Below are 55900 nucleotides of genomic sequence, written 5' to 3'. Positions count from 1 at the left end.
TGACAAGATCGTCTGGGCGGGACCGAAGGCGCAGGACGAGGTCATCGCCGCGCTCAGGGCTGCCGATCTCTTCGTCCTGCCCTCGAAGCAGGCCGGCGACGGCGACCGCGACGGGCTGCCGAACGTCGTGATGGAGGCCGCGAGCCAGGCCCTGCCGATCGTGGCAACGGATTTCGCCGGGATTCCGGAATTCGTTCGGCATGGTGTCGAGGGGCTTCTGGTGCAGCCCGGCGACATCGACGGGCTTGCCGGGGTGCTCGGCGAGCTCGCCTGTTCGCCGCAGCAGCGGGGGCAGCTCGGCTATCGCGCGCTGGCGCGGCTGACCGGCGCCTTCTCGGCGGCTGCCGGACTCGACGGCATCGCTTCGCGGCTACACGCCTCTGCCGAAGAAAAGGCATGAGCGCGACCGTCCTCATCGCGGTGACGCATCTGCTCGGGTCGGGCCATCTGGTGCGTGCGGCCAATCTGGCACGGGCGCTGGCACGAGAGGGGTTCGCGGTGACACTGGCGAGCGGCGGCATGTCGTTGTGGCCGATGGAGCAGGAGCCCTTCACCTTCGTGCAGTTGCCGCCGGTCAGGACGGAGGGCATCGATTTCCGCACGCTGCTCGACGAAGCCGGTCAGCCCATTGACCTCGAACGCAGGGCCCAGCGCGTTGCGGCTTTGGAAGGGCTGGCGGCGAGGCTGCGGCCCGATGCGGTGATCGTCGAACATTTCCCGTTCGGGCGCCGACAGCTCGCCGCCGAATTTCTCGCCCTGATCGCGGCGGCGCGGGCCGCCAATCCGAGGACCCTCGTGCTCTCCTCGGTTCGGGACGTGCTGGTAAGGCCGCGCCCTGAGCGCATAGCGGAGGCCGAGGAGCGGCTTGCGCTGTTCGATGCGGTGCTGGTCCATGGCGATGCGGATTTCCTGCCGCTCGACCGCTCCTGGCCAGTCGATGCCAGGCTGGCGGCCAAGCTGCGCTACACCGGCTACATCGCCGAAGCGCCGGCTGGCGACGCGCCGATCGAGACCGGCGAAGTGCTCGTATCCGGCGGCGGTTCCGCCGCGGCCATTCCGTTGTTCGCACTCGCCATCGCGGCGGCGAAGCTCGGTCCGCAGGAGCGGCGCTGGCGCATCCTGGTCGGGCGTGCGGTCGGCGGGGACGTCTTCGGCCGGCTGCGGGCAGACGCGCCGGCGCATGTCACGGTCGAGCGCGTGCGGCCCGATTTCCCGGCGCTGCTCGCCGGCTGTGCGATCTCGATCAGCCAGGCGGGCTATAACACGGTGCTCGACCTCGTCGCCGCACGGCGCCCCGCCATCGTCGTCCCGTTCGATGCCGGTGGCGAGACGGAGCAGGCCGTCAGAGCCGAAGCGATGGAGCGTGCCGGGCTGGCGCGTTGCCTGCGGATTTCGGGGGAGGGGGCTTTGACACCAGATCAGTTGGCGGCCGCCGTCGCCGCCGGAATCGGCCGAAACCCGCCCGGCATCGCTCTCGCACTCGACGGTGCCCGCAATGCGGTCGCAATGGTGAAACAGCTCCTGGACGAGCGCGTCTGAGCGATCACGAGCCGTGGCCGGCATGCCCTTTGCGAGGGCCAGGGTGCAGCTTTGCGAATTGCCGCTTCCGGTCTTTCGCTCTAATGAGGGATGATCCGCCTCCCTCCTCGGTCGGCTCTGGGCAAACCGGCATGTAGCCGGCCACGGCCCTGCGCCTGGAGACAAGATGATGACGACGACGACCGCGCCCGGATTGCCCGACATGAAGTTGTCGGTTCGGCAGACTTTCGGGATCGATACGGACCTCGAAGTGCCGGCCTATTCGGCAGCCGATCCGCATGTGCCCGATTTCGACCCCGACTACCGTTTCGACCGCGACACCACCATCGCGATCCTCGCCGGCTTCGCGCATAACCGACGCGTCATGATCTCGGGCTATCACGGCACCGGCAAGTCGACCCATATTGAGCAGGTCGCCGCCCGCCTCAACTGGCCCTGCGTCCGCGTCAACCTCGACAGCCACGTCTCGCGCCTCGATCTCGTCGGCAAGGATGCGATCGTGCTCAAGGAAGGCAAGCAGATCACCGAGTTCCAGGACGGCATCCTGCCCTGGGCGCTGCAGAACAACATCGCGCTCGTCTTCGACGAATATGACGCCGGCCGCCCGGACGTGATGTTCGTGATCCAGCGCGTGCTCGAACAGTCCGGCAAGCTGACGCTTCTCGACCAGAAGCGCGTCATCCGCCCTCATCCGGCCTTCCGGCTGTTCGCGACCGCCAACACGGTTGGTCTTGGCGACACTTCGGGCCTCTATCACGGCACGCAGCAGATCAACCAGGGCCAGATGGACCGCTGGTCGATCGTCACCACGCTGAACTATCTGCCGCATGACAACGAGGTCGCGATCGTTCTCGCGAAGTCGAAGCACTACCAGAAGAGCCCGGAGGGCAAGGACATCGTCAACAAGATGGTCCGCGTCGCCGATCTCACCCGCAACGCGTTCATGAACGGCGATCTCTCGACCGTGATGAGCCCGCGCACGGTCATCACCTGGGCGGAGAATGCGGCGATCTTCGGCGATATCGGCTTCGCCTTCCGCGTCACCTTCCTGAACAAGTGCGACGAGATGGAGCGCACGCTGGTGGCAGAGTTCTTCCAGCGCTCCTTCGGCAAGGAGCTGCCGGAAAGCGCGGCGAATGTGGTGCTGAGCTAACGAGAGGACACAAGCCATGGCGCAGTATCAGGGAAGCTGTCACTGCGGGCGTGTCGCCTATGAGGTCGAGGCCGATCTCGGGACGACGCTCACCTGCAACTGCTCCTATTGCCAGCGCCGTGGCTCGATCCTCGCGTTCTCGCCCGCCAGCACCTTCACCCTCACCAAGGGTGAGGATGCGCTGACCGAGTACCGTTTCCACACGCAGAAGATCCAGCATCTGTTCTGCGAGACCTGCGGCATCGAATCCTTTGCCAAGGCGAATGGGCCCGACGGCACGCCGATGGTCGCGGTCAATGTGCGCTGCCTCGCCGGCGTCGAGCCGACCGAATTGTCGCCGACGGCCTATGACGGGCGTTCGCGCTAGGAGGGGTTGTGGTCGCGATCACGGTCGAGCCCGAGCAGGACGAGACGCGTGCCGCGGTGTTGCGTGGCCTGAGCGCGCATAACCAGGCGAAGGTCGGCCCCCGGAACGCCAAACCGCTGGCCATCAGCCTGCGCGACGAGAGCGGCGAGATCGTCGGCGGCCTCGTCGGCGAGCTGAAATGGGAATGGCTCTATGTCGATCTGCTCTGGATCGACGAGGCCCATCGCGGCGCGGGATTGGGCGAGACGCTGGTCGCGCGAGCCGAAGACGAGGCTCGCCAGCACGGCGCCAAAGGTGTCTTTCTGGGTACGATGAGCATCCAGGCGCCGGGCTTCTATCCCAAGCTCGGCTATCGCGAATGCGGCCGGATGGAGAACTATCCGGTGGCGGGTCAAACGCTGCATCACTTCACGAAGGCGCTATGAGCATCTCGAACCGCAAGCCTGGAACGCCGAAGGAAGCCCCGGCCGAGCCGCTGAAGCGGGCGATCTCGGGCGCGATGAAGGCGATCGCGCGCAAGCCTGAGATGGAAATCGTCTTTGCCTCGGACAAGCCGTCGCTGGTCGGCGAGCGGGCGCGACTGCCCGAGCCGCCGCGCAAGCTCAGCGTCGGCGATGTCGCGATCCTTCGCGGCCATGCCGATTCGATGGCGCTACGCCTTGCCTGCCATGACGCCGCGATCCATCGCCGGGCCGCGCCGGAGGGCGATGCTGCCCGCGCCGTCTTCGATGCCGTCGAGCAGGCGCGCGTCGAATCGATCGGCGCGCGGCGGATGTCCGGCATGGCCGGCAACATCACCGCGATGCTGGAGGATCGCTATCATCGCGGCGGGCGTTACGAGGAAATCACCGATCGCGCCGACGCGCCGCTCGAGGACGCGCTGGCGCTGATGGTACGCGAGCGTCTGACAGGCCTGAAGCCGCCGAAGGCGGCCGAGAAGATCGTCGAGCTCTGGCGCGAGCAGATCGAAGCCAAGGCCGGGAGCGATCTCGACAGGCTCTCCAAGACGATCGAGGACCAGCGCGGCTTCGCCCGTACGGTGCGCGACATGCTGGCCTCGCTCGACATGGCCGACCAGACCGCGCAGGGCGACGAGTCCGAGGAGGACGAGGACAACCAGGACCAGTCCTCCGAGGACCAGCAGCAGCAGGAAGGCGAATCCGAGCAGGAGAGCGGCGCGGACCGCTCCGAGGTCGAGGTCAGCGAAGACGCGACCGAGGAGCTGCAGGAGGGCGCCTCCGAGGCGACCGACGCGCCGGCGGGCGACTGGGACGAGGAGGATGACAGCTCCGAATCCGAGGAGGCCGGCGAGGCGCCGCGTCCGCGCGAGAGCCGCGGCAACGAACGCCCCCAGACCGACTACAAGGCCTATACGACCAAGTTCGACGAGATCGTCACGGCCGAGGAGCTTTGCGACGCCGAGGAACTGACGCGCCTGCGCGCCTATCTCGACAAGCAGCTCGCGAATCTGCAGGGCGTCGTCGCACGCCTCGCCAACCGCCTGCAGCGGCGGTTGATGGCACAGCAGAACCGTTCCTGGCAGTTCGATCTGGAGGAAGGCGCGCTCGATCCTGCCCGCCTGCCACGCATCATCATCGACCCGTTCCAGCCGCTCTCCTTCCGGCGGGAATCGGACGTCAATTTCCGCGACACGGTGGTGACCCTGCTGATCGACAATTCCGGCTCGATGCGCGGACGGCCGATCACGGTCGCCGCTACCTGCGCCGATATCCTCGCACGCACGCTGGAGCGTTGCGGCGTCAAGGTCGAGCTCCTCGGCTTCACGACCCGCGCCTGGAAGGGCGGGCTGTCGCGCGAGGCCTGGCTGCAGTCGGGCAAGCCCGCCAATCCCGGCCGCCTCAACGACCTCAGGCACATCATCTACAAGGCGGCCGACGCGCCATGGCGGCGTGCGCGCAAGAATCTCGGCCTGATGATGCGCGAGGGCTTGCTCAAGGAGAACATCGACGGCGAAGCGCTGGACTGGGCGCATAAGCGCCTGCTCGGCCGGCCGGAGCAGCGCAAGATCCTGATGGTGATCTCGGACGGCGCGCCGGTCGACGATTCCACCCTTTCGGTCAATGCCGGTAATTATCTCGAGCGGCATCTGCGCCATATCATCGCCGAGATCGAGAGCCGTTCGCCGGTCGAACTCATTGCCATCGGCATCGGCCACGACGTCACGCGCTACTACCGCCGCGCCGTCACCATCGTCGATGCCGAGGAGCTGGGGGGCGTGATGACCGAGAAGCTCGCCGAGCTTTTCGAAGAGGACGGGCCAGCCGCCGGTCCCACGTCGCGCCGCCTGCATTGATGCGCCTGACACGGCGCGCCGCGCTTGCGGGCCTCGGCGGCCTGGTGCTGCCGGGGGTGGCGCAGGCCGCCGAGCAGACTCGCTTTCCAGTCTCTGTTTCGGCCCGGCCGCTCGCGGCCTTCGAGCCGCGCAACCCCGAGCGGCGCCGATTCGGCGCGCTCCAGTTCCGCAGCGGGCTCGTGCTGTCGTCCGGCCATCCGCGCTTTGGCGGTTTCTCTGGCATGGCTCGACTCAACGAGGGACGCGATCTCGTCGCAGTGACCGACCGCGGCTACTGGCTGACGGCAAGAATCGCTTCGCAAGGGGGCAAGCTTACCGGCCTCGCCGATGCCGAGATGGCTGCCATCCTCGGCGCTTCCGGACGGCCGCTTGCGCGTTCGGGGCTCTTCGACACCGAGAGCCTCTGCATCGCCGATGGCGTTGCCCATGTCGGGATCGAGCGTCGGCACGAGATCGTGCGTTTCGACTGGGCGGGCGAGGGCGTCGAAGCGCGGGCGCGATCGGTGCCCGTGCCACCTGAAATCAAGCGCCTGCCGCGTAATCGCGGGCTGGAGGCGCTGGGTGTGGTGCCGGTAGGACCGCTGAAGGGCGCGCTTGTCGCGGTCGCCGAGCGATCGGGCAAGGAGGACGAGCCGACGCTCGGCGCGATTCTCGGCGGTCCCCAGCCGGGGCTGTTCAAGGTCATCAGGCATGACGGCTACGACATCACCGATCTCGCATTTCTGCCGTCTGGCGACATGCTGCTGCTCGAGCGCTGGTACCAGCCGCTGCGGGGCGTCGGCATGAGGATGAGGCGAATCGCCGGGCGCGACATCCGGCCGGGCGCGCTGGTGGATGGACCGCGGCTGATCGAGGCCGATCTCGGCTATGAGATCGACAATATGGAAGGGCTGTCCGTCCATCAGGAAAACGGGCGCACAGTGCTGACCCTGATCTCGGACGACAATTTCTCCTTCCTGCAGCGGACGGTGCTGCTGGAATTCGAGCTGCTTCCGTAGAGAGAACGTCATGCTCGGGCTTGACCTGAGCATCTCATGACCAGTGGAACAGGAGCCTCTTCCCGCCCGAGATTCTCGGGTCTCCGCCTCGCTGCGCCCGAGAATGACGGCTGGTGTGGCCCAAACGAAAAAAGCGGCCTTTCGGCCGCTTCGTTCAACCCCGAAAGAGAAGCCCGCTCAGTTGGCGATAAGCTTCTTCTCGAGGTCGCGCTTCAGGGTGAGCGCGCCGACCGAGAGGTCGCCGGCCGCAGCCTTGAGCAGGAAGGCGTCGAGGCCGCCGCGATGCTCGACCGAACGCAGGGCGTTGGCCGAAATGCGCAGGCGCACCGAACGGCCGAGCGCGTCCGACTGCAGCGTGACGTTCACGAGGTTCGGGCGGAAGACAGTCTTCGTCTTGCGGTTCGAGTGGCTGACGAGGTGGCCGGTCTGGGTGGCTTTCCCGGTCAGTTCGCAACGGCGGGCCATGGCAATCGTTCCTTACATCCCCAGGTCGCTCAAACAAAAAAACCGACACGCGACGTGCCGGCGAGCACCGGAAGTCAAATTGAAGTCGTGGTTCCATAGCCAAGCTCGCAGGCCCCGTCAAGGAAAACTCCCGCGGCCTGTTCACATCGCCTTCAGCGTTAACGAGGTGTAAAGACCGGCATCGGATGCTTCGTCCGGCCGTCGCTTCGCTGCGATGGGAAACCGGTCACGATTCGGACCGATTCAGAGTGCATGTCGCGCAGGATCGCGCCGTTCCGGAGGCAATGGATGAAATCCGCCGTCGCATCGTCCCTCGCAGCGCTGGTTCTCGCAGCCTGTCTGGCCGAGATTGCCGAGGCGGCCTCGCTCGATGCACGCTACGACGTCTCCCTTCTCGGCATCACGTTGGGCACCGCGAGCCTCTCAGGCGGTATCGACGGATCGAGCTACAAGCTCGACATGGCCGCGAAGCTGACGGGAATCGTCGGCGGCGTGACCGGCGGCCGCGGCTCTGGCGCGGCGACCGGGGCACTGGTGGGCGGCAAGCTCGCGCCCAGGACCTTCGCCGTCAGCTCCGCCAATTCCAGCGAGAGCCGCACCGTGCGCATGGCACTCGCGGATAACAGCGTCGCGGGCATCGATATCGAGCCGCCGATCGACGACAAGCCCGACCGCGTGCCGGTCACCGAGGGGCACAAGCGCAACATCGTCGATCCGCTCAGCGCTTTCCTCATGCCGGTCAACGGCAAGGGCAGGGACGGCGCCTGCAACCGCACACTGCCGATCTTCGACGGCGCGGCGCGCTACGACATCAAGCTCAGCAGCGCCGGGACCCGCAACGTCAAGCTCGATGGCTATAGCGGTCCGGTTTCCATTTGCCAGGCGCGCTATGTGCCGATTTCGGGCCACCGGGCGCTCCGGCCCAGCACCAAGTTCATGACCGAGAACAGAGACATCACAGCCTGGCTGGCGCCGGTCGCCGGCACCGATGTGATGGTGCCGGTGCGCATCTCCGTGAAGACGATGATCGGAACGGCGGTGATCGAGGCCTCGAGCTTCAAGGTCGATCCCGGCGTCACCGCGAGCGCGGCGCGGAACTGAGGGGGCTCTCAGGGCGCGCGCTTTACGCCCTGATCATCCTCGAAGACCGGCCGGAAGAATGACCGCTCGTAGCTGATGATGAAGCGGTCCTTTTCGTTCATCGCGAAGGCGGCCTGACATTCGGGATCGTCGAAGGAGCGCTTGCGGTAATCCTCATAGGCCGCCAGTGTGGGAAAGCTGAACAAGGCGAGCGCCGCGTTGGACACGCCTTCCGACGGCATGAAATAGCCGTGGTGCTTGCCGCCGAATTTCTCGACCAGCCGGATCCAGAGCTTGCCGTAAGCCTCGAAGGCCGGGAGCTGATGGGGATCGATGATATAGCGCAGATGACAGGTTACCATGTTCAGACCCCGTGCCGGCTCTCGAGGAAAGCGCCCATCCGCTTGAGCGCCTTCTCGATGTTCTCCAGCGAGTTGGCGTAGGAGAGACGGATGTAGCCTTCGCCATGGACGCCGAAATCGGGTCCCCCGATTGTGGCGACGCCGGCTTCCTCCAGCAGGGCCGAGGCGAGCTTCTTCGCCTTCCAGCCGGTCTTGGTGATGTTGGGGAAGGCATAGAAGGCGCCCTTCGGCACGGCGCAGGAGACGCCCGGCAGGCCATTCAGCCCCTTCACCACCGCTTTACGGCGCCGGTCGAACTCGGCGACCATCGTGTGGACGGCGTCCTGCGGGCCGGTGAGCGCCGCCAGCCCTGCCCATTGCGCGGGGGCGTTGACGCAGGAATGCGAGTTCACCGCAAGCTTGCGGGCGTTGTCGAGCAGCGGCTTGGGCCAGACCGAGTAGCCCAGGCGCCAGCCCGTCATCGCATAGGTCTTGGACCAGCCATTGAGCAGGATGAGGCGGTCGCGGATCTCGGGATAGCTGAGAAGGCAGACATGCTTCTCGCCGTCATAGACCATCTGGTCGTAGATCTCGTCCGACATCACCGCGACGTCCGGGAAATCAGCCAGCCCCGCGACGAGCTTGTCGATCTCGCTCTTCGGCGTCACGCCGCCGGTCGGATTGGCCGGCGAGTTGATGATGAGGAGCCGGGTCTTCGGCGTGATCAGCGCGAGCGTCTCCTCGGCGGAGAAGGCGAAACCGTTCTCCTCGCGGACCGGCACCGGGATGGGCGTCGCGCCGGTATATTCGATCATCGAGCGATAGATCGGGAAGCCGGGGTCCGGATAAAGGATTTCGGCGCCGGGCTCGCCGAACATCAGGATCGCCATGAACATGGTGACCTTGCCCCCCGGCACGATCATTACGCTCTCAGGAGAGACCTCGACCGCGAAGCGCTTGTGCAGGTCGGCGGCGACGGCCTCGCGCAGCGGCAGGATGCCGTTCGCCGGGGTGTAGCCGTGATGGCCATCCCGCAGCGCCTTCACCGCGGCTTCGACGATGTGCTCGGGCGTGGCGAAATCCGGCTGGCCGATGCCGAGATTGATGATGTCCTTGCCCTGTCGCTGCAGCTCGGTCGCGCGCGCCAGCACGGCGAAGGCGTTCTCCTCGCCGATGCGGGCGAAGGATGGGACGACGTGAAGGGACATGGCGCGTTTCCTCAGCGGCGCATTTCGGACGGGCAGATTGGCCGGTTCTGTGAGGGCGTGCCTTCTGACCCGCCTTTTCTTGGCGCCAAACCGGCAGGGCTGGCAAGCGTGCGCCGCGCATCGTGGGTTATTGCATACTGCATACAGCATGAATAATTAGTATGACTATCAAGCAGAATGGCCCTTGCCGAGCTACCGGCGATCGGCATGATGGCTTGTCTCAAATCGTTTGAATGAGAGATCGGCAAACGGCCGTCAGCGCCGTGCCGCGCGAGAGGAAACGAGATGGCCAAGGCACCTGGCAAGACCCCCGGCAAGAAGCCGGTTCGGCGCATCAAGCCCGAGCAGTTGCGCTCCAAGGCGTGGTTCGACAATCCCGCGAATGCGGATATGACCGCGCTCTATATCGAGCGCACCATGAATTTCGGCCTGTCGCGCGACGAGTTGCAGTCCGGCCGGCCGATCATCGGCATCGCCCAGACCGGTTCCGATATCGCCCCGTGCAATCGCCACCATATCGAATTGGCGCACCGCGTCCGCGACGGCATCCGCGAGATGGGTGGCGTGCCCTTCGAGTTCCCGATCCATCCGATTCAGGAAACCTGCAAGCGGCCGACCGCCTCGCTCGACCGCAACCTGCAATATCTCAGCCTCGTCGAGATACTCTACGGCTACCCGCTCGACGGCGTGGTGCTGACGACGGGCTGCGACAAGACGACCCCGGCGCAGATCATGGCGGCCGCGACGGTCGACATCCCAGCGATCGCACTGCCGGGCGGGCCGATGCTGAACGGCTCATTCCGCGGCGAGCGGACCGGTTCCGGCACGATCGTCTGGAAGGCGCGCCAGATGATGGCGGCGGGCGAGATCGACTATAAGGGCTTCGTCGAACTCGTCGCCTCCTCGGCGCCGTCGGCCGGCCACTGCAACACCATGGGCACGGCTTCGACGATGAACTCGCTGGCGGAAGCCATGGGCATGACGCTGCCCGGCGCCGCCGCGATCCCCGCGCCCTATCGCGACCGCTATGAGATGGCCTATCTGACGGGCAAGCGCATCGTCGAGATGGTCTGGGAGAACCTGATCCCCTCGAAGATCCTGACGCGCGAGGCCTTCGAAAACACCATCGTCATCAATTCGGCGATCGGCGGCTCGACCAATGCGCCTGTTCACGTCAACGCCATCGCCAAGCATATCGGCGTCGAACTCGACAACGAGGATTGGACCAAGATCGGCTACGAGATCCCGCTGCTGGTCAACCTGCAGCCGGCCGGCGAGTATCTCGGCGAGGATTACTATCGCGCCGGCGGCCTGCCGGCCGTGATCGCGGAGCTGGTGGAGAAGGGCAAGCTGAAGCCCGCCATCACCGCCAACGGCCACACCCTGGAAGAGAACTGCAAGGGCGCCTTCTCCATCGCCCGCGAGGTCATCAAGAGCTATGACGAGCCGATGAAGGCCCAGTCCGGCTTCCTCAACCTCTCCGGCAATCTCTTCGATTCCGCGATCATGAAGACCAGCGTGATCACCCCGGAATTCCGCAAGCGCTATCTGGAGAATCCGAAGGATCCGATGGCCTTCGAGGGCCGCGCCATCGTCTTCGACGGGCCGGAGGACTACCACCACCGCATCGACGACCCGGCGCTCGCCATCGACGAGCATTGCATCCTGTTCATCCGGGGCGTCGGCCCGATCGGATATCCCGGCGCGGCCGAGGTGGTGAACATGCGGCCGCCGGATTACCTGATCAAGAAGGGCGTCACCGCGCTCGCTTGCGTCGGCGACGGGCGCCAGTCCGGCACCTCCGGCTCGCCCTCGATCCTCAACGCCTCGCCGGAGGCGGCGACCGGCGGCGGCCTGGCGCTGCTGAAGACCGGCGACAAGGTCCGTATCGACCTCAAGAAACGCAGCGCCAACATCCTGATCTCGGACGAGGAACTGGCTGAGCGTAAGGCGGCGTTCAAGGCGTCGGGCGGCTACAAATATCCGAAGAGCCAGACGCCCTGGCAGGAGATCCAGCGCAAGATCGTTGGCGAGCTGTCCGAGGGCATGGTCCTCAAGCCGGCCGTCAAGTACCAGAAGATCCACAAGAAGTTCGGTATCCCGCGCGATAACCACTGAGTGCGGCGCTTCCCTGGCGCGTCATGCTCGGGCCTGTCCCGCGCATCTCGTGCCGAAGAATGCGCCTCTTCCAGCGAGAGATTCTCGGGTCGGCCCTTCGTGCCGCCCGAGAATGACGGCTGCGGCGGCATTCGCCATGCGCAACGGCGCCCGTCCGCCGATGCGCGGCTTCGGGGCTGACAAATGCGTGCGCGCTGGACACTATGCGACCCTCGCATTGGTCTCCATTTGAAACGATTTAAAATGGCACATAGCCCGCAAGTCGAAGCCTTCCGCAAGCTGCACGAGGCTGGTTGCTTCGTGATGCCCAATCCCTGGGATCTCGGTTCGGCGCGCTGGCTGCGCGGACAGGGCTTCAAGGCGCTGGCGACGACGAGCGCCGGCTTCGCCTTCACGCAGGCGCGTGCCGATCAGGATGTGCCGCGGGACATGATGCTCGCCCACATCGCCGAGATGGTGAAGGCTGTGCCGGATCTGCCAGTCAATGCCGATTTCGAGAACGGCTATGCCGATACGCCGGACGGCGTCGCCGCCAACGTCAAGCTCTGCGTCGCGACCGGCGTCGCCGGCCTCTCGATCGAGGATGCGACCGGGCGCACGGACGATCCTCTCTATGCCTTCGAGCTTGCGGTCGAGCGGGTCAAGGCCGCGCGCAAGGCAATCGACGACACCGGCTCCGGCATCGTGCTGACGGCCCGTGCCGAATGCTTCCTGACCGGTCATTCGGAGCCGCTCAAGGAAGCGGTGCGCCGGATCGAGGCCTATGCGGCGGCTGGTGCAGATGTGCTCTATGCCCCCGGGCCGAAGACCGCGGCCGATATCGCCACCATCGTCTCCGCGGCCGGGGGAAAGCCGGTGAACGCGCTGGTCTATGGCGATTTCGGGCTCTCTGTCGCGGATATCGCGGCGGTTGGCGTGCGGCGCATCTCGATCGGCGCCGCCTTGGCAAGGGCAGCCTGGGCCGCCTTCATCGAGGCGACGCGGCTGATCGCGGAGGAGGGGAGTTTCAAGGGCTTTGCCGGTAACGGCGCTTCGGTGCCGCTCAATCCGTTTTTCACCAAGGATCTCGGGGAGCGCTCATGAGCGGCACGCTCCTGATCGCGCCGGAATGGCTCGGGCGTAGCGGGCTCTGGCAGGTCGACGGCAAGGGCAAGCGCAAGGCCGTTGATGCCGAGGATCTTGGCCTGTCCGAGGGGATCGGAGATCGGCTCGAAGCCTGGATGGATGCGTTCGACGCGATCTATGACGAGGATGATCCGGTAGCGTCCGACTTCGCCGATCAGGTCGAGCGCATGGCCTGGGAGGCCGAGGGGCATGCGCTCGCCCATGCCATTGCGGAAGAGCTCGGCTCGGGCTGGAGCGTTCAGCAGGATTTCACGAGCTGGCGGGGGAAGGGACTGTCATGACACTCGACTGGAAGGCGCCGCCATTCCCGCCGGCCAAGGTTCTGGACGGGCAATATTGCCGGCTCGAGCCGCTCGATGTCAGCCGCCATCTCGATGACATCTGGGCTGCCAATGCCGGGCATGACAGCGTCTGGGACTGGTTGCCGGCCACCCCGCCGAAGAGCAAGGACGAATACCGCGCCTTGCTGGATTCGATGGTGGCGAAGGCGGGCATCGTCCCGCTCGCCGTGATCGACAAGGCCGACGGCAAGGCCAAGGGCCATCTTTGGATCATGGAGATCCGGCCCGAGCATGGCGTGTTCGAGGTCGGCTGGATCACCTATTCCCCGGCGTTGCAGCGCACGCGGACGGCGACGGAAGCCATCTATCTCGTCGGCGACTACGGCTTCTCGCTCGGCTATCGCCGCTACGAGTGGAAGTGCAACAACCGCAACGAGCCCTCCAAGCGCGCCGCCCTGCGCTTCGGCTTCCAGTATGAGGGGCTGTTCCGCCAGCACATGGTGGTGAAGGGCGAGAACCGCGACACCGCCTGGTTCTCGATCCTTGATAGCGAGTGGCCGGTGCGCGCTCAGGCCTTCCGTCGCTGGCTGGCGCCGGAGAATTTCGACGGACAGGGCAACCAGAAGCGTTCGCTCGGCGCCTTCAACCAGATCGCCGCACAGGCGGGGGCTGCCGCACTGCGCCGCGCGGGCTATGCCGACATTCCGGCCATCCTCGCCCTCAAGAACGCGGCGTATACTCCAAACGAGAGCATCATCGGCGTTCCGTCGCTGCCGCGCATCGCCGATTACCGGCAGGTCGTCTCCGAGCATGAGGTCTGGCTGGTGGATGGCGAGAAGGGCCTCGAGGCCGCCATCGTTCTCGAGGTCGAGCCGCAGGCCTTCACGGTCTGGAGCATCGCGGTCGCGCCGGAGGCCGGGGGCCGCAAGCTGGGCGCAGCGCTGATGGCCTTCGCTGACGAACGGGCGCGGGCGCTCGGCTACGGCTCCGTCCACCTCTACACCCACGCCAAACTGGCCCAGCGCATCGGCTGGTACGAGCGCCTCGGCTTCGCCATCACGCATCATGAGGACATGGCCGACCGGCGGCTCACCCATATGCGCAAGACTTTTGTAAAAGCCGGCTAAAGAGGAAACGAGTATGGCAGGACGTTTGAAGGGCAAGGTCGCGGTCGTCACCGCCGCGGGGCAGGGGATCGGCCGGGCCATTGCCGAGGCTTTCGTGGCCGAGGGAGCCACAGTCTGGGCGACCGACAAGGATGTCGGCCTGCTCGAAGGCATCCCAAAGGCGAAGAAGCGCAAGCTCGACGTGCTCTCGACCAAGGCGGTCAACGCCTTCGCCGAGAAGGTCGGCCCGATCGACGTTCTCGTGAACGCCGCGGGCTTCGTCCATCACGGCACGGTGCTGAACACTGACGACAAGGCCTGGGACTTCTCCTTCGACCTCAACGTCAAGGCGATGCATCGGACGATCCAGGCGTTCCTGCCGGGCATGCTGGAGAAGCACAACGGCTCGATCATCAACATTGCCTCGGGCGCCGGCTCGGTGCGCGGCATCCCCAATCGCTACGCCTATGGCGCGACCAAGGCGGCGGTGATCGGCCTGACCAAGGCCGTTGCGGCCGACTACATCAAGAAGGGCGTCCGCGCCAACGCGATCTGCCCGGGCACGATCCAGTCGCCCTCGCTCGACCAGCGCATCAAGGACCTCGCTGCTTCCACCGGGACGACCGAGGCCGCCGCCCGGCAGGCTTTCATCGATCGCCAGCCGATGGCCCGCCTCGGCACGGCCGAGGAGATCGCCTGGCTCGCGGTTTATCTCGCCGCCGACGAGTCGAGCTACACCACCGGCCAGATCCATCTGGCGGATGGCGGCTTCGCGCTCTGAGCGCGACTGCGGATGGCGGGCGGTCTTCCGTCCGCCATCGTTCAAGGGCGCGACAAGAAGCGCCCCGGCACGAGAACGGGTAGGGAGCGCCCATGCATGTTCTGATCACGGGGGCGGCCGGCATGGTCGGCCGGAAACTGGCGGAACGTCTGGCGCGCGAGGGAAGTTGCGCCGGCAAGGAAATTGGCAAACTCACCCTCACCGATGTCGCGCCCGCCTCCCTGCCGCCCGATCTCGCGAGCCGGGCGACGATCCGCGTCGAGGATTCGGGCGACGCGGCTGTGGCGAAGGAACTCGCCGCACTCCGTCCGGACCTGATCTTCCACCTTGCCGCGATCATCTCCGGCGAGGCCGAGCGCGATTTCGACAAGGGCTACCGCGTCAATCTCGACGGCATGCGCAATCTGCTGGAAGCGATCCTGCACGAGGGCGGCGCGGCTTACGTGCCGAAGCTTGTCTTCACCAGCTCGAGCGGCATCTTCGGCGCGCCGTTCCCCTCCGTAATCTCCGATGAGTTCCATGTCACGCCGCTGACCAGCTACGGCACGCAGAAGGCCATCGGGGAATTGCTGCTGGCCGACTACACGCGGCGCGGCTTCGTCGAGGGGGTCGGCATCCGCTTCCCCTCGATCGTGGTCCGGCCGGGCAAGCCGAACGCCTCGGCTGGGCTTCTTCTCAGGTATCATCCGCGAGCCATTGCAGGGGCAGGAGGCGCTGCTGCCGGTCGGCGACGAAGTGCTCTTCACCCATGCCAGCCCGCGCGCGGCCGTCGGCTTCCTGATCCATGCTTCCGGGCTCTCGCGCGAGCAACTCGGCCCGCGCGTCAACCTGACCATGCCGGGCGTTTGCGTTACGGTCGGCGAGCAGATCGAGGCGCTCAGGCGCGTTGCCGGCGACCGGGCGGTCAAGCTGATCAGGCGCGCGCCCGATCCTGCCTCTTCCGCCATCGTCGCCGGCTGGCCGACGCGGTTCGACGCCAAGCGCGCGCGGGCGCTGGGCTTCAAGGCTGAACGCGATTTCGACGAGATCATCCGCGTCCATATCGAGGACGATCTCGACGGCCATCTTCCGAACTGACCGACGCTAACCAATCAGACCCAACCTTCAGGACAGATTCGATGCATATTCTCGTTCTTGGCGGCGCCGGCATGGTCGGACGCAAGTTCATCGAGCGGCTGGCGCGCGACGGCGCGCTCGGCGGCAAGCCGGTGACCCGCGTGACCGCGCAGGACGTCGTCGTCGCCTCACCCCCGCCGGCCGCTCCCTTCGATTTCGAGGCGGTGATCTCCGATCTTTCGATCGAGGGCGAGGCGGAGAGCCTGATCGCGACCCGGCCCGAATTGATCGTCCATCTCGCGGCCATCGTCTCCGGCGAGGCCGAAGCCGATTTCGACAAGGGCTACCGGATCAATCTCGACGGTACGCGCCATCTCTTCGAGGCGATCCGCAAGGCCGGCGGCGGCTACAAGCCGCGCTTGGTCTTCACCTCCTCGATCGCGGTGTTCGGTGCGCCGTTCCACGACAAGATCGAGGACGAGTTCTTCACCACGCCGCTGACCAGCTACGGCACGCAGAAAGCGATCGGCGAGCTGCTGCTCTGCGACTATTCGCGGCGCGGCTTCTTCGACGGCGTCGGCATCCGCTTGCCGACGATCTGCGTGCGCCCCGGCAAGCCCAACAAGGCAGCCTCGGGCTTCTTCTCCAACATCATCCGCGAGCCGCTGAACGGCGAGGAGGCGGTGCTGCCGGTCTCGGATCAGGTGCGCCACTGGCATGCCTCGCCGCGTTCGGCGGTCGGCTTCCTCATCCATGCCGCGACGATGGACACGGCTGCGATCGGCCCGCGCCGGGTGCTGACGATGCCGGGCTATTCCTGCACGGTTGCCGAGCAGATCGAGGCGCTGCGCAAGGTCGCCGGCGACAATGTCGTAGCCCGGATCAAGCGCGTGCCCGATCCGGTGATCGATGGGATCGTCGCGGGCTGGCCGCGCGATTTCAATCCGCAGCGTTCGCTGGCGCTCGGCTTCAAAAGCGAGTCGAGCTTCGAGGAGATCATCCGCGTGCATATCGAAGACGAATTGCACGGCACTTTCGTCAAGTAGCGCGACGTCGCGCCACCGTCATGGTCGGGCTTGTCCCGACCATCCACCTCTTCTTTGCTCCAGGGCTGCGTTCAAGACGTGGATGCTCGCCACAAGGGCGAGCATCGACGTCTGCGTGGGCTTCAAGCCGGGCAAGGCTCGGCCTGTTCCTGCTGGCGGCGCGGGGGCATGCCGAGCGTCGGCGCGTGCGCCGGCTCCTCGCCAGTTTCCCGCTCGGGCGCATGCGCCCAGCCGCTGGCGCCCCAGCTCTTGAGCGCCGCCCAGGTCGAGCGGTCGAGCCGGAACTGCTCGCAGGGGAACAGCCCGCCGCGCGCCGGCAGCGACTTCAGGAACGAGCCTTCAGGCCGGAAGCCGGACTTCTCCAGCACTCGCCGCGAGGCCGGGTTGATGACGCGGGTATCGGCCTCGATCGCCGGCAGGTCGACCAGCGAGAACAGGGTGTCGATCAGCGCCTGCACCGCTTCGGTGGCGTAGCCCTTGCTCCAGTGCGGCGTGCCGAGCCAGTAGCCGATGAAAGGCACGCCCGAAGCCTGCTTGTGCGCACCGATCATGCCGATGACCTCGTTCGGCTTCGAACGCGGCGTGATCGCCAGCACCAGATGCTCGCCCAGCGCATTGCCCTTGCGCATCGCGAAGATGAAGGGCTCGACCGCCTCGGGCGGGTAGGGGTGTGGGATCGACGCTGTCATCTCCGCCACCGCTTTCTCGCCGGCCTGGCGAAGGATGGCATTGGCATCGGCCATGCGGGGCCAACGCAGCCAGAGACGCCGGGTCTCGAGCCGGAAGACATCGTCGCGGGTCAGTTCGGGGAACATTGTGTCTCTCCGTCGGCGCAAACGAAAAAAGGGAGCTGGGACTTTGGTCCCATCTCCCCTTCGCTGACCTTCGGGAGACCCTCTTCGGGCCATTTACCCCTTGATCCGTTCGGTTCGATGGAACCGGCGGATCGAGAGATTTCCCTATCCGCCTTTTACTCTGCGGCCTCTTGGGCCGGGACTACGTTCACGAAAGCTCGGCCGAGTTTCGTCGTGAATCGGACGCGGCCATTCGTCGTCGCAAAGAGGGTATGGTCTTTGCCCATGCCGACATTGGCGCCGGCATGCCACTTGGTGCCGCGCTGACGAATAATGATGTTGCCGGCAACGACGGTCTGATCGCCGAAGCGCTTCACGCCGAGTCGCTTGCTCTCTGAATCGCGGCCGTTACGCGACGAGCCGCCTGCCTTTTTGTGAGCCATAACGCCCTACCTCAAAACTTGTCGTGTCTCTCTAACCCGAAACGGCGGCGAAAGCCACCCGTCTCGGATACGAAATGCCGGAGCACCATTCTGTCAGGAGCGACAGGCCGAGGCCGAAGCCTGGGCAAATGATGATCCGGCGCGAATGTTGACGCCGGGAAACCCGACCTCAGGTCTCGGACGCCTCGTCCTTGGCCTTCTTGGCAGGGGCCTTCTTGGCGGCAGCCTTCTTCGGCGCGTCGCCTTCCTCGCCGGCCTCGGCCTTGGCGGCCTTCGGAGCAGCCTTCGCCTTGGCGGCAGCCGGCTCGGCGGCGGAGACATCGCCCTTCTTCATCTCCGGCTGCTTGCCGCCGGTGAGGATGTCGGTGATGCGGATGACGGTCAGCTCGGCGCGGAAGCCGCGCTTGCGCTTCGAGTTCTGGCGGCGGCGCTTCTTGAAGGCGATGACCTTCTCGCCACGGGCCTGCTCGACGATCTCACCGGCGACGGTGATCTCGGAAAGGGCCTTGGTGTCGAGCGTGGTCTTCTCACCTTCGGTGAGCATCAGCACGGAGCCGAAGGCGACGGTGTCGCCCGGGTTGCCCTCGATCTTGGCAACGGTGATCTTGTCGTTGGCGGCGACGCGGAACTGCTTCCCGCCGGTCTTGATGACTGCGAACATTTTGTCCTCCATGTTCGGCCCCGTCCTGTCATGGCCTCCGGAAAGGACGCGCATGCGGGACGGCTTTTTGGCAGTCGGTTGCGTGGTCTGGTTTGCTCTTGCCGGCTTGCGACGCATCACGCAGGCCAAAAGAGATCAGGCGCGGGTTTCCCCACGCCGGACGGTGCTCGATAGTCGGGCTCGTGCGTGAGGTCAAGCAAAAGCGGCGGGGAAGAGTGGATTTCTCCTGGCGGAGAGGCTTGCCCCCTGGCGATGGCTTGTGTAGTAACCGCCTCGCTTCGACCGAAGGCGACCGCGGACAGGTGGCAGAGTGGTTGAATGCACCGCACTCGAAATGCGGCATACCTGCAAGGGTATCGGGGGTTCAAATCCCTCCCTGTCCGCCATCATCCCGCCAAGGGATTGATTTTCCAGAGAGACTAGGCAAAGCAAGAGCTTGGCCGTCGGAGGGGTGCGCGCAGGTGGCGCGCAGTGTCGTGCCTCTGAAAGCATACCAAGACCGGCATCTATCGATTCCGCGAGCGTGTCCCGGACTATCTGGAAATTCGTCGGCAACTGGGCCGAGAAGTCGCCGCCCACGGTGGGGGTGATGGGATGTGGCCCAGGCCGCCGCCTGTGGCGCATGGCAGCCCGCACAGGCCTGCGATCCGACGTGCTCGGGCGCGCGGGCGGCCGTGATGGTGGGTGGCCCTGACTTCACCGGGCCGTCGTGGAGAAGGCGAGCGCCACCAACGCGAACCAGGGCGCCAGGAAGCGCAACTCTTTGAACTCCGGGAGCCGTGAGGCGCGTCATCTGCCCTGATCGGCAGCTGTCCGTGCCGCGTCGTCACGGCGTCGCGCGAAGATGCGTGCCTGGATTTGGCGCGAAATGGCAAGTCGAGCGCGCGGCCGGCAGCTAGGAGTGAGCGCTGATATTCGCATCGTCCGCGCTCTCCGATGACATCACGCAATTCATTCCCTGCGCTCGGGGCTTCTCTTCTGGCTGCAACTCCCTCCCTTCCTCCGCTTCTCGGTCGACTGGCGCAGCCCGCCGCCAGGCGCAGGGCTCACCATTGCGCGGTTCGTCATACGCGGCGGCGGACGGTCTATCATCCCCGCACGATGGTGTTAGCCTGCGATTCGGCCCGCTCCGGCAGTACGCCTCCGGTCCTGGGGCTGCGTGGTGGCCGCCGTCACCAACGGTACCGTTATCACCCAGGCGGCGGTCAACCGCATATCCAAGGCCCCTTCGTCCGAACTCTGCAGGTTCTGGTGACGGTCGACTATCGCAACGACAATTTCATCTTCGACGCGCTGCAGCAGGGTTCCGTGCTCAGCGGCAACGCGCGCTTTTGCCCGCAAGTTGATGGGAGACCACAATATGTTCCCCTCCGTTCGTTCCGCCTGCTTCACCCTGGCGTTGCTGGCCCCTGCCGCGGCGATGGCGCAATCGGCGCCGAAGCCCAACATCCTCTATATCGTCGCCGACGATCTCGGCTGGAACGACGTCGGCTTCCGCAGCAAGGACCTCGCCACGCCGACGATCGATAAGCTTGCCAGCGACGGCGCGGTGCTCGATCAGTTCTACGTCCAGCCGATGTGCACGCCGACACGCGCGGCGCTGATGACCGGCCGCTATCCAATGCGCTACGGCCTGCAGAGCTTCGTCATCCTGCCCGAGCAGAATTTCGGCATCCCGCTCGACGAAAAGCTGCTGCCGCAGATCCTCAAGGAAGCCGGCTATGACACCGCCATCATCGGAAAATGGCATCTTGGCCATGGCGACACCAAGCTGTGGCCGAAGCAGCGCGGCTTCGACTACCAATACGGCGCCATGATCGGCGAGATCGACTACTTCACGCACAAGGTCCACGGCGTCACCGACTGGTACCGCAACAACAAGAAGCTCGAGGAGCCCGGCTACGTCACCACGCTGCTCGGCAAGGACGCGGTGCGCTATATCGAGAAGCGCGACGCCAAGAAGCCGATGTTCATGTATCTGGCCTTCACCGCGCCGCACACTCCGTTCCAGGCGCCGCAGCAGTATGTCGACCGCTTCAAGTCGATCTCGGACCCGAACCGGCGCACCTATGCGGCGATGATCGCCGCGATGGACGACCAGATCGCCGCCGTGCTCGACGCGCTCCAGAAGAAGGGCATGCGCGAGAACACGCTGGTGATCTTCCACAGCGACAATGGCGGAGTGAAATCGGCTGCCTTTGCCGGGCAGATCGAGACCAAGGGCGATCTGCCCGCCAATAACGGCCCGTTCCGCGAGGGCAAGGGCTCACTCTACGAGGGAGGAACCCGCGCGGCGGCGTTGGTGAACTGGCCGGGGCACGTCAAGCCTGGCAAGGTCGACCAGCCTCTCCACGTCGTCGACATGCTGCCGACGCTCGCGAAGCAGGCCGGCGCGGCCGTCACCGGCACCCAGCCGCTCGACGGCAGCGACGTGTGGCAGACCATCAGTCAGGGCGCCCCGTCGCCCCGGAAGGAGATTGTCTACAATATCGAGATGTTTCGGGGCGCAGTCCGCCAGGGAGACTGGAAGCTGTCCTGGCGCGCAACCCTCCCGGCCAAGCTGGAACTCTACGACGTCGCGAAGGATCCCGGCGAGTCAAAGAACCTCGCCGCCGAGAACCCGGCAATGGTTGCAGCGTTGCAGAAGCGCATCGACGAGCTCGCCAGGGAGATGAAACCGTCACTGTTCTTTCAGGCGACTTTCAAATCCTATCTCGGCCGCCATGCGCCGGCGCCCGTATTCCCCAACGATGATGCCTTCTTTTCTCAAGGAGATTAGTTGAGGCGCTCAACTGCGATTCACATGATTAGCGCGCGAATTTCATTTGCATCAGCGGAGTGCTTCGTCATGATGGCAGCGACTGCCCTAGCGTAAGGTGCTGGGGCAGGCTCAAATGCGACGACATGGGCAGGGGGGAGCAATATGTCACGCGCTGCGGCCCGTGCCGCCCTGCTCCACATGCTGCCGGCCTATCTTACGTCAGCCGGCGTGAACCCTGACAGCATCTTCCGTCAGGTCGGCATGAGCCTGGATGACGTAACCTCGGCGAAAGTGGTTGCGCGATCACAGGTCAATCATGCCCTGGCGCTCTCTGCGCGTTGCCTGGGGGTCGCAGAGATCGGGCTATCTCTCGGCCAGGCTGCCGACCCAGCCAAGCTTGGAGCGATCGGCCAGGCGATGGAACGCGGCGCGACGCCCGAGGCCTGCCTTCAGAACCAGATCAATTTGATGCCCACGATGCAATCGCACGTCTCCATCGCGCTGCTGAAGCGGGACGACGAGATCATCTGGAGCCATCGTCTCGACGGCGACGACGAGTCGGCCTGGCTGCTTCACGAAGGAGCGGCGGCGTTCAATGTCGGTATGCTTCGCTATCTGATAGGCGAGGGCTGGGCGCCCCGGCACGTCAGCTTCCCGCATGCCTGCAAGGGGCGCCGAGCGCGCTACGAAGATCATTTCCAGGCGCCGGTCAGCTTCGGGAACCAGGGCGAAACGCTCATTCACATGAAGCGGGCCGCTCTCTCTACGCCGCTGCACACGAAAGGCTCGATGCTTGGTCGGGCGTCCGCTCCGACAAGTCAGGAGCCGATCGGCACCTTCCGGCCGGGCGTGGATGACATCGAGCTCGCGATCGGGCGGATGATCGATGCGTCTCTCGCGCATCGGCCAATGACGTTGCAGATAGCTGCCCGCATCCTGGGGTTGTCGCCGCGCACATTGCAGCGCAGACTGGACAATGGCGGAGCACCTTTCGAGAAAATCCTCGACGATCGGCGCCATAAACTCGCGACAACATGGCTCAAGGACAGCCGCACAGGCGTGACGGAACTCGCGATGATGCTCGGCTATTCGGACGCGTCGCATTTCACCCGGGCGTTCCAGCGCTGGGAAGGACAGTCTCCGATGGATTATCGTCGAAGCGGTGCAGCGGACGCTGGCCCAAGCGGGGCACAATATCGTCGTCTGGTGGGTTCGAATTGAACGCGCACGATCGGTCGCCGAATTCGGGCGGCCCATTGCGCATATGAGCAACGGTGCGACGGTTTCCATCGCGGCGTCGCTTGTCCCGGTCTGTTCCAACAGACTCAGCGCATCACGTTGACGAGCCGCCGAAGGGTGGACGTCGAGTCTGGCCCCTTATCCTTCTCGGAGCGCGCAGTCCGTCCAAGACGACGCCATTCGCCAAGGTGCGCCGCGTCCCGTCCCCGCTCGATGGGCTCTGCCGCTTGACGCCTTCGGTCGCGGTGCGTGCCGGGCGGTCCGCCTGACATTCCACTTCCGCAATCACTGCGCTCCACCCGTTGCATGTCGTTCCGGATATGCTAAAAGCAGAATCGATTATTTGATCAAACGAGCACTCACAGGAAGCCCATGAGCCGGCGAGCGATCTACTCGGGTTCGAAATTTGAGGAGCTGGCCGGCTATTCGCGCGCGCTCGTCGACGGGGATTGGATCTTCGTGTCGGGGACGGCTGGCTATGACCCGGTGAGCGGAGCCTTTCCGGCTTCGGCAGAGGATCAGGCGCGCCGTGCCCTGCAGACCATCGCGGACGCGTTGGCGCAGGCCGATGCGACCCTCGCCGATATCGTGTCAGTGCGCGTCTACCTCGCCGAGCGCGGCGATGTTCTCGCCGTTTCCAAGGTCCTCGGTGAGCAGTTTGTCGATCCGCGGCCGACCAATACGACGATCCTCTGCGGTTTTCCGGTCGAGGAGATCAAGGTCGAGATCGAAGCGGTTGCTCGGCGGACACAGGCGAGCGCCATCGCGTCCAAGGAGGCCGGACGATGAAGCGAGTGGCTCAGCGGATTTCGGGGACGCCGAAGAAATCCTTCGGCATGTACCAGAAGGCGGCGGCGCTGCGCGGTGCCGGCCATGATCTGATTCATCTGGAACTGGGGCGGCCGGCAGCGGACACGCCGGAGCACATCAAGCGGGCTACAATCGACGCCTTGCTCGCCGGTGATGTCCACTACAGCGACCTGCCCGGAACGGCACGGTTGCGAAATGTCCTCGCGGAGAAGCTGCAGGCGCGCAACGGCATCGCAGCCGAGCCCGAGACCGTCCTCGTTACGAACGGGCTGACGCATGCGGCTTTCGCCGTCTTCATGGCGCTGCTTGACCAGGGCGACGAGGTCATCCTGATCGATCCCCATTACCCGCAGCATATCGGCAAGATCGAGCTCGCCGGAGCCAAGCCCGTCTTCGCGGCGCTCGACCCGGCCGATGATTTCAGGCTCGCGCCGGAGCGCATCGAAAGCCGGATCACGAGCCGGACGCGAATGATCGTGCTCGTCAATCCGGTAAACCCGACGGGGCGGGTGTTCACGCGGGCGGAGCTCGAAGGGCTCGCGGAACTCGCGCGCCGGCACGACCTGCTGGTCTTCGCCGATGAGGTGTATGAGGACATCGTCTATGACGAGGGCGAACATGTCAGCATCGCTTCGCTTCCCGGCATGGCCGAGCGGACCTTCTCGGCCTTCGCCTTCACCAAGTCCTTCGCGATGGATGGCTGGCGCATCGGCTATCTCGCCGCACCGACCTGGGCCATGGCGGGACTACTCAAGATCACGGCGAACGATGTCACGCATGTGAACACGTTCATCCAGGCCGGCGCCCATGCGGCCATCACCGGACCGGGCGATGTTCTCGCCGCGCTGGTCGAGGAGGATCGCCGCAAGCGTGATTTCGTGGTGCAGCGGCTGAACCAAATGCCGGGTGTGCGATGCGCCCTGCCGCAAGGCGCCATCTATGCATTTCCCGATATCTCGGGCACCGGCCTGCCATCCCAGCTTCTCGCCGATATGATCCTCGAGCAGGCACATGTCGTCGTCGAGGCCGGCAGTTTCTATGGTGCGGCGGGCGAAGGGCATCTGCGCATCTGCTTCGGCTCGGAAGGCTTTGCGAGGCTGGAAGAGGGCATGGATCGCCTGAGCAGCTTCTTCAATCGGCTGTGATCCCGGCGATGACTGCCAGAAAGCGACCATTCAGCATTCGGGGCGGCACGACGAGATGAGCGACGTCATCCTTGCAATCCGCGGCCTCTCCCGCAGCTTCGGCGCCTTGCGCGCCGTCGACGACGTCACCTTCTCCATTGCGAATGGCGGTATCACCGGGCTCATCGGCCCGAATGGCGCCGGAAAAAGCACGCTCTTCGGCTTGATCGCTGGCGAGGTCAGACCGAGCTCGGGAGAAATCACCTTTGCCGGCCGGCCGATCACGGGTTTTCGACCGGATCGGATATTCCGCGAGGGGTTGGCCCGCACCTTCCAGATTCCGCGCCCGTTCCCGCAGATGACGGTGCTCGAAAACGTCATGCTGGCCCCCGTCGCGCAGGCCGGGGAGCGCTTCTGGAACAACTGGTTTCGGCCGTCGCTCGTCCGCGAGGAGGAGCGACGCTGCCGCGAGCGCGCCATGGAGGTGCTCGGCTTCACAGGGCTGGCCGCCAAGGCGCAGGACCCCGCGGGCGTGCTTTCGGGCGGTCAGCAGAAGCTGCTCGAACTTGCGCGGGTGATGATGGTGGAGCCGCGGCTCATCCTGCTCGACGAGCCGGCGGCCGGCGTCAATCCGGCGCTGCTGGAGACGCTGATCGAGAAGATCGTGGCACTGAACGAGAGGGGCATCGGCTTCCTCATCGTCGAGCACAACATGGACATGGTGATGCGGATCTGCGGATCGATCATCGTCATGGCGCAAGGGCAGCTGATCTTTTCCGGCAGGCCGCAGGACGTCGTCCGCGAACAGCGTGTGGTCGATGCCTATCTGGGCGATGTGACGGAGCTGGCGCTATGAGCGGGCCGCTTCTCATCACCCGCAACCTGCGCGCCAGCTATCGCCGCGGCCTGCCGATCGTCCACGACATTTCGGTCGATGTCGCCGCCGGCGAGCTCGTCACCCTCGTCGGTCCCAACGGCGCCGGAAAGTCGACCTTCATGAAGGCGCTCGCCGGGCTCGTGATGATCGAAGGGGGGTCCGTCCATCTGGACGATCATGACATCACCGGACGATCGACCCATGCGATCATCGCGGCCGGTGTCGGCTTCGTACCTCAGACCGGCAATGTCTTCGCCACGCTTTCGATCGAAGACAATCTGATCGCGGGCGGGCACATCCTTCCCAAGGCACTGCTGCGTGAGCGGCTCGCGCGCGCCTTCGAGCGGTTCCCCGCGCTCGCCAGCCACCGGCGTTCGGCTGCCAACGTCCTGTCGGGCGGTCAACGCCAGATGCTGGCGGTGGCCCGCGCCCTGATGACCGAGCCCCGGCTGATCATGCTGGACGAGCCGACGGCGGGTCTTGCGCCGAAGATCGTCCAGGAGGTTCTGGCCGATCTGCGCGCGCTGGCGGATAGCGGTGTCGCCGTGCTGATGGTCGAACAGAATGCGAAAGCGGCGCTGCGCGTCTCCGACAGGGGCTACGTCCTTGTCGAGGGGCGCAACCACATGGCCGGCACTGCGCGCGAGCTGCTCGATGACGCCGCCATCGCCGAAGCCTTTCTCGGATCCCGGAGAACGCCATGATCGGCCAGGCGATTGCGGACGGCCTTCTGACAGGCGGCATTCTGGCGCTCGGCGCGATCGGCTATTCGCTCAGCGCGCAAATCCTCAAATTCGCGAACTTCGCCCATGCCGAGATGCTGACGGTCGGCGCCTATCTCGCGCTGGCGCTGGTGAGCCTGATGGGAGCGGCGGAGCCGATTGGCCCACTGTCCTTCGGCCTGCCGCTGATCGCCGCAACGGTGCTCGCGGGCATCGGGACCGGGCTGATCGCGATCGCGATCGACAAGCTCGTCTTCAGCCGGCTGCGTTCACGGCGGGCCGCGGCTCTCACGCTGGTCTTCGCCAGCTTCGGCGTCGCGCTGATGCTGCGCAATCTGGTCCTGCTGCTATGGGGGCCGGACGCGCATTACTACGGCCAGGAGCTTCAGATCGCGGTCGAGATCCTGCCGGACGTCCGTCTGATGCCGGATCATGTCTTCGTGCTGGCCCTAACCTTCATCCTCGTGCTCTCGCTGCATCTCTTCCTGCAGTCGAGCCGCGTCGGCATCGCCATGCGCGCGATGGCGGACAGCCCGGCGCTGTCGCAGGCTTGCGGCATCGATACGGCGAGCGTCATTCGCTGGACCTGGCTATTGGCCGGCATGCTGGCGGCTTGCGCCGGCGTCTTCGCCGGACTCACCGTCCAGATCCGGCCGGAGCTCGGCTTCAACATGCTGCTCGCCGTTCTGACGGCGGCTGTGCTCGGCGGGTCCGGCAGCCTTTTCGGCGCCGTCGTCGGCGGGCTCATCGTCGGGCTGGCCGAGAGCCTCTCCGTCCTGGTCATTCCCGCAAGCTTCAAGCCGGCGGTGCCCTTCCTGCTGCTCCTGCTCGTGCTCTATATCCGGCCGCAGGGGCTCTTCGCCAAGTCGACGCGCGCGTGAGGGCGGAATGATCGGTCTGTTATCCTATCTCGTCTTTTTCACCAGCGTCGCGCTGATCTTCGCGGTGGTCGTGCTGGGTCTCAATTTGCAGTGGGGTTCCACCGGCCTCTTCAACGCCGGTATCGTCGGCTTCTATGCGATCGGCGCCTATGCCTTCGCGATCCTCACCGCGCCGCCTCGCCCTGAGCTCATCGGCAACTTCGGGCTCCCCTGGCTGGTGGGGCTGGCAGGGGCGATGGCCGCCTCGGCCTTCGCCGCACTGATCATCGGCCTCGCCACGCTGAAGCTGCGCGACGACTATCTCGCGATCGCGACCTTCGGCATTGCCTCGACGATCCAGCTCCTCGCCCTGAACGCCGAGCCGCTGACCGGCGGCGCGATGGGCATCGCATCGATCCCCAACCCCGCCCGCGGCCTGTCCGGCTCGCCCATCGTCAACAATCTCTGCTATCTCGGGCTCGTTCTGGCGATCGTCGCGCTGGTCTATGGTGGCCTGCAGAGGATCGTCGCGTCGCCTTGGGGGCGCGTGCTGAAGGCCATCCGCGAGGACGAGATCGCCGCGCAGACGCTCGGCAAGGATGTCAGCCTGTTCCGGCTCCAGGCCTTCGTGCTGGGGTCGATGCTGATGGGGCTCGGCGGCGCGCTCTATGTCGGCTTCGTCGGCTTCGTCAGCCCCTCCGACTTCATGCCGATCCTGACTTTCCAGATCTGGACGATGCTCATCATCGGCGGGAGCGGCAACAACAAGGGCGCGATCCTGGGCGCGATCCTGGTCTGGGCGCTGTGGACCCTGATCGGCGCCGCGACAGCCCAGTTGGTTCCCGCGCAATATCAGGCCTATGGCGGAGCGCTCCAGTCCCTGGTCATCGGCCTCATCCTCGTGCTGACGCTGCTGCTGCGCCCGCGCGGCCTGATCGGCGAACGAAGCACGACGTCGCGTCACGCTGCCTGACCGAGGCCGGCCGCGACGCGATCGCGGCTCAGCTTCCTTTCTTGCGCTTCGGCGGTGAATTCTCGACTTCGTCGCGACATAGCCGGCGCAGGAGATCCTGTGTCGTCTCGATGTCGCCTTTCACCGCCTTGGCGGCGGCGCGTGCATCGCCGGCCTCGATCGCCGCCACGAGGTCGCGGTGATGGGAACTCGGCCTGTAGCTGTCCGATACGAGCAGAGGCTCGATATAGTTCGACAGCATGCGCATATAGGGGCCGAAGCGCAGCCAGAGCGTCTGGATGAACTGCACCACCACGGGCGAGCCGCAGCTGTCGTAGACGGCGAAGTGGAATTCCTGGTTCCGGCCGAGCATCTTGGCGAGGTTGCGCTCGGCCGTGGCCGCCTCATGCTCCAGCATCAGCGCGGCGAAGCGCTTGCGGTCTTCGGCCGTGCTGCGCTCGGTGGCGAGCTTCGCTGCAAGCGTTTCGAGCGCGATGCGCGTCAGGCACAGATCGTTCAGGCCGGCAAGACTGACGGTCGGCACCTTCGCCGATCCGTTGGCGACCACGACGAGCGCATTCTCCGCGGTCAGGCGGCGCAGCGCTTCGCGCACCGGCATGTGGCTTGTCTGGAACGTCTCCGCCAGAAAGGCGATCGTCAGCGTCTGCCCGGGTTCGAAATGTCCGGACATCAGCGCATGCCGCAGCTGCCTGTAGACTCCGTCCTGGATCGTCGAGCGCGACGAGACCGGCTCAAGGAAATCGATGGCCATTCCAGATCACTTTTTGATCAAACGATGCTTCGATTTGTAGCATAGGACGCTAGCTATGCCGGGACAAGCCGTCGCTTGGCTCCCGAGCGCGTGAAGACTCGCTTCGTGGCGTTCGAATTAGAGATGAAAGCCAAAGTCGAACGGCGACTCTTGTACATAAAACCGCATAAATATCAGACCGATACCACACTTCCAGAGGGCGCGTGGCGGGCGCTTTACCGCATGGCGTTTGTGTGCTCTTATGATCAAATGATGCAAGATCATCGCAGGTGACCCGACGCGTCCGGAGGGCTGCCGGGAAGCCGTTTCGACCAAGGCATAAAAGAGGGGAAAGCCATGTCGAGCATAATCAGGAGCCTGCTGCTCGCCTGCGCAGTAGGCGCTGCCGCGTCAGCGCTGGCGCCGTCGCAGGTTTTGGCTCAGAACGTGTCCTGCCCGGTCAAGATCGGCGGCGTCCTGTCGCTGACGGGATCGATGGGAGCGGTGGGCAAGAACATCGCCAACAGCGCTCAACTCGCCGTGCAGCACATCAATGCCGGCGGCGGCGTCAAGGGATGCCCGGTGCAACTCGTTCTGCGGGACGATCAGGGGCAGCCCAATGTCGGCGTCGACGCCGCCAAGTTCCTTGTGGAAGTCGAGCGTGTCGCGGCGCTGACCGCGGCGATCTCCAGCGGCGTCACCATTCCCGTCCTGACCTCGGTTGCGGTGCCATCCAAGATTCCGCAGATCGCCTGCTGCTCGTCCGCACCGATCCTCACGACGATGGCGCAGGAGGGGAAGACCGGCGGCTTCTTCTTCCGAACCTTTCCGACAGTGAAGAACCTCGCCTACCCGCCGGCGAAAATCGCGGCCGAGCGCGGCTGGAAGCGCGTCGCGATGATCTACGTCAACACCGACTATGGCACGAGCCTGGTCAAGGACTTTACGCGCGCGACCGAGGCGTTCGGCGGCAAGGTCGTCAAGACCGTCGGCTTCAACGAGAACCAGGCCTCCTACCGCGCCGAGGTCGCCTCCGCGCTTGCCGAGAAGCCGGATGCGATGTTCCTCGTCGCCTTCCCGCAGGATGGCGCAACGATCGCGCGCGAATGGATATCGCTCGGCGGCACGCAGAACCTGATCCTGAACAACGCCCTGCGCAGCCCGGACTTCGTCAAGGCGGTCGGCGAGAAATACCTCGCCAAGGCGTTCGGCACGGACAATGCCTCGGCGGCTGGACCTTCCGTCAACGTCTTCAAGGAAGCCTTCGAGGCCGAGTTCAAGGCGAGCGCGGCTGGCCCGGGCATCTACAATATCTACGACGCCGTGATGGTGCTGGGCCTCGCGATGAACATCGCCCCCGACCTCTCGGGAACCGCCATCCGCGACGCGATCCGCAAGAGCCATGCGGCGGGGGGAGAAACGGTCTCGACCGGTCCTGCCGAGTTCAAGAAGGCGCTCGCGCTGATCGCGAAGGGCGCGCCGATCAAATATCTCGGGGCGACCGGCCCGGTCGAGTTCGACGCTAACGGCGACGTCAGCGGTCCGGCCCTGGCCTGGCGTGTCGACGGCTCCAATCTCGTCATCGACCGCAGCTTCTCGACCGAAGACATGCAGAAGCTGTTCAAGCAGATCGATGGCTGACACATAGGGGGCTAGGTTCCGGACGGGCCCGGGCCGCGCTCGCGGCCCGGGCCGACCGGCTGAGAAGGCCATGACGAACTACACGCTGTCGCATTGGGGGCTCTACGAGGTCGAGCCGCGGACCGGGACCGATCCCGCCATCGCTCCGTTCCGGCGCGATCCCGACCCGAACCCGATCGGCCTGCACCAGCTCGATCCCGCATTGAAGCGCCTGCGGGTGCGGCGGCCCGCGATCCGCGAAAGCTGGCTGCGCAATGGACCTGGCGCGTCACCGGAACGACGCGGGCAGGATGCTTTCGTCGAGGTACCCTGGGACCAGGCGCTCGACCTCGTCGCCTGCGAAATCGAGCGTGTCCGCAAGCGCTTCGGCAACAGCGCTATCTTCGGCGGTTCCTATGGCTGGTCGAGCGCGGGACGGTTCCACCATGCGCAGAGCCAGGTGCACCGCTTCCTCAACGCAGTCGGCGGCTATGTCCGGCACGTCGATTCCTACAGCCTCGGCGCCGCCAATGTGGTGCTGCCACACATCGTCGCCAGCATGGACGAGTTGATGGCGAGCCATACCTCCTGGGAGGTGATGGCTGAGCATACCGAGCTCTTCGTCACCTTCGGCGGGGTGCCGGTGAAGAACGCTCAGATGAACGCCGGCGGCGTCGGGCTCCACGGCGTGGCGCAGGGCCTCGCCATGATGCGGGAGGCCGGCGTGCAATTCGTCAATATCGGCCCCGTCCGCGACAATATCGGCGCAGCGCGCGCGGGAGCCGAATGGCTTCCGTGCAGGCCGAATACCGACACGGCCGTGATGCTCGCGCTCGGCTTCGTCCTGCTCTCGGAGGGCCTCGTCGATCACGACTTCCTCGATCGCTATTGCGTCGGCTTCAGCGCCTTTGCGGCCTATCTCAACGGGGTATCCGACGGCATCGCCAAGACTCCCGAATGGGCGCAGGCGATCAGCGGCGTGCCGGCCGCGACGATCGGCGCGCTGGCGCGGCGCATGGCCGCGTCGCGCACCATGCTCAATGTCTCCTGGTCGATGCAGCGCGCCAGCCATGGCGAGCAGCCGTTCTGGGCGGTGATCTCGCTGGCAGCCATGCTCGGGCAGATCGGTCGCCCCGGCGGCGGCTTCGGCCTCGGCTACGGCGCCGCCAATCTGGTGGGCAGCGCACATGCCAGGGTGAAGGGGCCGACACTCTCGCAGGGACGCCCGGGCATCCCCGACTTCATTCCCGTCGCGCGGATCGCCGACATGCTGCTCGGGCCGGGCGAGCCCTTCACCTATGACGGTGGGGCCTTCGCCTATCCCGACATCCGCCTGATCTACTGGGCGGGGGGCAATCCCTTCCACCATCATCAGGATCTCAACCGCCTGAGGCGGGCCTGGCAAAAGCCGGAGACGATCGTGGTGAACGAGCAATACTGGACCGCGACGGCCAAGCGCGCCGACATTGTCCTGCCTGCCACGACGACACTCGAGCGCGACGATATCGGCTCCGCGACGCTGGAAGCCTTCCTCGTGGCGATGAAGCGCGCCATGCCTCCCGAGAACGAAGCCCGCGACGATTACGATATCTTCGCGGCGCTCTCCGCCCGGCTGGGTTGCGCCGAAACCTTCACCGAAAACCTCGATACGATGGGTTGGCTGCGTCGCCTCTATGAGGAAAGCCGCAAGATCAATCAGGCGCGCAACATCACGCTGCCCGATTTCGAGAGCTTCTGGCGAAAGGGGCTCGTCGATCTGACGGCACATGATCGCCCTGCGACGATGCTCGCGGCCTTCGTTGCCGATCCCGAGCGCAATCCGCTGGGAACGCCGTCCGGCCGCATCGAGATCCACTCGCAGCGGGTTGCCGGCTTCGCATTGCCCGATTGTCCGGGCCACGCCGTTTGGCGGGAACCCACCGAGTGGCTTGGTGCCGAGAAGGCACAGCGCTTTCCTTTGCATCTGCTGACCGATCAGCCGGCGCGGCGGCTGCACAGCCAGCTCGACGCGAGCCCCCATAGCCGCGCCGGCAAGATCGCCGGGCGCGAGCCCGTCTATCTGAACCCGGCCGACGCCGCCGCCCGCGGCATAGCCGAGGGGCAAATCGTCGAGCTTTTCAACGATCGCGGCCGCTGCCTGGCCGGGGCGATCCTGAGCGACGAGATCATGCCAGGCGTCGCGCGCCTGTCTACCGGTGCCTGGTACGACCCCGATCCCGCGACGGGTCTCGACCGACACGGCAATCCGAACGTGCTGACGCTTGACGAGCCGGCCTCGACCTTGTCCCAGGGCTGCAGTGCGCAAAGCTGCCTCGTCGAGATCGCACCCTGGACGGGGGAGGTCCCCCCTGTCACCGCCTTTGATCTGCCGGAGTTCACGACGCGATGACGCCAGCGAGGCGATACGAGCCGGGGACGCCACAATACCGAAGGACGGTCTGGTGGAGCACGGCTGCACCGCGACCGCACTTGAGCCCGCTCCGGGCCGATATCACTGCGGATATCGCTATCATCGGTGCCGGTTTTACCGGCCTCACCGCGGCGCTGCATCTTGGCCGGACAGGTGCCAGGGTGGTCGTGCTGGAGGCGGACGCAATCGGCTCGGGGGCCAGCGGCCTGAACGCCGGATTCGTTGTCCCGAACTTCGCCAAGGCCGACCCGGCCGCCGTCATCGCGCGGCTCGGACGCGAGCGCGGAGAGCGCCTCCTCGCCATGATCGGCGCCGGAGCCGAACGGGTTTTCGCGACGATCCGAGACCATGACATAGCTTGCGACGCCGAACAGGTCGGCTGGATGCAGGTCGCCCATTCGCCGGCGATGGCGGAAGTGCTCACGCGCCGAGCCGAAGCCTGGCAGAATCTCGGCAGGCCGGTCGTCATGCTGGACGAGGCGAGAGCGCGCAGCCGTTCCGGACTGCAGCATTGCGCCGGAGCCCTGTTCGACGCGAGCGGCGGCATGCTCCATCCCCTGAATTATGCCTATGGCCTCGCTGGCGCGGCGATCGCCGCCGGGGGGCAAATCCATGAGGGCTGTCCAGTGGACAGCGTCGAGCGTTCGGGAAGCGGTTGGCGTCTCGTCTGCGGCGAGCGCAAGATTCAAGCCGGACAGGTCCTGCTCTGCACCAATGCCTTCGAGCAGGGCGCGGCGCGCCGTCTTGGCCGGTCGACCGTGCCGCTCACGGTCTATCAGGTTGCTACGCAGCCGCTCGACGAGGCGACCGTCCGCAGGATTTCGCCCCGCCGGAATCCCGTGGCCGATACGCGTGCGAACCTCCTGACTTACCGTCTCGACCGGGACAATCGCCTGATCAGCGGCGGCATGGCGATGCTGCCGGTCCGGGCCGAAGAGCGCATGGCGCGCATGATCGTCGCGCGCCTCCAGCGCGAACTCGCCCTGCCGGAAAGGCCCGAGGCGGCCTTCGTCTGGCGCGGCACCGCAGCGATGACGACCGATTTCCTGCCGCATCTCTACGAATTTGGTCCGGGTTTCCTCGGCGGCATCGGCTGCAATGGGCGCGGTATCGCACTGACCGCCATGCTCGGCGAGGTCATGGCCGCAGCCGCGGGAGGCGCCCGGCTCCAGGATCTGCCGATCGGTTTGGCGCATCCGGGCGGGATTCCCTTCCGCACGCTCGCCGTGGCCGCGCCGTCCTTCGCGATCGCTCAGGCGCGCTGGCAGGACAAGCAGGCGGGGCTCTGACGGTGCTGATCCTCGAGGGAATGGACGTTCGCGCCGCGCTCACGATGGAGGATTGCATCGGGGCGGTGCGCGAGGCGCTGCAAACCTTTGCGCGCGGAGACTGCGAGCAGTTTCCGCGCTTCCAGCTCAAGCCGGGGACGGACGGGCCGCTGATGGGGCTGATGCCGGCGTTTCAGGGCGGTGACGCGCCGATCTGGTGCCTGAAGGACGTGCTGGTCGCGTCGGGCAACCGCGCACGCGGCCTCGACAGTCATCAGGGCGCCATCCTGCTTCATGACGGGACGACGGGCGAACCGCTGGCGCTCGTCGACGCGACCGCGATCACAGCCTTGCGGACGGCGGCCACCAGCGCGGTCGCGACGCTGGCCCTGGCGCGCCCGGACGCCCTGAGGATCGCGATCCTCGGAAGCGGAACGCAGGCTCGTTCCCATATCGAAGCCCTGCGCTTGGCCCTGCCGCAGGCCGAGATCGTCATCTGCGCCCGCTCTCCCCAGCAGGCCGAGAAACTGGCCGAGGAAACCGGGTGCACCCTGGCCTCGAGCATCGAAGGTGCCGTCGTCGAAGCGGACATCATCTGCACGGTCACAGGCGCCCGCGAGCCCCTGCTGCGGCTCGATTGGCTCAAGGCCGGTTGCCACGTCAACGCCGTCGGCGCGAGTTCGCCCCAGGCGCGTGAGCTCGGCTCGGACATCGTCTCGTCAGCCGAGTTCTTCGTGGATTCGCGGGCGCAGGCGATGGTCGAGTGTGGGGAATTGCTGCTGCCGATGCGAGAAGGGGTGATCGGCGAGGATCACGTCCGCGCCGAGATCGGCGAGGTTCTGGTCGGTTCCCGGCCGGGCCGGTCCGGCCCCGAAGCGCTCACGGTCTTCAAATCCCTCGGCATGGCCATCGAGGACATGGCGGCGGCCGTTTGCGCCCTTCGCAAGGCGCAGGCTTTGGGTATCGGGCAACAGATTCGCTGGCGGCCCGGCTGATTGTCAGCGGGCGAGGTTGGCGAGGAGCTTGTGGAGGGTCGCGGCAAAGGCCGCGAACTCCGTCTCGTCGACACCGTCCATCAGGTCCGCATGCATGGCCAGCATCGTCGGCCAGAACTGCTGGAAGAAGGCAGCTCCGGCGGCGGTAATGGCGATGCTGCGCACGCGCCCGTCCTGCTCATGAATCTGGCGGCTGACGAAGCCCTGCCTCTCCAGCGCGTCGAGTGTGCGACTCATGGTCGATTGCTCGGTCGCGGCATGCTGGGCGAGTTCGTTGACCGTTAGCGAGGGGTAGATGCTCAGGACCGCGAGCGCGCGCATCTTCGTGGTCGTGAGGCCGAACCCGCGGACGGCCTGGAGCATGCGCGCATTCCACAGCATCGCGGTGCGATTGATCAGATAGGGCGCGAAATTCTCCAACCCGAATTCCCCGATGGTCGGAGGACGGTGCCGGGTCGCGTCGCCCGTGACGGCCCGCCGGGTAGCGGGCCGCGAAGCGCTCTTGCGTTTGACGTCACTGGCCAAGAAATCGGGTCCGCATGCTCAAGCTTGACGGCATAGGTACCGGAGTTTCCGGCGCAGGCAACCCCGGCACTCAGCCCGCCGGGGTCAGCGCCAGAACGCGCACCGGGCTACCTGTTCCGCCGACGATCTTCAAAGGCGCCACCAGCAGGAGCGCGCCCTTCGGCGGCAGCTTGTCGAGATGACAGAGGCTGGCGAGCCCGTATTTGCCCTGGCCAAGCATTAGCGCATGCGCCGGGAAGGGCGGCTCGAAAGCGGCGGCACCACCAGCATCGGTGCCCACGCATTCGCTGCCGAAGCCGATCGCACCCCGCGACAGGAGATATTCGATGCAGTCGACGCTCGGACCGGGCGAATGCGGGCCGTTTTCGTCCGCATTGAGGAACGCCTGGGCATTCGTGTTGCGGTGGTGCCAATCCGAGCGCATCAGCACCCAGGAACCGGGCTCGATCTCGCCATGCTCGGCTTCCCAGGCCCGCACGCCTGCGGCCGTCAACAGGAAGTCGGGATCTTCCGCAACGGCGCGGCTGCAATCGATCACCACGGCGGGGGCCACGAAATCGCGCGGCGGCAGCTTGTCGGTCGTGTTGTCTGGCCGGTCCTTGCCGGAGATCCAGTGACTGGGCGCGTCGAAATGTGTGCCGGTATGCTCGCCCAGCTCCATCCAGCCCCAGGCCCACCAGGGACCATTGCCGTCATAGGCCGAGATCTCGTGCATCTTGAAACGCGGCGTGTTCTTGCCGAACTGGGGCGGCAGATACAGCACCGGCGTGTCCGGCCCGAGCGGCGCGGTGAGATCCACCACAGATATGGCGCCCGACGCGATGGCCGTGGCGACGCCCGAGATCAGCGCCGAAGCGTTCATGTCAGCATCCCCTTTTTTCTGTCTCGCGGCCGACAGCATGCAGGCCACCGGGCGATTGTCGCCGATAAATATGATAATGCAAATAAATTCGACAAATCGCGCGACAATGGCGGATGCGGCGCCTTAGCGAGCAGCCCGCTAGCCGGAGGCTTCCCTAGCGTTTTGGTTGAAAACGCCGGGCGTCAGCCGTTCTTTGCATGCAAGCAGGCCAATTGACAGCCGGCGATGCTTATTAGATGAATGTGCATATAAATTTCAATCGCGCGATCAGGGGTGCGCCATGGCCGAACGGTCCTTCGCGAAGGAAGTGCAGGATCTGCGCCTGACAGAAGGGGAAATCTTCCGCGGCGAAGGTATCCTCGCGCTGACCAAGGCCTTGCTGCAATCCGGCGTGGCCTATGTCGCCGGCTATCAGGGTTCGCCGATCTCGCATCTGATGGATGTGCTCGCGGACGCCAAGGATGTCCTCGACGAGCTCGGCGTTCATTTCGAGTCGTCCGCCTCGGAGGCGGCCGCGGCAGCGACGCTTTCGGCATCGGTGATGTACCCGCTGCGCGGCGCGGTGACGTGGAAATCAACGGCTGGCACCAATGTCGCGAGCGACGCGCTGACCAATCTCGCCTCCAGCGGCGTCAATGGCGGCGCGCTGATCATCCTCGGCGAGGATTATGGCGAGGGCTCCTCCATCCCGCAGGAGCGCAGCCACGCCTTTGCGATGAAATCGCAGATCTGGCTGCTGGATCCGCGCCCCAATCTCGAATCCATCGTCAAATCCGTGGAGGACGGCTTCGCCCTGTCGGAGGCCTCGCATACGCCGGTCATGCTGCAGGTGCGGATCAGGGCCTGCCATGTCCATGGTCATTTCATCGCCAAGGCGAACAAGCCGCCGGCCTTCATGCTCCGTGAAGCCCTCGAACGACCGCTGCGCGATGTCGACCGCGTCGTGCTGCCGCCGGCCTCGATGCTCCAGGACCGGCAGAAGCTGCAGCAGCGCTGGCCCGCCGCCGTCGAGTACATTCGCACGCATCGGCTGAACGAGTTCTTCGGACCGGCCCAAGGGGATGTCGGCATTATCCTGCAGGGCGGCATGTACAATTCCGTGATCCGCGCCCTGCAATATCTCGGCCTCGCCGACGCCTATGGCGAAACCAGCGTGCCGCTCTACGTGCTGAACGTGACCTATCCGCTGGTTGACGGCGAAGTCGCGGCGTTCTGCGCCGGCAAGCGTGCCGTGCTCATGGTCGAGGAAGGTCATCCCGCCTATCTGGAACAAGCCGTCGGGATGGTGCTGCGCCAGCACGGGCTATCCGCGACGCTTGCCGGCAAGGACGTGCTGCCGCTCGGCGGCGACTATACGGCGGCCGTGCTGACCAAGGGGATCGACACCTTTCTGGCCGCCCATGCCCGTCCGCTCCTGGGCAACCGGGCGCCACCGCCCAATGCCGATGCGGTCCTCATGGCCCCCGAGGTCAAGGAACTGGCAACGGTCGTGCCACCGCGCCCCGCCGGCTTCTGCATCGGCTGCCCGGAGCGACCGATCTTCGCGGCGATGAAGCTCGTCGAGAAGGAGCTCGGTCCGCATCACATCTCGTCCGATATCGGGTGCCATCTGTTCTCGATCCTGCCGCCGTTCAATCTCGGCGGCACGACCATGGGATACGGGCTCGCGGGCGCTTCTGCCTCCGCCTTCAACGTGCCGGCCGGGAAGAAGCCGATCTCGGTGCTCGGCGATGGCGGCTTCTGGCACAACGGCCTGACATCGAGCGTCGGCAATGCGGTGTTCAACAAGCAGGATCAGGTCATCCTGATCGTCGACAACTTCTATTCTGCGGCGACCGGCGGGCAGGACATCCTGTCGTCGCGTGCGACGAACGACACGCGCTCAACCAAGCATTCCATCGTCCAGGCGGTGAAGGGGATCGGCGCGGGCTGGGTGCGCCAGATCGAGCGCACCTACGATGTCGGCCGGATGCGAGATACCTTGAAGGCGGCGCTCACCTCGACCGAACCGGGGCCGAAGGTCATCGTCGCCTCCTCGGAATGCATGTTGAACCGCCAGCGCCGCGAAAAGCCGCTGTTCAATCGCGCGGTGAAGGACGGCCGGCGCATGGTCAAGGAGCGCTTCGGGGTCGATGAGGATGTCTGCACCGGCGATCACGCCTGCATCCGCCTGTCCGGATGTCCTTCGCTCTCGGTCAAGGAAACGGACGATCCGCTGAGGGACGATCCCGTGGCGTCGATCGATAATAGCTGCGTCGGCTGCGGCAATTGCGGCGAGGTAGCCGAGGCCGCGGTGCTTTGCCCCTCCTTCTACCGCGCCGAGATCATCCATAACCCGTCCTTGCGCGACCGGCTGCTCTCCCGGGTTCGGAGCGCTGTGATCGGCTTCCTGCAGCGCCGGCGCGATCGCCGCCGCATCGTTTTCGGTTGAACGCCATGACCGACATCGCTCCCCCCGCCGCAGCCGGCGAGCGGCATGAACGGCCGATTTCGATCGCGATCCTCGCCATGGGCGGCCAGGGCGGCGGCGTGCTCTGCGACTGGATCGTCGACCTGGCCGAGCGGCAAGGCTGGGTCGCGCAATCCACCTCGGTTCCCGGCGTCGCCCAGCGGACCGGCGCGACGATCTACTATATCGAGATGCTCCCGGCGCGCGCGGGGCGCCTGCCGGTGCTGTCGCTGACGCCGACGCCGGGCGATGTCGATGTGGTGATGGCGGCCGAGTTCATGGAAGCGGGCCGCTCGCTTTTGCGCGGCTTCGTCACGCCGGAGCGGACCACCTTGATCGCCTCGACCCATCGCTCCTTCGCGGTGGCGGAAAAGGAGAAGCCGGGCGGCGGAATCGCCGACCCCGCTACGGTGACGGCCGCGGTCGCCATCGCGGCGCAGCGCTCCGTCATGTTCGACATGCAGGCGCTGGCGGAGCGCAATGGCAGCGTGATTTCAGCGGCTCTGTTCGGCGCGCTGGCGGGCGCGGCTGCACTCCCCTTTCCGCGCAGCGCCTTCGAGGAGGCGATACGCGCCGGGGGGAAGGGCGTCGAGCCCAGCCTGCGCGCCTTCGCGGCGGCGGCGGAGCGGGCGGCAGTACGATCGATCGAATTGCCGCAACCTGTCGGAAAAACTCTGCTGCCGCCTCCACGCAGCGTCGGAGCCCCGAAGCTTGATGCACTGCTCGGCCGGCTCCATGACGGGTTTCCCGAGCAGTTGCACCCGATCCTCTTCGCCGGCTTGCGGCGCTGCGTCGACTACCAGGATACGGCGTATGGAGCCGAATATCTGGCGGAACTGTCGCGATTGCTGGAACGGGACCGTGCGGCCGGTGGCGCTGAAAAGGCCTATGCGTTCGCGGCGGCGGCGGCCAAGTATCTCGCCGCCGCGATGAGCTATGACGACGTCATCCGGGTTGCCGATCTGAAGACCCGCCCCGCTCGCTTCGCCCGGATCGACCGCGAGACCGGGCGCAAGCCCGACCAGATCCTCTACATGACCGAGTTCATGCATCCGCGCATCGAGGAGGTCGTGGGCTCCTTGCCCGCTGCCCTCGGCCGCAGCCTGGAAAAGCGCCCCGGCCTGCTGCGCCGTCTTGGCCGCCTGACCGATCGTGGACGGCGCGTACGCACCGGCACGGTCTCCTGGTTCCTGCTGCTCTATGGGATATCGGCCTTGCGCCCGGTTCGCCGCAGCCTCCTGCGCCATCAGCGCGAAATGGAGCACATCCGCGAGTGGCTGGAGCGCGCCGAGGAGCTCTTGATCGGGGATTATGACCTCGCCGTCGAAGTGCTCGCCAGCAGGCGCTTGGTGAAGGGTTATTCGGATACTCACGCGAGGGGTCTATCGAAATTCGATCGCGTCCTCGCGGCTGTGCCGATGTTGACCAGCCTGCCGGACGCGGCCGGCTGGCTGAACCGCTTGGTTCGCGCTGCGCTCGCCGACGAGGACGGGACGATGCTGGACGGGGTCTTGCGGACGCTCGCGAATCTGCAGCCAGCTACTAACCCTTCAGCGACTTGACGAATTGGCAGGTGAAAGGCAGCGGTTCCCGTCACGGTCCGGCGCCTGTATCTGCCGGAGGTGGAATGCGACCAAAAATCGTTTGGCTGTGATGGGGCTTTCATCCATCACAACGCCAATTTACCAGTGGGGGGCACCGTGAGGATCGGATCACCGAAGGAAGTTGTGGCTGGCGAGGCGCGGGTTGCAATGACGCCCGAGAGCGCGCTGCAGCTCCAGAAACTCGGCTATGACTGCCTGATCGAGACCGGGGCGGGTATCGCTGCCGGATTCACGGACGAGGCCTATCGCGCCGCCGGCGTGAGCGTGGTCGAGACCGCCGCCGCGTTGTGGGACGCGGCCGACGTGATCGCCAAGGTGCGCCCGCCCGAGGCGGCGGAAGCGGAGCGCCTGAAGGCCGGCAAGACGCTGATCTCGTTCTTCTATCCCGCGCAGAACAAGGAACTGCTGGAGCTCTGCAAGGGCACGGGCGCCGACGTCATCGCCATGGACATGGTGCCGCGCATCTCGCGCGCCCAGAAGATGGATGCGCTGTCCTCGATGGCCAATATCGCGGGCTATCGCGCGGTGATCGAGGCCGGCAATAATTTCGGCCGCTTCTTCACCGGCCAGATCACGGCCGCCGGCAAGGTGCCGCCGGCCAAGGTGCTGGTCGTGGGCGCCGGCGTCGCTGGCCTCGCCGCGATCGGCACGGCGACCTCGCTCGGTGCCATCACCTACGCCTTCGACGTGCGACCGGAGGTCTCCGAGCAGATCGAGTCGATGGGCGCGCAGTTCGTCTTCCTCGACTTCAAGGGTGCGCAGCAGGACGGCGCCTCGAGCGGCGGCTATGCCGCGCCGTCGAGCCCCGAGTTCAGGGAGGCGCAGCTCAAGAAGTTCCGTGAGCTCGCCCCCGAGATCGACATCGTCATCACCACGGCGCTGATCCCCGGCCGCGACGCGCCGGTGCTCTGGACCGCTGATATGGTCGAGGCGATGAAGCCGGGCTCGGTCATCATCGACCTCGCTGCCGAGCGCGGCGGCAATTGCGAGCTGACCAAGGCCGACCAGAAGATCGTCACGCCGAACGGCGTCACGATCGTAGGCTATACCGACTTCCCGAGCCGGATGGCGGCGCAGTCCTCGACGCTCTACGCCACCAACATCCGCCACATGATGACGGATCTGACGCCCGGCAAGGACGGCAAGCTCGTCCACAACATGGAGGACGACGTCATCCGCGGCGCGACGGTGGCCTTCCAGGGCGCCATCACCTTCCCGCCGCCGCCGCCGAAGATCGCCGCGATCGCCGCGCAGAAGCCGAAGGAGAAGGCCAAGGAACTGACGCCGGCGGAAAAGCGGGCGCAGGAGGCCGCCGCCTTCAAGGCGCAGACCCGTTCCCAGCTGATGCTGCTCGGCATCGGAACGGTCGTGATGCTGATCGTCGGCGCCTATGCGCCGGCGAGCTTCATGAGCCATTTCATCGTGTTCGCGCTCGCCTGCTTCGTCGGCTTCCAGGTGATCTGGAACGTGTCGCACTCGCTGCACACGCCGCTGATGGCGGTCACCAACGCGATCTCCGGCATCATCGTGCTCGGCGCGCTCCTGCAGATCGGCTCCTCGGGCTGGCTCGTCACCGTCCTGGCGATGATCTCGGTCCTGATCGCGTCCATCAATATCGTAGGCGGCTTCCTGGTCACGCGCCGGATGCTCGCCATGTTCCAGAAGTCCTGAGGGGGGCTCGGACATGAGCATCGGTATCGTTTCCGCGGCCTATATCTCCGCCGCCATCCTGTTCATCCTGTCGCTCGGCGGCCTGTCTAACCAGGAAAGCGCCAAGCGCGCGGTCTGGTACGGCATCGCCGGCATGGCGCTGGCCATGGTCGCCACGGTCTTCGGGCCGGGCAGCGGCAAGCTCTGGCTCGTCATCGTCATGTTCGCCATCGCCTCGGCCATCGGCTGGCAGGTGGCGATGAAGGTGCAGATGACCGAGATGCCTCAACTGGTCGCGGCGCTGCACTCCTTCGTCGGCCTCGCCGCCGTGCTGATCGGCTTCAACGCGCATATCGAGCTCGGCTATGTGCAGGCGCTGGAACCCGCCGCCCGCGAGGCGCTGACCGGCTTCGCCGCCGTGCTCGCGCACAAGACCGGGGTCGAGATCAGTATTCTGAAGGTCGAGGTCTTCCTCGGCGTCTTCATCGGCGCGGTCACCTTCACCGGCTCGGTCGTCGCCTTCGGCAAGCTCGCTGGCAAGGTCGACGGCAAGGCCAGGAAGCTGCCCGGCGGCCATCTGCTGAACGCCGGCGCAGCGGCTCTCTCGCTGCTGATGCTGATCCTCTACGTGCAGGGTGCCGGCATCTGGACGCTGATCCTGATGACGCTGCTCGCCTTCTTCATCGGCTACCACCTGATCATGGGCATCGGCGGCGCCGACATGCCGGTCGTGGTGTCCATGCTGAACAGCTATTCGGGCTGGGCGGCCGCGGCGATCGGCTTCACGCTCGGCAACGACCTCTTGATCGTCGTCGGTGCGCTGGTCGGCTCGTCCGGTGCGATCCTCAGCTACATCATGTGCAAGGCGATGAACCGCTCCTTCATCTCGGTCATCCTCGGCGGCTTCGGCAACACCACCGGCCCGGCCCAGGCGATCGAGGGCGAGCAGATCGCGATCGACGTCGAAGGCGTCGCAGCGGCGTTGAACGAAGCCGACAGCGTCATCATCGTGCCCGGCTACGGCATGGCGGTGGCGCAGGCTCAGCAATCGGTCTCGGAACTGACGCGCAAGCTGCGCGCCGCCGGCAAGGAGGTGCGCTTCGCGATCCACCCGGTCGCCGGCCGCCTGCCCGGCCATATGAACGTGCTGCTCGCCGAGGCGAAGGTACCCTACGACATCGTGCTGGAAATGGATGAGATCAACGAGGACTTCCCGAACACGGACGTCGCGATCGTCATCGGCTCCAACGACATCGTCAATCCCGCCGCGCAGGAGGACCCGAACTCGCCGATCGCCGGGATGCCCGTCCTCGAGGTCTGGAAGGCGAAGCAGGTCTTCGTCTCCAAGCGCGGCCAAGGCACCGGCTATTCCGGCATCGAGAACCCGCTCTTCTACAAGGAGAACACGCGGATGTTCTACGGCGACGCCAAGAAAAGCCTCGACGAGCTGCTGCCAAAGGTCGCCTGAGGACCTGGAGCAGGTGCGGCACTCTGCATTGGTGGCAGGGTGCCTCAGTTTTGCTGGGCCTCTTCGATCTTCTTATAGAGATAGGATCGTGAAATTCCGAGGTGCTCAGCCGCCTTCTTCTTGTTGCCCTTGAACATCGTTAGGGTCTCATTGATAAGCTTGTTCTCGATCCGATCGAGGGTGTCTTTCAAATTCTGACCGCTCTCGATCGGGGCAACCTGGTCTTGGACTGTGGGGATGTCTCTTGCCGGAACCGGGCGGGCAGGGGCTCCCCTGCGTCGAAAATCGGTGGTGGTCAGGCGGTTGCTTTCGGAGAGGACGAAGGCCGATTCAATCTCGTGACGAAGCTGCCTGATAAGGACAGCCGATAACGAGTTCGGCAGCGGCACCGCGATTTCGGTAGACGTCCCGGATTGCAATGGCGCAGCCGGCGCGCGGTCATCGACAGCCTCCAGCTGCGACTGGCTTGACCCGCGTGCGGACCGCCATTGATTCCGACCGGCAGGCTGAACCCACTTGAGGTGCGCCCCGACGTGGTCGGCCAGCTTGGCCCGGATCGGGCCAAGCGCTCAGTGAGCGCCAGCCTGCACGAAGTTTCTGAGTTCAGGCGTCTGCGGATCTGAGAACAGCGTCTTCGACACTCCCTGTTCCCAAATCTTCCCCTGATGCATGAACACCGTCGTGTCGGCGACCGTTCGGGCGAAGTTCATCTCGTGGGTGACGAGCAGCATGGTCATGCCGCCCTTGGCGAGCTTCTCCATCACCAGCAGGACTTCGCCGGTCAGTTCCGGGTCGAGCGCCGAGGTCACCTCGTCGAACAGCATGACCTTGGGCTTCATCGCCAGCGAGCGGGCGATGGCGACGCGCTGTTGCTGGCCGCCGGAGAGATTGTCCGGATAGCTATCGAACTTCTCGGAGAGGCCGACTTGCGCCAGCACCTCCTTGGCGAGGGACAAAGCTTCCGCCTGCGGCACGTTCTTGGTGATGCGCGGCGAGAGCATGATGTTCTGCCCGACGGTCAGATGCGGGAAGAGGTTGTAGCTCTGGAAGACGATGCCGACGTCCTTGCGCAATTCGCGCAGCTTCTTCGGGTCCTGGGTCAGGCTGTGGCCGGCGACCTCGATCTTGCCGGCGTGGAAGCTCTCGAGCCCGTTGATGCAGCGCAAGAGCGTCGACTTGCCCGAGCCCGACCGCCCGATGATCGCGACCACCTGGCCGGTCTCGACGCTGAGCGAGACGCCCTTCAGCACCTCCAGGGAGCCGAAGCGCTTGTGGATGTCTTCAATGAGAACGGCTGGCATTCATCACCTTTTCGAGATGGCGGCTGAGCCGGGACAGCGGGAAGCAGATCGCGAAATAGATCAGGGCAACCAGGCTGAAGATCTGGAAGGCCTGATAGGTCGCGTTGTTGACCAGCATGCCGGCCCGCATCAGATCGACGAAGCCGACGACCTGGACGATCGAGGTATTCTTCACGAGCTGGACGAGGAAGCCGACCGTGGGCGGCAGCGAGATGCGGACCGCCTGCGGCAGGATCACATAGCGATAGGTCTGTGCCGTCGTATGCGCCAGCGAGGCCGAGGCCTCCCATTGTTGGCGCGGCACGGACTCGATCGAGCCGCGCCAGATCTCGGCGAGATAGGCGGAGACGTAGATCGAGAGCGAGGCGGAGGCTGCAAGGAAGGGCGGCAGCTCGATGCCCAGCGCCGAGAGCCCGTAATAGCTCATGAACAGCACCATGAGCACCGGGATCGACTGGATGATCAGGATGTAGCCGGCCGCGAAGCGGCGCAGCCACCTGATCCGCGACAGCCGCAGGATCGCGAAGATGCCGCCGATGATGCTGCCGATGAAGAAGGCGATGGCGGTGAGCGCCAGCGTCCAGCCGGCGGAGCGCAGGATGAAGAGGGCCTCGGGCCAACCGAAGGTCTGCATCAGGCGGCCTCCCCATGCGCTTCGGTGAGGCGGGCAAGGCCCGAGACCTGCGGAAAGAGCTTCCGGCCGAGCCAGTTCAGGAAGAGTTTGAAGGAGAGCGCCAGCACGAGATAGAGCACGGTGACGACGATATAGGTCTCGAACGAGCGGAACGTGTCCTGCTCGATGATCGCCGCCGTGCCGGAAAGCTCCTGCACGGAAACGAAGGAGCAGATGCTGGAGGCCAGCATCATCAGCACGAACTGGCTCGACAGCGCCGGCCAGACGCGGGCGAAGGCCGGCTGCAGGATGACGTGTTTCAGCACCTGCCATTTGGTCATCGCCAGAGCGAGGCCGGCTTCTATCTGCGATTTATGGATGGAGTCGACGCCGGCGCGGATGATCTCGGTGGCGTAGGCGGCGAGGTTGAGCGTCATCGCCAGGACGGAAGCTTCGAGCCCGTTCAGCCGGATGCCGAGCTGCGGCAGCCCGAAGAAGATCATGAAGAGCTGCACCAGGAACGGCGTGTTGCGCATCAGCTCGACATAGGCGTCGACGATATAGCCGGCCCAGTTGCCGGCGAGGCTGCGCAGCGCGGTCGTCGCCGTCGCTAGGACAAGGCCGAGCGCGATCGCGACGAAGGATAGCGCGATCGTAAGCCAGACCCCGTGCAGGATCATCGGCCATTTGGAAAGGACGTCTTGGAAGAGCAATGGCGCGCTCCTTCGGCCTGTGAGTGAGGTCGAGGGTTGCCGGCGCGCAAGGGCGCGCCGGCTGGTCAGCAGATCCGGTCAGGAAGGGGCATCAGAAGGTCGGCAGCGGCGGCAGCGGGCTACCGACCCACTTCTGCGCGATCGCGTCGAGCTCCCCGTTCTGCTTGACGTAGTAGATGAAGTTATTGAGCCACTGGCGCAGCTCCCAGGCGTCCTTGCGCATGGTCATTGAGTTCGGCTGCATGCCGAAGACGAATTTGAGCTCGGTCTCGGTCTCGCCGCGCGCCTTCATCGCGGCATTGGCCTGCGCATCGGGGCCGGCGATGGCCTCGACCTGGCCGGAGAACAGCGCCTGCATGGTGGTGGCGTCGTCCTCGAAGCGCAGGATGGTGAGGTTCAGCTCCTTTTCCCGGTTGGTGAACTCGCGCTCGACGCTGGAGCCGCGGTTGACGCCGACCTTGCGACCCTTGAGATCGTCCCAGGTTTTGATGGCGACGTTCTTCTTGGCGTAGATGCCGGTCTGGAAGGCGCTGTAGGGGATCGAGAACATCACCGCCTTGGCGCGCTCGGGCGTCGGCGCCAACGTAGCGACGAGGAAGTCGACCTTGTTGGCTTCCAGCGCCGGGATGCGGGCCGGAGGGGTGAGCTGCACCATCTCGACCTTGACGCCGAGATATTTGCCGATCAGCGCGATGACGTCGGCATCATAGCCGATGGCGTTGCCCTGCGAGTCGACCGAGCCATAAGGCGGAGCACCGATCAGCACGCCGATCTTGACCGAGCCCCGCTTGATGATGTCGGTAATCGTCTGGGCCGAAGCCTGGCTGGCGGCCAGCATGCCTGCCCCCAGCGCCAGCAGCGTGCCGGCAATCCTGAAATGCTTGAAAAGACCCATGGTGCGTTTCCCTGCTGTTGGCGGATTGCCCGCGGTTGGCCCAGCCGGCTTCTTGGCGTCCGGCTCGGAAATCGAAGATCAGTCTGCGCGTTTGCCCTGGCGTACGAGGTTGATCAGAGGCTCGCCGGCATAGCAGCGCCGGATATTGTCGGCGATCGTCTGCTGGCGGCGGCGGATCGTGCCGCTTGTCCATCCTGACATATGCGGCGTCATCACGATGTTCGGCAGCTCTTCAAAAGGCAACGAGCCCGGCAAGGGATTCATGTCCCCGGGGCCAGGATATCGGTACCAAGTGTCGATCACGGCGCCGCCGATACGTTCCTGCTTGAGCGCCTGGTATAAAGCCGCCTCGTCGAGCAGCGGGCCGCGCCCGACATTGAAGATGGTCGCATTTCGGCGCATCGCGGCGAAGGCGTCGGCGCCGACAATGCCCCGCGTCTCGGGAGCCAGCGGCAGCGACACCACGATCGCGTCGGCCGAGCCCCAGAATTCGCCGAGCCTGTCGAGCGTGAAGGAGCGGTCGACGACCTCTGAGGTCGCGACCGGGCTGCGATTGGCAACATTGACCTCCATCTCGAAGGCCTTGGCGCGCCGCGCAACCGCCTTCCCGATATGTCCGAAGCCGAGCAGGCCGATGATCTTGCCGGCGATCTCGCCATGGATACGCTCGGGGGAGCCGGCCCAATAGGCCCAGTCGCCGCGCCGCAATCGCTGATCGGCATCGGCGAGCGGGATGTGCCGCGCCAGCAGCGCGCTCATCACATATTCCGCGATCGCCTGCTCATGCCCGAAGCAATTGCAGAGGTTTGCCCCTGGCGGAAGCTCGTCGAGCCGCACAGCGTCGTACCCAGCTCCCGGCACATGGAACAGGCGAAGGTGGACCGGCGTCGGGAGCGCGGCGTCGAACTTCACGCCGATGATGACGTCCGCCCCTGCGTAAGCGAGACGATCCGCCTCGGCCTCCAATTGATCCGGAAGAATCGTGATGTCGGCGTCCGCACCAGCCAACTCGGCAAAGCCATGGCTGAAGGAGGCGGCATTCTCACCGTGGAAGACGATGCGCATGATCGGGCAGCTTTCCTTAGGTCAGGTATTTAGCAGCGGCTCGACGCTGCAATCCAGCAACGAAGGGTCGATGGCAGCTTCCATCTCGTCGAACATGCCGTCGACGAAACCGATCAGCGCATCAGAGGCTGCGACGGCGCGGTCGCCATGGCGCGTCGCGATAGCGTTCAGCACTGCGAGATGGTGGTCGATCGTCCCTTCCAGGCCGGCGCGGCGGGGCATGTAGTTGTGATAGATGAAGCCGATGCGCCTGAAGATCGTATGCAGGGGGCGCAGCGTATGCTCGAGGAACGGCTCGGCAGCGGCCGACAGCACCATCTGGTCGATGCGCCTGTCGAGGATGTTGAATTCGGCAAGCGTCAGCTCCGCCCGGCGTTCCCTCAGCAGACGCTCCATATGGAGCATCTGGTTGCGGTGCGAAGGCCCGGCACGCTCGGCGGCGAGGCCGATGACGAAGCGCTCGAGATCGCGCCGAAGCTTGAGCAGCAGACGCTCGCGCGCGAGGTCGATCGGGGCGATCTGCAGGCCATGGCGCGGACGGATAATAATCAGCGTGTCGGCCGCGAGCCGGTTGACGGCATTATGGACGGGGGTCCGGCCGAAGCCTGTCAGATCCTGCAGGTCCTGTAGGGCAAGAAAACGGCCCGGACTGAGCTCGCAGGTCACCAGCATCTCCTCGATGCGGCCATAGGCGAGCTCGAACAGGTTGACGCGATTGCGCCGCTTCGACGTTGCCGGATCGTCGGCCGAGACCAGTCGCGGCTGGTTATGGCGCCTCGCCATGCCGTGCTCCTCCCATGTTCGTTTCGAATCCCGCGTGACGCTTCGAAACGGCGCCATCTTGCGACTAACGATAAACATGTTGTGAAATTTTACAAGCGCTCCTATGGTCTTGCGATGCGAGGCCGCCAGCGCTCATGGGCAGCCCGCGCAGCAAGCGAACAAGGCGCTCCCGAGATCGTCTCGCAGAAGAGCGCAGCTCCGGGAGGCTGATTTGAAGATCACCGCGATCGAAACGCTGCGGACGGACGAGTTCGCCAATGTTCTCTGGGTCCGCGTGCACACCGATGCCGGAGTCATCGGCCTCGGCGAGACCTTCTACGGTGCCGCCGCCGTCGAGGCGCATCTCCATGACACCCTCGCCATGCGGTTGCTCGGCAAGAACCCGCTGCATATCGAGGCGCTGCACAAGGAGATGACGAACCTGCCGATGGCGCAGGCCTCGACTGGCGTGGAGTCTCGCGCCACATCTGCGGTCGACATTGCGCTGTGGGACATCTTCGGCAAGGTCTGCGGCCAGCCGGTGCATCAGATGCTTGGTGGCCTGTGTCGCGACCGGCAGCGCATCTACAATACCTGCGCCGGCTACCGCTATGTCCGCTCGCAGAACATCAAGCCAGTCTCGACCTGGAACCTCGGCGAGACGCAAGGCCCCTACGAAGATCTGGACGGCTTCATGAACCGCGCCGACGCGGTGGCCGAGAGCCTGTTGGAGCAGGGCATCACCGCGATGAAGATCTGGCCTTTCGATCCGCCCGCGATCGAGAACCAGGGCCTTTTCATCACGCCCGAGCAGATGCGGAAGGCATGTGAGCCTTTCGAGAAGATCCGCAGGGCAGTAGGCGACAAGATCGAGATCATGGTCGAGATGCATTCGCTCTGGAACCTGCCGACCGCGATCAAGATCGCGCGGTTTCTGGAGCAGTATGAGCCGAGTTGGTACGAGGATCCGATCCGGATGAACTCGCCGCAGGCGCTGGCCGAGTTCGCGCGCTCGACGACGGTCTCGGTGACTGCGAGCGAGACGCTGGGCTCGCGCTTCCCCTACAAGGACATGCTCGACCGCGACGCGATGCATGTGGTGATGGCGGATCTCTGTTGGACCGGCGGCCTGACCGAGGGCCGCAAGATCGCGGCGATGGCCGAGACCTATCACCGCCCCTTCGCGCCGCATGACTGCATCGGCCCGGTCGGCTTCGTCGCTGCGATCCATGCCTCCTTCAGCCAGCCGAACACGCTGATCCAGGAATCGGTTCGCGCCTTCTACACCGGCTGGTACAAGGAACTGGTCACCGAGATGCCGCGGATCGAGGGCGGCTATGTCTATCCGATGGAGGCGCCGGGCCTCGGCGTCGAATTGCTGGAGGCCGTGTTCCAGCGGCCTGATCTGCATCATCGTCGGTCGAGCCTCTGAGGTTTCCGGGATGACCAATCCGTTGTTCGATCTCACCGGGCGCACCGCCCTCGTCACGGGTTCCTCACGGGGCCTCGGGAGGGCGATGGCTGAAGGACTTGCGGCCGCCGGCGCAAGCGTCCTGATCAACGGCACCGACTCCAGCCGCGTCGACGTGGCGGTGCGAGAAATGCGCGAGGCCGGCTTCCAGGCCGCTCCGGCGGTATTCGACGTGACCTCCGAGGAGCAGATTGTGCAGACCTTCGCCGGCTTCGATGCTGCAGGCATCGCGGTCGACATCCTCGTCAACAATGCCGGCATTCAGTTCCGCAAGCCGATGGTCGAACTGGCGACGGCCGACTGGCAGCGCGTGATCGACACGAACCTGACGTCGGCCTTCATCATCGGCAGGGAAGCGGCAAAGCGGATGATCGCGCGCGGCCACGGCAAGATCATCAACATCGGCTCGCTGACCAGCGCGCTGGCGCGCGCGACCGTCGCGCCCTACACCGTCGCCAAAGGTGGCATCAAAATGCTGACCCAGGCCATGGCGGCCGAATGGGCCGAGCATGGCATTCAGGCCAATGCGATCGGCCCCGGCTATATGCTGACCGATATGAACCAAGCGCTGGTCGACAATCCGACCTTTGATGCGTGGGTCAAAGGCCGCACGCCATCAAAACGCTGGGGTAGGCCCGAAGAACTGATCGGTGCGGCGGTATTTCTTGCTGCCCCTGCATCGAATTACGTCAACGGGCAGATCATCTACGTCGACGGAGGAATGAGTTCGGTTCTGTAAGTTGCAGATGCGCTCCATAAGCCAGATATTCCGGGCGTTCGATATCGTCCGAGTTATCCGGGCAGGGCGCGCACCGCTGCCCCCACGCAGATGATCAACATCATCGCCGGCACCGCCCAGCGCAAATGCCAGCGCAGGTCCGCGGCATGGCCGCGCCAGCGAGAGCCGGGGTGGGCGATGGCGACCGAGAGGACGATCTCGAACATCAGCACCACGACAAGATAGAGGTAACCCAGCGAAATCATCTCGGCCACGGGAGTGTTGAGAGAGACCGAGCCGGGAAACGAGGATTCGAAGGTAAAGCTGATTGCGGCGAGGGCCAGCAGCGAGGAGAAGATCAGTCCGCCCTTGTCCTGCTCGTTAAAGCCCGGGGTCCACAGCACGAACAATGAGACCGCGGGCACGGCGATGATGGGAATGAAAACGCGCAGATGATAGCGCTCCGCATAGCGCGCGATCGTCACCGTCGTGTTGAGGCGCGAATAGGAGCGCGCGTTCCACCCGATCGCCAGATCGTTGGTGAAACGCAAGCCGACGGGCCGCCAGCCGACGACCGAAAGCGCATCCTCGACTCCCGAAAACGGCCGGTCCGCCCCTGTCGTCAGAACGATCGCCGCCAATGGTGTCGATAGCCGGGCGCCGACCAGGGATCGGGCGGAGGTCTGGTTTTGGCCGCGCAAGGTCAGGGCGAAAGCGCCGGCCTGGGTCTCGGTCAGGCTGTGCTGCTGGAAATAGTTCAGGCTGACGCCGGCTTCAGGCGACAGGTCGAGACCGGCAAGCGAGGTGAGCCGATAACCGGCGATCATGGCCGAAGACGCCATAGCCGCTGCCCTCGCCATGCGCGACCCGCTGGATGTTGCCGAGCTGGATCGTCCTGCGGAGGTCCGTCTACGGGCCGGTGAGGCGAGCCTTGAGGCGCGGGGTCGTCCAATTGAGAAAGGCACGCAGTTTGAGCGGCATGGGTTTTCGCTCCGCGTATACAATGTGGATGGGCATCGGTTTCGGCTCAAATGCCTCAAGTACGATGGTCAGGAGGCCTGCACGCCTTGCTGCCTCCATTTTGTAAGACATAACCCTCGCGATGCCCGATCCAGCAATGGCTGCCCCCACGGCTGCCTCGGAAGTATTCACGGTGAGTCTCGACCGAATCTGCTCGCCGACCTCCTTGTTGTCTCTGATGAACTTCCAACTGCGCGGCGCGCCAAAATCATCGATCGTTATGCAATCATGACCTGAGAGATCTTCAAGTCTTTCCGGGTGTCCGCGCGCTGAAAGATACGCAGGGCTTGCACAGGCCACGAGCCGGACAGAGCCGATCCGAGTCGCTATCATACTGCTGTCCGCAAGGGGCCCAATACGGATCAAGACGTCGATGTGGTCTTCCAGCGGTCGAAGCACGCGGTCGGTTAACAAGAGTCTGAGTGCGATATCGGGATAAGCCGTAAGGAATTCACTGGCGATGGGCAGCAAGTGTAGGTGCCCTAGTCCCCACGGCGCAGTGACCGTAAGGTCTCCACTAGGTGTTCTATATTCTCCGGACACCTCTCTCTCGGCATCTTCTACCTGCTCTATAATCCGTCGGCAAGCTTCAACGTAAGATTTTCCGGCATCGGTCAATGTCATTTGCCGTGAAGACCTTTGGAATAGTTCGGTGTTCAGGTGCGCCTCGAGTTCGGCGAGCTTGCGGCTTACGGTCGCGACCGGCATAGCCAGCTTACGGGAGGCTGCGGAAAGACTCCCCACCTCAGCCACAGCGATAATGATCGACATCGATTCCAGGCGATTCATGCGCTGATCGCTCTTTCATGTTTGAAAAGAACCTTCTCAAATTTATGGACTGCCCTCGTGTGCCGCAATCGTCTAATCACGGCGGGGCGGCACGAGCTTGTTAGCGCCCTTAAGGCGATCGTTATTGGCCGACTTCGTGCCACGGATGAATCTCAGTCTATGCGTGAATATTTGTTGTGACTGGCCGGCGAGCCGGCAGCTTGTTTGACGAGTAGTCAGCAACTCCACGCGGCGCGCCAACGTTCAGTCTGCTTGTAATTCGAAGACTTCTATGGAGCGCCGATGAACCCAGTTTCACTTGGGCCTCGTGGGTTCGGCATTCCGGCGACTTTGGAATTTGGCGCATGTCGCGCGGGGCGTCCACAGATCCGATCAGAGCGCTTAACCAATTCTCACGTATTTGTACTCAGCTCGCAAAAGTTTAAATTTATCAAAACGGTCGTAAAATTTAATATATATGGCCGTGCAATGGGCGAATATCGCCGTTACACGATTGCTCCCATAATTAGATCATGGAGAAAAATGCGCATGACTCACGATTTTCCGCTTAAATTCTCTCGAAGAGCGATTTTGGCGGGCACAAACGGCATTCTGATTTTCTCCGCATTGACGTGCCCGGGAAATTACTTGATGGCGCAGCCGGTATCGCGTGCCTCTCAGAGGGGCAAGAACATGAATACAATAACAACAAAAGACGGCACAAAGATTTTCTTCAAAGATTGGGGCCGTGGTCCCGCGATCGTCTTTTCTCATGGCTGGCCGCTGACCGCCGATGCGTGGGACCCCCAGATGTTCTTTATGATGTCGCGCGGTTTCCGCTGCATTGCCCACGACAGGCGCGGTCATGGCCGGTCCAGCCAGCCCGCGAACGGGAACGACTTCGACACATATGCCGACGATCTTTCCGCCCTGTTGGAAGAGCTTGAGCTCAAGGACATTGTGTTGGTCGGACACTCCGTCGGCGGTGGGGAAGTGACAAGGTATATGGGCCGGCACGGCACGCGCCGCGTTTCCAAAGCCGTTCTTGTGTCGGCCATACCCCCGCTCATGCTGAAAACGCCTGCCAACCCCAGCGGCCTACCCATCGAGGTCTTCGACACTACGCGCGCCAGCCTCGCCGCTAGCCCCACCCAATTCTACAGAGATCTCGGCGACGGTCCGTTCTATGGCGCCAACCGCCCGGGCTCGAAGGTGCCGCAAGGTGTGAAGGACGCCTTCTGGCTGATGAGCATGCAAGCCGGGTTGATGAATGCCTATGAGTCCATCAAGGCGTTCTCGGAGACGGATTTCACCGAGGATCTCAAGAAGATCAACGTACCCACGCTGATCGTGCATGGTGACGACGACCAGAACGTCCCGATCGCGGACTCGGCGCTTCTGTCGTCGAAGCTGATCAGGCAGGCGACCTTGAGAGTCTATCCGGGCGCTCCGCACGGCCTGACGACTACGCATGCAGACCAATTCAACTCGGACCTGCTTGCCTTTCTGAAGGCTTGAGGTCGGCTCGCTGCCCGCTGTCCTGCAACCGAACGAGGTCGCCATGACTGCTCTGTCGCGCTCCATGTCTCGCCGGCACTTCTGCCTCTGTTGCGTTGCCGCATCCGGTGCCGCCGCCCGTGGATGGCTCAGCCCGTGCGAGGCCTATGCCGAAGCGCGCGGCCTCGTCAGCCTGATCAAGGACAGCGCGGCCGCCGCGCCCATCGTCACCCATAAGCTGCGCAACAATATCAGCGTGCTCGAGGGTTCGGGCGGGAATGTCGCCGTGGTGACCGGGCCGGACGGCAAGGTGCTCGTCGACGCCGGCATCGGCGTCTCGCGCCCGCAGATGACAAAGGCTTTGGCCGATTTGTCCGCGGATCCCGTCACGCATCTGATCAACACGCATTGGCATTTCGATCATGCCGATGGCAACACTTGGCTGCACGAGCTCGGCGCGAAGATCATCGCCCAGGAGAACACCCAAAAATACCTGTCGCAGGTCCAGCGGGTCGCCGATTGGGACTATAACTTCCTGCCTCTGCCGCAGGGAGGCGTTCCCGACGATGTTTTCGCCAGCACGCGCTCCCTCAAGCTCAATGGAGTATCAATCAAGCTGAAATATTACGGCCCGGCGCATACCGACGGCGACATCTCCGTCACCTTTGCCGAAGCCGACATCGTCCATCTCGGTGATACTTTCTGGAACGGCATCTATCCCTTTATCGACTATTCGACTGGCGGCAGTATCGACGGGATGATCGCCGCATCCGACGCCAACCTGGCGGCCACCACTGACAAGACGATCATTATTTCCGGCCACGGCAAGCCGGTCAGCAGCAGGGCCGAACTCAAGGACTTTCGCGACATGCTGGTCGCGATCCGGGAGAACGTCGCCAAGCTCAAGCAACAAGGCCGGTCGCGGGACGAGACTGTCGCCGCCAGGCCCACCGCCGCCTTCGATGCCAGATGGGGCAACTTTCTCATCGATCCCGCCTTCTTTACCCGCTTGGTCTACGCGGGCGTGTGAGTGCCGATCGCCAGCCATCCCGACTTCGCAGGAGTCCGACCTGGAGGATCAGATGAACACCGAGAGCATTTCCCAACGATCTCCCGCAGTCGATCGCCGCGGACTCCTGGTCGGGCTTTCGGTCCTGGCCGCCGGAACTGCGGCAGCGCAGGCAACTCCCACGGCCGAGCTGCGCCAGAGCAACGCCCAAGCCGGTTCGCCCTTAACCCGCTACCATACCAGGA

Annotated in this window: 52 protein-coding genes, 1 tRNA gene and 3 pseudogenes (2 of these 56 cut by a window edge); 38 read left to right on the top strand and 18 right to left on the bottom strand. The window is 64.9% G+C overall.

Features of this window, described 5'->3' with window-relative positions:
- From AB4Z16_RS07450 to AB4Z16_RS07420, 7 genes are all read left to right on the top strand, one after another.
- A protein-coding gene (locus AB4Z16_RS07450; RefSeq protein ID WP_441510687.1) for a glycosyltransferase family 4 protein crosses the window boundary here: on the top strand, positions 1–400 show its 3' portion. It extends 851 nt beyond the left edge of the window; only the last 400 of its 1251 coding nucleotides appear in the window; its start codon lies beyond the left edge, outside the window; the stop codon is at positions 398–400.
- Complete coding sequence (locus AB4Z16_RS07445; protein ID WP_441510686.1) at positions 397–1539, top strand: glycosyltransferase family protein; 1143 nt, start codon at positions 397–399, stop codon at positions 1537–1539. Before AB4Z16_RS07450 ends, AB4Z16_RS07445 begins: the two co-directional genes overlap by 4 nt.
- Positions 1540–1708: 169 nt before the next feature.
- Positions 1709–2692 carry a cobaltochelatase subunit CobS gene (cobS, locus tag AB4Z16_RS07440; RefSeq protein WP_441510685.1) on the top strand — a complete coding sequence of 328 codons (984 nt, stop codon included), beginning with the start codon at positions 1709–1711 and terminating at the stop codon, positions 2690–2692.
- 16 nt (positions 2693–2708) lie between these two features.
- Positions 2709–3059, top strand: a complete 351-nt coding sequence (locus tag AB4Z16_RS07435; protein ID WP_441510684.1) for a GFA family protein — start codon at positions 2709–2711, stop codon at positions 3057–3059.
- Positions 3060–3067: 8 nt separating this feature from the next.
- The gene (locus AB4Z16_RS07430) at positions 3068–3484 is read left to right on the top strand and encodes a GNAT family N-acetyltransferase (RefSeq protein WP_441510683.1); all 417 of its coding nucleotides are present in this window, start codon (positions 3068–3070) and stop codon (positions 3482–3484) included.
- Positions 3481–5373: a cobaltochelatase subunit CobT gene (gene cobT / locus AB4Z16_RS07425; RefSeq protein ID WP_441510682.1), complete on the top strand. Its 1893-nt coding sequence runs from the start codon at positions 3481–3483 to the stop codon at positions 5371–5373. The genes AB4Z16_RS07430 and cobT overlap by 4 nt, the downstream gene beginning before the upstream one ends.
- A complete protein-coding gene (locus tag AB4Z16_RS07420) occupies positions 5373–6371 on the top strand; it encodes an esterase-like activity of phytase family protein (RefSeq protein ID WP_441510681.1) in 999 nt (332 codons plus the stop codon). Before cobT ends, AB4Z16_RS07420 begins: the two co-directional genes overlap by 1 nt.
- 177 nt (positions 6372–6548) lie before the next feature.
- Here the strand turns inward: AB4Z16_RS07420 and rpmB are convergent, their stop codons facing one another.
- Entirely contained in the window at positions 6549–6836 is a 288-nt protein-coding gene (gene rpmB / locus AB4Z16_RS07415; RefSeq protein ID WP_441510680.1) for a 50S ribosomal protein L28, read from the bottom strand.
- 288 nt (positions 6837–7124) lie between these two features.
- Here rpmB and AB4Z16_RS07410 point away from each other — a divergent pair, with 288 nt between their 5' ends.
- Positions 7125–7937: a DUF3108 domain-containing protein gene (locus tag AB4Z16_RS07410; RefSeq protein ID WP_441510679.1), complete on the top strand. Its 813-nt coding sequence runs from the start codon at positions 7125–7127 to the stop codon at positions 7935–7937.
- A gap of 8 nt (positions 7938–7945) precedes the next feature.
- Here AB4Z16_RS07410 and AB4Z16_RS07405 read toward each other — a convergent pair whose 3' ends face one another.
- Both AB4Z16_RS07405 and AB4Z16_RS07400 read right to left on the bottom strand, forming a co-directional pair.
- Positions 7946–8278 carry an NIPSNAP family protein gene (locus AB4Z16_RS07405; protein WP_441510678.1) on the bottom strand — a complete coding sequence of 111 codons (333 nt, stop codon included), beginning with the start codon at positions 8276–8278 and terminating at the stop codon, positions 7946–7948.
- A gap of 2 nt (positions 8279–8280) precedes the next feature.
- Positions 8281–9465, bottom strand: a complete 1185-nt coding sequence (locus AB4Z16_RS07400; RefSeq protein ID WP_441510677.1) for a pyridoxal phosphate-dependent aminotransferase — start codon at positions 9463–9465, stop codon at positions 8281–8283.
- Positions 9466–9750: 285 nt separating this feature from the next.
- Here AB4Z16_RS07400 and AB4Z16_RS07395 point away from each other — a divergent pair, with 285 nt between their 5' ends.
- The 8 genes and pseudogenes from AB4Z16_RS07395 (at position 9751) to denD (AB4Z16_RS07360) (ending at position 16978) form a co-directional block, all read left to right on the top strand.
- The gene (locus tag AB4Z16_RS07395; RefSeq protein WP_441510676.1) at positions 9751–11583 is read left to right on the top strand and encodes an IlvD/Edd family dehydratase; all 1833 of its coding nucleotides are present in this window, start codon (positions 9751–9753) and stop codon (positions 11581–11583) included.
- A gap of 243 nt (positions 11584–11826) precedes the next feature.
- On the top strand, positions 11827–12666 hold the full coding sequence (locus tag AB4Z16_RS07390; protein WP_441510675.1) for an isocitrate lyase/PEP mutase family protein: 840 nt from the start codon (positions 11827–11829) through the stop codon (positions 12664–12666).
- Positions 12663–12989 (top strand): hypothetical protein, encoded by a 327-nt coding sequence (locus AB4Z16_RS07385; protein ID WP_441510674.1) that lies wholly within the window; start codon positions 12663–12665, stop codon positions 12987–12989. The genes AB4Z16_RS07390 and AB4Z16_RS07385 overlap by 4 nt, the downstream gene beginning before the upstream one ends.
- Positions 12986–13642 (top strand): annotated as a pseudogene (locus AB4Z16_RS07380) (GNAT family N-acetyltransferase); the annotation flags it as partial. The gene AB4Z16_RS07385 and the pseudogene AB4Z16_RS07380, both read left to right, overlap by 4 nt.
- Positions 13640–14116 carry a GNAT family N-acetyltransferase gene (locus AB4Z16_RS07375; RefSeq protein WP_441510722.1) on the top strand — a complete coding sequence of 159 codons (477 nt, stop codon included), beginning with the start codon at positions 13640–13642 and terminating at the stop codon, positions 14114–14116. The pseudogene AB4Z16_RS07380 and the gene AB4Z16_RS07375, both read left to right, overlap by 3 nt.
- Before the next feature lie 13 nt (positions 14117–14129).
- Positions 14130–14876, top strand: coding sequence for an SDR family oxidoreductase (locus AB4Z16_RS07370; RefSeq protein WP_441510673.1), 747 nt, complete (start codon positions 14130–14132; stop codon positions 14874–14876).
- Positions 14877–14968: 92 nt separating this feature from the next.
- Positions 14969–15953: pseudogene (gene denD / locus AB4Z16_RS07365) on the top strand (D-erythronate dehydrogenase).
- Between the two features lie 41 nt (positions 15954–15994).
- Positions 15995–16978: a D-erythronate dehydrogenase gene (gene denD / locus AB4Z16_RS07360; RefSeq protein WP_441510672.1), complete on the top strand. Its 984-nt coding sequence runs from the start codon at positions 15995–15997 to the stop codon at positions 16976–16978.
- A gap of 122 nt (positions 16979–17100) precedes the next feature.
- Here the strand turns inward: denD (AB4Z16_RS07360) and AB4Z16_RS07355 are convergent, their stop codons facing one another.
- The 3 genes and pseudogenes from AB4Z16_RS07355 to rplU all read right to left on the bottom strand — a co-directional run.
- Complete coding sequence (locus AB4Z16_RS07355; protein WP_441510671.1) at positions 17101–17793, bottom strand: GNAT family N-acetyltransferase; 693 nt, start codon at positions 17791–17793, stop codon at positions 17101–17103.
- A gap of 155 nt (positions 17794–17948) precedes the next feature.
- On the bottom strand, positions 17949–18215 hold the full coding sequence (rpmA, locus tag AB4Z16_RS07350) for a 50S ribosomal protein L27 (RefSeq protein WP_441510670.1): 267 nt from the start codon (positions 18213–18215) through the stop codon (positions 17949–17951).
- Between the two features lie 277 nt (positions 18216–18492).
- Positions 18493–18876, bottom strand: a pseudogene (rplU, locus tag AB4Z16_RS07345) (50S ribosomal protein L21); the annotation flags it as partial.
- Between the two features lie 296 nt (positions 18877–19172).
- Here rplU and AB4Z16_RS07340 point away from each other — a divergent pair.
- From AB4Z16_RS07340 to AB4Z16_RS07300, 9 genes are all read left to right on the top strand, one after another.
- Positions 19173–19262 (top strand) — tRNA-Ser (locus AB4Z16_RS07340).
- A 974-nt stretch (positions 19263–20236) separates the two neighbouring features.
- Positions 20237–21655, top strand: a complete 1419-nt coding sequence (locus AB4Z16_RS07335) for an arylsulfatase B (protein ID WP_441510669.1) — start codon at positions 20237–20239, stop codon at positions 21653–21655.
- A 144-nt stretch (positions 21656–21799) separates the two neighbouring features.
- Positions 21800–22858, top strand: coding sequence for an AraC family transcriptional regulator (locus tag AB4Z16_RS07330; RefSeq protein ID WP_441510668.1), 1059 nt, complete (start codon positions 21800–21802; stop codon positions 22856–22858).
- Positions 22859–23248: 390 nt separating this feature from the next.
- Entirely contained in the window at positions 23249–23665 is a 417-nt protein-coding gene (locus AB4Z16_RS07325) for a RidA family protein (protein ID WP_441510667.1), read from the top strand.
- The gene (locus AB4Z16_RS07320; RefSeq protein WP_441510666.1) at positions 23662–24831 is read left to right on the top strand and encodes a pyridoxal phosphate-dependent aminotransferase; all 1170 of its coding nucleotides are present in this window, start codon (positions 23662–23664) and stop codon (positions 24829–24831) included. The genes AB4Z16_RS07325 and AB4Z16_RS07320 overlap by 4 nt, the downstream gene beginning before the upstream one ends.
- 55 nt (positions 24832–24886) lie before the next feature.
- Positions 24887–25666 carry an ABC transporter ATP-binding protein gene (locus tag AB4Z16_RS07315; RefSeq protein WP_441510665.1) on the top strand — a complete coding sequence of 260 codons (780 nt, stop codon included), beginning with the start codon at positions 24887–24889 and terminating at the stop codon, positions 25664–25666.
- On the top strand, positions 25663–26391 hold the full coding sequence (locus AB4Z16_RS07310; protein WP_441510664.1) for an ABC transporter ATP-binding protein: 729 nt from the start codon (positions 25663–25665) through the stop codon (positions 26389–26391). Before AB4Z16_RS07315 ends, AB4Z16_RS07310 begins: the two co-directional genes overlap by 4 nt.
- Positions 26388–27290 (top strand): branched-chain amino acid ABC transporter permease, encoded by a 903-nt coding sequence (locus AB4Z16_RS07305; protein ID WP_441510663.1) that lies wholly within the window; start codon positions 26388–26390, stop codon positions 27288–27290. Before AB4Z16_RS07310 ends, AB4Z16_RS07305 begins: the two co-directional genes overlap by 4 nt.
- A 7-nt stretch (positions 27291–27297) precedes the next feature.
- Positions 27298–28242 (top strand): branched-chain amino acid ABC transporter permease, encoded by a 945-nt coding sequence (locus AB4Z16_RS07300; protein ID WP_441510662.1) that lies wholly within the window; start codon positions 27298–27300, stop codon positions 28240–28242.
- A gap of 28 nt (positions 28243–28270) precedes the next feature.
- Here the strand turns inward: AB4Z16_RS07300 and AB4Z16_RS07295 are convergent, their stop codons facing one another.
- Positions 28271–28993, bottom strand: coding sequence for a GntR family transcriptional regulator (locus tag AB4Z16_RS07295; RefSeq protein WP_441469638.1), 723 nt, complete (start codon positions 28991–28993; stop codon positions 28271–28273).
- 336 nt (positions 28994–29329) lie between these two features.
- Here AB4Z16_RS07295 and AB4Z16_RS07290 point away from each other — a divergent pair, with 336 nt between their 5' ends.
- The 4 genes from AB4Z16_RS07290 (at position 29330) to AB4Z16_RS07275 (ending at position 35265) form a co-directional block, all read left to right on the top strand.
- Positions 29330–30613 (top strand): ABC transporter substrate-binding protein, encoded by a 1284-nt coding sequence (locus AB4Z16_RS07290; protein WP_441510661.1) that lies wholly within the window; start codon positions 29330–29332, stop codon positions 30611–30613.
- Between the two features lie 70 nt (positions 30614–30683).
- The gene (locus AB4Z16_RS07285) at positions 30684–32981 is read left to right on the top strand and encodes a molybdopterin guanine dinucleotide-containing S/N-oxide reductase (RefSeq protein WP_441510660.1); all 2298 of its coding nucleotides are present in this window, start codon (positions 30684–30686) and stop codon (positions 32979–32981) included.
- An 80-nt stretch (positions 32982–33061) separates the two neighbouring features.
- Positions 33062–34291, top strand: coding sequence for an NAD(P)/FAD-dependent oxidoreductase (locus AB4Z16_RS07280; protein WP_441510659.1), 1230 nt, complete (start codon positions 33062–33064; stop codon positions 34289–34291).
- A 20-nt stretch (positions 34292–34311) separates the two neighbouring features.
- Entirely contained in the window at positions 34312–35265 is a 954-nt protein-coding gene (locus AB4Z16_RS07275; protein WP_441510658.1) for an ornithine cyclodeaminase family protein, read from the top strand.
- Between the two features lie 3 nt (positions 35266–35268).
- Here the strand turns inward: AB4Z16_RS07275 and AB4Z16_RS07270 are convergent, their stop codons facing one another.
- Both AB4Z16_RS07270 and AB4Z16_RS07265 read right to left on the bottom strand, forming a co-directional pair.
- Positions 35269–35790: a MarR family winged helix-turn-helix transcriptional regulator gene (locus tag AB4Z16_RS07270; protein WP_441510657.1), complete on the bottom strand. Its 522-nt coding sequence runs from the start codon at positions 35788–35790 to the stop codon at positions 35269–35271.
- A 70-nt stretch (positions 35791–35860) separates the two neighbouring features.
- Entirely contained in the window at positions 35861–36652 is a 792-nt protein-coding gene (locus AB4Z16_RS07265) for a cyclase family protein (RefSeq protein ID WP_441510656.1), read from the bottom strand.
- Positions 36653–36932: 280 nt separating this feature from the next.
- On the opposite strand from AB4Z16_RS07265, the gene AB4Z16_RS07260 reads away from it, so the two are divergent.
- The 4 genes from AB4Z16_RS07260 to AB4Z16_RS07245 all read left to right on the top strand — a co-directional run bounded on the left by AB4Z16_RS07260 (position 36933) and on the right by AB4Z16_RS07245 (position 43823).
- A complete protein-coding gene (locus AB4Z16_RS07260; protein WP_441510655.1) occupies positions 36933–39083 on the top strand; it encodes a thiamine pyrophosphate-dependent enzyme in 2151 nt (716 codons plus the stop codon).
- A 5-nt stretch (positions 39084–39088) separates the two neighbouring features.
- On the top strand, positions 39089–40663 hold the full coding sequence (locus tag AB4Z16_RS07255; RefSeq protein ID WP_441510654.1) for an indolepyruvate oxidoreductase subunit beta family protein: 1575 nt from the start codon (positions 39089–39091) through the stop codon (positions 40661–40663).
- A gap of 138 nt (positions 40664–40801) precedes the next feature.
- On the top strand, positions 40802–42376 hold the full coding sequence (locus tag AB4Z16_RS07250; RefSeq protein WP_441510653.1) for a Re/Si-specific NAD(P)(+) transhydrogenase subunit alpha: 1575 nt from the start codon (positions 40802–40804) through the stop codon (positions 42374–42376).
- A gap of 13 nt (positions 42377–42389) precedes the next feature.
- On the top strand, positions 42390–43823 hold the full coding sequence (locus tag AB4Z16_RS07245; protein ID WP_441510652.1) for an NAD(P)(+) transhydrogenase (Re/Si-specific) subunit beta: 1434 nt from the start codon (positions 42390–42392) through the stop codon (positions 43821–43823).
- Positions 43824–43867: 44 nt separating this feature from the next.
- On the opposite strand, the gene AB4Z16_RS07240 is transcribed toward AB4Z16_RS07245, so the two are convergent.
- The 7 genes from AB4Z16_RS07240 to AB4Z16_RS07210 form a co-directional block, all read right to left on the bottom strand.
- Positions 43868–44212, bottom strand: a complete 345-nt coding sequence (locus AB4Z16_RS07240; protein ID WP_441510651.1) for a helix-turn-helix domain-containing protein — start codon at positions 44210–44212, stop codon at positions 43868–43870.
- Between the two features lie 180 nt (positions 44213–44392).
- The gene (locus tag AB4Z16_RS07235) at positions 44393–45124 is read right to left on the bottom strand and encodes an amino acid ABC transporter ATP-binding protein (protein WP_441510650.1); all 732 of its coding nucleotides are present in this window, start codon (positions 45122–45124) and stop codon (positions 44393–44395) included.
- Positions 45105–45758: an amino acid ABC transporter permease gene (locus AB4Z16_RS07230; protein ID WP_441510649.1), complete on the bottom strand. Its 654-nt coding sequence runs from the start codon at positions 45756–45758 to the stop codon at positions 45105–45107. The genes AB4Z16_RS07235 and AB4Z16_RS07230 overlap by 20 nt, the downstream gene beginning before the upstream one ends.
- Positions 45758–46417 carry an amino acid ABC transporter permease gene (locus tag AB4Z16_RS07225; RefSeq protein ID WP_441510721.1) on the bottom strand — a complete coding sequence of 220 codons (660 nt, stop codon included), beginning with the start codon at positions 46415–46417 and terminating at the stop codon, positions 45758–45760. The genes AB4Z16_RS07230 and AB4Z16_RS07225 overlap by 1 nt, the downstream gene beginning before the upstream one ends.
- Positions 46418–46541: 124 nt before the next feature.
- The gene (locus AB4Z16_RS07220) at positions 46542–47345 is read right to left on the bottom strand and encodes a transporter substrate-binding domain-containing protein (protein WP_441510648.1); all 804 of its coding nucleotides are present in this window, start codon (positions 47343–47345) and stop codon (positions 46542–46544) included.
- Positions 47346–47423: 78 nt separating this feature from the next.
- Positions 47424–48410, bottom strand: coding sequence for a 2-hydroxyacid dehydrogenase (locus AB4Z16_RS07215; protein ID WP_441510647.1), 987 nt, complete (start codon positions 48408–48410; stop codon positions 47424–47426).
- Between the two features lie 21 nt (positions 48411–48431).
- Entirely contained in the window at positions 48432–49193 is a 762-nt protein-coding gene (locus AB4Z16_RS07210) for a GntR family transcriptional regulator (RefSeq protein WP_441510646.1), read from the bottom strand.
- A 211-nt stretch (positions 49194–49404) separates the two neighbouring features.
- Between AB4Z16_RS07210 and AB4Z16_RS07205 the strand changes: the two genes are divergently transcribed.
- Together AB4Z16_RS07205 and AB4Z16_RS07200 are read left to right on the top strand one after the other, a co-directional pair.
- The gene (locus AB4Z16_RS07205; protein WP_441510645.1) at positions 49405–50604 is read left to right on the top strand and encodes a mandelate racemase/muconate lactonizing enzyme family protein; all 1200 of its coding nucleotides are present in this window, start codon (positions 49405–49407) and stop codon (positions 50602–50604) included.
- Positions 50605–50614: 10 nt separating this feature from the next.
- A complete protein-coding gene (locus AB4Z16_RS07200) occupies positions 50615–51382 on the top strand; it encodes an SDR family oxidoreductase (RefSeq protein ID WP_441510644.1) in 768 nt (255 codons plus the stop codon).
- 53 nt (positions 51383–51435) lie between these two features.
- Here AB4Z16_RS07200 and AB4Z16_RS07195 read toward each other — a convergent pair whose 3' ends face one another.
- A complete protein-coding gene (locus AB4Z16_RS07195) occupies positions 51436–52188 on the bottom strand; it encodes an autotransporter domain-containing protein (RefSeq protein WP_441510643.1) in 753 nt (250 codons plus the stop codon).
- Positions 52189–52270: 82 nt separating this feature from the next.
- Positions 52271–53170 carry a LysR family transcriptional regulator gene (locus AB4Z16_RS07190; protein ID WP_441510642.1) on the bottom strand — a complete coding sequence of 300 codons (900 nt, stop codon included), beginning with the start codon at positions 53168–53170 and terminating at the stop codon, positions 52271–52273.
- Positions 53171–53698: 528 nt separating this feature from the next.
- Here AB4Z16_RS07190 and AB4Z16_RS07185 point away from each other — a divergent pair.
- The 3 genes in view from AB4Z16_RS07185 to AB4Z16_RS07175 are tightly spaced (at most 52 nt apart) and all read left to right on the top strand, a layout consistent with a single transcriptional unit that may run on beyond the window.
- On the top strand, positions 53699–54667 hold the full coding sequence (locus tag AB4Z16_RS07185; RefSeq protein ID WP_441510641.1) for an alpha/beta fold hydrolase: 969 nt from the start codon (positions 53699–53701) through the stop codon (positions 54665–54667).
- A gap of 43 nt (positions 54668–54710) precedes the next feature.
- Positions 54711–55676 (top strand): MBL fold metallo-hydrolase, encoded by a 966-nt coding sequence (locus tag AB4Z16_RS07180; RefSeq protein WP_441510640.1) that lies wholly within the window; start codon positions 54711–54713, stop codon positions 55674–55676.
- 52 nt (positions 55677–55728) lie between these two features.
- Positions 55729–55900, top strand: partial view of an alpha/beta fold hydrolase gene (locus AB4Z16_RS07175; RefSeq protein WP_441510639.1) — the beginning only. It continues 836 nt past the right edge of the window; 172 of the gene's 1008 nt are visible here — the first part of the coding sequence; its start codon is at positions 55729–55731; its stop codon lies off the right edge, out of view.

Source organism: Allobosea sp. TAF32 (assembly GCF_052113585.1).
In the GTDB taxonomy this organism is placed as follows: Bacteria; Pseudomonadota; Alphaproteobacteria; order Rhizobiales; family Beijerinckiaceae; genus Allobosea.
The sequence above is the reverse complement of the archived record's forward strand: the minus strand, read 5'-3'. Positions and strand labels throughout refer to the sequence as shown.

What these genes read in the sequence shown, in the direction of transcription:
- AB4Z16_RS07445 (WP_441510686.1), top strand. Translation starts at nt 397, where the DNA reads ATGAGCGCGACCGTCCTCATCGCGGTGACGCATCTGCTCGGGTCGGGC.
- cobS (WP_441510685.1), top strand. Translation starts at nt 1,709, where the DNA reads ATGACGACGACGACCGCGCCCGGATTGCCCGACATGAAGTTGTCGGTT.
- AB4Z16_RS07435 (WP_441510684.1), top strand. Translation starts at nt 2,709, where the DNA reads ATGGCGCAGTATCAGGGAAGCTGTCACTGCGGGCGTGTCGCCTATGAG.
- cobT (WP_441510682.1), top strand. Translation starts at nt 3,481, where the DNA reads ATGAGCATCTCGAACCGCAAGCCTGGAACGCCGAAGGAAGCCCCGGCC.
- AB4Z16_RS07420 (WP_441510681.1), top strand. Translation starts at nt 5,373, where the DNA reads ATGCGCCTGACACGGCGCGCCGCGCTTGCGGGCCTCGGCGGCCTGGTG.
- rpmB (WP_441510680.1), bottom strand. Translation starts at nt 6,836, where the DNA reads ATGGCCCGCCGTTGCGAACTGACCGGGAAAGCCACCCAGACCGGCCAC.
- AB4Z16_RS07410 (WP_441510679.1), top strand. Translation starts at nt 7,125, where the DNA reads ATGAAATCCGCCGTCGCATCGTCCCTCGCAGCGCTGGTTCTCGCAGCC.
- AB4Z16_RS07405 (WP_441510678.1), bottom strand. Translation starts at nt 8,278, where the DNA reads ATGGTAACCTGTCATCTGCGCTATATCATCGATCCCCATCAGCTCCCG.
- AB4Z16_RS07400 (WP_441510677.1), bottom strand. Translation starts at nt 9,465, where the DNA reads ATGTCCCTTCACGTCGTCCCATCCTTCGCCCGCATCGGCGAGGAGAAC.
- AB4Z16_RS07395 (WP_441510676.1), top strand. Translation starts at nt 9,751, where the DNA reads ATGGCCAAGGCACCTGGCAAGACCCCCGGCAAGAAGCCGGTTCGGCGC.
- AB4Z16_RS07390 (WP_441510675.1), top strand. Translation starts at nt 11,827, where the DNA reads ATGGCACATAGCCCGCAAGTCGAAGCCTTCCGCAAGCTGCACGAGGCT.
- AB4Z16_RS07385 (WP_441510674.1), top strand. Translation starts at nt 12,663, where the DNA reads ATGAGCGGCACGCTCCTGATCGCGCCGGAATGGCTCGGGCGTAGCGGG.
- AB4Z16_RS07370 (WP_441510673.1), top strand. Translation starts at nt 14,130, where the DNA reads ATGGCAGGACGTTTGAAGGGCAAGGTCGCGGTCGTCACCGCCGCGGGG.
- denD (WP_441510672.1), top strand. Translation starts at nt 15,995, where the DNA reads ATGCATATTCTCGTTCTTGGCGGCGCCGGCATGGTCGGACGCAAGTTC.
- AB4Z16_RS07355 (WP_441510671.1), bottom strand. Translation starts at nt 17,793, where the DNA reads ATGTTCCCCGAACTGACCCGCGACGATGTCTTCCGGCTCGAGACCCGG.
- rpmA (WP_441510670.1), bottom strand. Translation starts at nt 18,215, where the DNA reads ATGGCTCACAAAAAGGCAGGCGGCTCGTCGCGTAACGGCCGCGATTCA.
- AB4Z16_RS07335 (WP_441510669.1), top strand. Translation starts at nt 20,237, where the DNA reads ATGTTCCCCTCCGTTCGTTCCGCCTGCTTCACCCTGGCGTTGCTGGCC.
- AB4Z16_RS07330 (WP_441510668.1), top strand. Translation starts at nt 21,800, where the DNA reads ATGTCACGCGCTGCGGCCCGTGCCGCCCTGCTCCACATGCTGCCGGCC.
- AB4Z16_RS07325 (WP_441510667.1), top strand. Translation starts at nt 23,249, where the DNA reads ATGAGCCGGCGAGCGATCTACTCGGGTTCGAAATTTGAGGAGCTGGCC.
- AB4Z16_RS07320 (WP_441510666.1), top strand. Translation starts at nt 23,662, where the DNA reads ATGAAGCGAGTGGCTCAGCGGATTTCGGGGACGCCGAAGAAATCCTTC.
- AB4Z16_RS07315 (WP_441510665.1), top strand. Translation starts at nt 24,887, where the DNA reads ATGAGCGACGTCATCCTTGCAATCCGCGGCCTCTCCCGCAGCTTCGGC.
- AB4Z16_RS07310 (WP_441510664.1), top strand. Translation starts at nt 25,663, where the DNA reads ATGAGCGGGCCGCTTCTCATCACCCGCAACCTGCGCGCCAGCTATCGC.
- AB4Z16_RS07305 (WP_441510663.1), top strand. Translation starts at nt 26,388, where the DNA reads ATGATCGGCCAGGCGATTGCGGACGGCCTTCTGACAGGCGGCATTCTG.
- AB4Z16_RS07300 (WP_441510662.1), top strand. Translation starts at nt 27,298, where the DNA reads ATGATCGGTCTGTTATCCTATCTCGTCTTTTTCACCAGCGTCGCGCTG.
- AB4Z16_RS07295 (WP_441469638.1), bottom strand. Translation starts at nt 28,993, where the DNA reads ATGGCCATCGATTTCCTTGAGCCGGTCTCGTCGCGCTCGACGATCCAG.
- AB4Z16_RS07290 (WP_441510661.1), top strand. Translation starts at nt 29,330, where the DNA reads ATGTCGAGCATAATCAGGAGCCTGCTGCTCGCCTGCGCAGTAGGCGCT.
- AB4Z16_RS07285 (WP_441510660.1), top strand. Translation starts at nt 30,684, where the DNA reads ATGACGAACTACACGCTGTCGCATTGGGGGCTCTACGAGGTCGAGCCG.
- AB4Z16_RS07275 (WP_441510658.1), top strand. Translation starts at nt 34,312, where the DNA reads ATGGACGTTCGCGCCGCGCTCACGATGGAGGATTGCATCGGGGCGGTG.
- AB4Z16_RS07265 (WP_441510656.1), bottom strand. Translation starts at nt 36,652, where the DNA reads ATGAACGCTTCGGCGCTGATCTCGGGCGTCGCCACGGCCATCGCGTCG.
- AB4Z16_RS07260 (WP_441510655.1), top strand. Translation starts at nt 36,933, where the DNA reads ATGGCCGAACGGTCCTTCGCGAAGGAAGTGCAGGATCTGCGCCTGACA.
- AB4Z16_RS07255 (WP_441510654.1), top strand. Translation starts at nt 39,089, where the DNA reads ATGACCGACATCGCTCCCCCCGCCGCAGCCGGCGAGCGGCATGAACGG.
- AB4Z16_RS07245 (WP_441510652.1), top strand. Translation starts at nt 42,390, where the DNA reads ATGAGCATCGGTATCGTTTCCGCGGCCTATATCTCCGCCGCCATCCTG.
- AB4Z16_RS07235 (WP_441510650.1), bottom strand. Translation starts at nt 45,124, where the DNA reads ATGCCAGCCGTTCTCATTGAAGACATCCACAAGCGCTTCGGCTCCCTG.
- AB4Z16_RS07230 (WP_441510649.1), bottom strand. Translation starts at nt 45,758, where the DNA reads ATGCAGACCTTCGGTTGGCCCGAGGCCCTCTTCATCCTGCGCTCCGCC.
- AB4Z16_RS07225 (WP_441510721.1), bottom strand. Translation starts at nt 46,417, where the DNA reads ATGATCCTGCACGGGGTCTGGCTTACGATCGCGCTATCCTTCGTCGCG.
- AB4Z16_RS07220 (WP_441510648.1), bottom strand. Translation starts at nt 47,345, where the DNA reads ATGGGTCTTTTCAAGCATTTCAGGATTGCCGGCACGCTGCTGGCGCTG.
- AB4Z16_RS07215 (WP_441510647.1), bottom strand. Translation starts at nt 48,410, where the DNA reads ATGCGCATCGTCTTCCACGGTGAGAATGCCGCCTCCTTCAGCCATGGC.
- AB4Z16_RS07210 (WP_441510646.1), bottom strand. Translation starts at nt 49,193, where the DNA reads ATGGCGAGGCGCCATAACCAGCCGCGACTGGTCTCGGCCGACGATCCG.
- AB4Z16_RS07200 (WP_441510644.1), top strand. Translation starts at nt 50,615, where the DNA reads ATGACCAATCCGTTGTTCGATCTCACCGGGCGCACCGCCCTCGTCACG.
- AB4Z16_RS07195 (WP_441510643.1), bottom strand. Translation starts at nt 52,188, where the DNA reads ATGATCGCCGGTTATCGGCTCACCTCGCTTGCCGGTCTCGACCTGTCG.
- AB4Z16_RS07190 (WP_441510642.1), bottom strand. Translation starts at nt 53,170, where the DNA reads ATGAATCGCCTGGAATCGATGTCGATCATTATCGCTGTGGCTGAGGTG.
- AB4Z16_RS07185 (WP_441510641.1), top strand. Translation starts at nt 53,699, where the DNA reads ATGACTCACGATTTTCCGCTTAAATTCTCTCGAAGAGCGATTTTGGCG.
- AB4Z16_RS07180 (WP_441510640.1), top strand. Translation starts at nt 54,711, where the DNA reads ATGACTGCTCTGTCGCGCTCCATGTCTCGCCGGCACTTCTGCCTCTGT.